The sequence below is a fragment of the Devosia sp. LjRoot3 genome, assembly GCF_964252865.1.
In the GTDB taxonomy this organism is placed as follows: Bacteria; Pseudomonadota; Alphaproteobacteria; order Rhizobiales; family Devosiaceae; genus Devosia.
The window spans coordinates 56,952-114,217 of sequence record NZ_CAXUPK020000007.1 but is presented as its reverse complement, the minus strand read 5'-3'; the positions used below and the strand labels follow the sequence as shown (position 1 = coordinate 114,217).

Below are 57,266 nucleotides of genomic sequence, written 5' to 3'. Positions count from 1 at the left end.
CCTTGGAGGTTTCAAGGGCCAGGTTGAGCCGCTGGGTCTGCTGGGTCAGCTCGGTCTCGCGGGCCCGCAGCTGGGCGATATAGTCGTGGCGCTGGCTGATCATGCGGCCCGCGATTATGAAGGGCAGCAGGATCAGGCAGCCGGCGATGAAGATGGCGCCACGCAGCATGAACTGGCTTGCCATGCTCGATTGCCAACCGTCCTTGGGTACGGCGGCGATCTGCCAGCTGCCGCTGGGCAGGGTAACATTGGCAAGGACCGGCTGGCGGGCACTCAGACTCTCGCCATAAAAGATCTTGCCGTGGCGACCCTGGGCGTCGTGGCCGGTAATGGAAATATCGAGATCAGAAAGCGACGGATCGTAGAGGCCGCTATCCTGATAGAGCCGGTCGACGTCGATAACGGCGGAGACGACGCCCCAGAATTTCTTCCAGCCATCCTCGGTGGTATGGACCGGAAAGCGGCCGACAAAACCGCGGCCGCCCTGGACGAGATCGACCGGGCCGGCCAACACCATCCTGCCGGTGAACAGCACCTGCTGCACAGCGTCCCACTGATTGGGGGTCTGGCGATAGTCGAGGCCGATGGCCTTTTCGTTGCCGGCCAGCGGATAGGTCATGCGAATGACGAGATCGGGCGCGGCGGCAACCGAGCGCAGCTGGCTGTCTTCTTCGAAGAGATTGCCGACCAGCGCGTCAAAGCGGGTCTGGTCCATGTCGGGTTCGGTCGAAATGACCGAGACGAGGCCGCGCACCAGCTGGACATTGCTCGATACATGCCCTTCGAGCTTGGCGCGGATGACGGAAATGCGGCCCAGAACTTCGGAACGGACCCGTTCCTGATTGATGGTTTCGGCCTGGCGGTCGAGCACGACACCGGCAATGGCGACTACCAGAAATGCCAAAAGGGCAGGCAGGAAGCTCGTCCGCCGCCACTCCCGGTTCTTCTGCTTCGCCCCGCCGAAACCCATATTGCCCATATGCCTGCAAGGACCAATACCGGTCTCTGCAGGTCATAGTAGGGGGGCAGAATTGACCAGTTCCTTACCGGACATACGCAATTAGACGCTTGGTAAATATCTGGCAAAGTCTGGCTGGATCAGTCGGTGCGGCGGCCCGTTTGAGTATTGAAGGGGTGAAGCGCATCTAGGGGCAGGACGAAATCGAGCACTTCGCCTTCGCTCAGGCGTGAGCGGCCCTCGACGACGATGATCACCACCTGATCGAGGCCCTCGGCGCGGACATAGAGGTGGCTTTCCCCGCCGACCGGCTCGATCAATTCCACCGCACCCGAAAGCCGCAAGCCGGTGCCGCTTCCAGTCTCGATCCGGTCGGGCCGGATGCCGACAGTGTCGGTGCCTGCCGGCAGGGACGCGGCCAGATCATGACCCGTCGCCTGGCTCAAGGCGTCGAGCTTGAAGAGGTTCATCGGCGGCGAACCGATAAAACCGGCGACAAAGAGGGAGGCCGGGCGATCATAGAGCTCGATGGGTTTGCCCACCTGCTCGATGCGGCCGGCATTCATCACCACCAGCCGATCGGCCAGGGTCATGGCTTCGAGCTGATCGTGGGTGACGTAGACGCTGGTGGTTTTGAGGGATCGCTGCAGGCGGCGGATTTCGATGCGCATCTGCCCGCGCAGTTTGGCGTCGAGATTGGAAAGCGGCTCGTCGAACAGAAAGGCCTTGGGCTGGCGCACGATGGCGCGGCCCATGGCGACGCGCTGGCGCTGGCCGCCGGACAGCTGGCGCGGCTTTCGATCGAGGAAGGGCGCGATCTCGAGAACGCGCGCCGCCTCGTTGACGCGGCGGTCGATTTCCTCGCGCGGCGTGCCACGGTTTTTCAGGCCATATTCGAGGTTCTGCCGCACGCTCATATGCGGATAGAGCGCATAGTTCTGGAACACCATGGCGATATCGCGCTCGGCCGGCTCCTTGCGGTTGACCACCTCGCCCCCGATGGAAATCGTGCCATCGGTGATGGTTTCAAGCCCGGCGATCATACGCAGAAGTGTGGACTTGCCGCAGCCCGAGGGGCCGACCAGCACGACCATTTCGCCATCTTCGATATCGAGGTCGAGGCCGTGAATGGCGGTGACATTGCCCTGATAGGTTTTCTTGACTTGGGAAATCTTGATCGGAGCCATGACTTATTTCTCGGTGTCCACGAGGCCTTTGACGAAGAGGCGCTGCATGAAGATGACGATGAGGATCGGGGGGAGCATGGCCAGCACCACGGCGGCCATGATGAGGTTCCATTGCGGGTCGGCGTCGGCGACGGCGGCCATGCGCTTCACGCCCATCATGAGCGTGTAATAGTTGCGGTCGGTGGTCACCAGCATGGGCCAGAGATACTGCATCCAGCCGAAGATGAAGAGGATGACGCAGAGCGCGGCGATATTGGTGCGCGAGAGGGGCAGCAGGATGTCGCGGAAAAACTTCATCGGCCCCGCGCCATCGACACGGGCGGCTTCCATCAGCTCATCGGGAATGGTCATGAAGAACTGGCGGAAGAGAAAGGTCGCGGTCGCCGAGGCGATGAGCGGCACGGTCAGCCCAAGATAGGAATTGAGCATCCCCAGGTTCGCCACCACCGAATAGGTGGGAATGATGCGCACTTCGACCGGCAGCATCAGGGTGATGAAGATCAGCCAGAAGGCGAGGTTCCGGAACGGGAACTTGAAATAGACGATGGCGAAGGCGGAGAGGATCGAAATGACGATCTTTCCCGCGGTGATGATCACCGCCATCCAGAGCGAGTTCCAGGCCATGACCCAGAAGGGCGGCAGGCCGGGCGACTGATGCGTCAGCGTTGCCACGAGATTGTCGATGAGGTGCGAGCCGGGCCACATGGGCATCATGCCGCTCGACATGGCCGTCGCGTCATGGGTTGCCGCCACGATGGCGATATAGACCGGAAAGACGATGACGGCGACGCCGACGATCAGCACGAAATGGGTGAGGAAGGTCAGGAAGGGGCGATTTTCTACCATTTGTCCTTGTCCTCAGTACTGCACGCGCCGCTCGACATAGCGGAACTGGAGGAAGGTGAGCCCGATGACGAAGAGCATGAGGACGACCGACTGGGCCGAGGACGAGCCGAGGTTGAGGCCGATGAAACCGTCGGCATAGACCTTGTAGACGAGGATATTGGTCGCCTGGTTCGGGCCGCCCTGGGTGGTGGCATCGATGGTGCCAAAGGTGTCGAACATCGTGTAGTTGACGTTGACGATGAAGAGGAAAAACGTCGTCGGCGACAGGAGCGGCAGGACAATGGTGAAGAACCGCTTCACCGGCCCTGCCCCATCGATCGCGGCAGCCTCAGTCAGCGATTGCGGCACCGACTGCAGGCCGGCCAGGAAGAACAGGAAATTGTAGGAGACCTGCTTCCAGCTCGCCGCCACGATGACGAGGATCATGGCCTGGGTGCCGTTGAGCTTGTGGTTCCAGTCGACGCCGAAAAAGCTCAGCATATAGGGCAGGATGCCCGAGCTCGAATTGAACATGAACCACCAGAGAATGCCGGCGACGACCGGGGCGACGGCATAGGGCCAGAGCAGGAGCGTCGAATAGGCATTGGCGCTGCGCACGAGGCGGCTGACCGCGACGGCGAGCAGCAGGCCCATGCCCATGGAGAGCATGGTGACGGCGACGGCAAAGATGGCCGTGCGGCCGATGGCGTCGAGATAGAGCGGATCCTGGAAGAGGCGCTGATAGTGCAGGAGGCCAACAAAAGTGCTGTTGAGCCCGAAGGGATCTTCGCGCAGGAACGATGACTGGACCGCCTGCCAGGTCGGCCAGATGAAGAAGACCAGCGTGATGACCAGCTGCGGCATGACAAGCGCATAGGGCAGCGTCTTGCTGGGAAAGGTTGTGCGTTTCGTTTCCACGAATGGCCCCGCTTCCAGAAAAGCAAAAGAGACGGAGGGGCAGGCCGGAACGCGCCGGCCTGCCCCGGAGATCAGGATTTACTGAGCGTTGGACGCTTCGAAGTCGCGCAGCAGCTGGTTGCCACGGGAGACGGCGCTGTCGAGGGCTTCCTGGGCGGTCTTGCTGCCCGAGAGCAGAGCCTGGAATTCTTCGTCGACGACGTTGCGGACCTGGGTGAAGTTGCCGAAGCGAACGCCCTTGGAATTGGCCGTCGGCGTGCCGCGGGTGATCTGGTTGATGGCAACGTCAGAGCCGGGGTTCTCGGCGTAGTAGTTCTGGCTCTGGCCCAGTTCGAAGGCCTCGTTGGTGATCGGCAGGTAGCCGGTGAACTGGTGCCAGGCGGCCTGAACTTCGGGCTGGCTGAGATAGGTGAAGAACTTTGCGGCGCCCGCATATTCTTCGGTCGACTTGCCGTTCAGCACCCAGAGGGTGGCGCCGCCGATGATCGAGTTCTTGGGCTCGGCGATCACGTCGTCATAATAGGGAAGCGGGGCAAAGCCGACTTCAAAGTCCTTGGCATTGTTGATGACGCCAGCGCGACCTGCCGAGGAATTCATGATCATCGCGCAGTCCTGCGCGTAGAAGAACGGAGCGGCATCCGCGCCGCCTTCCGGACCACCATATTTGAAGAGGCCAGCATCGGACCAGGTCTTGAGGTTGTTCCAGTGGCGGGCCTGGAGTTCACCGTTGAAGGTGAATTCGGTGTCGAAACCGGCAAAGCCGTTTTCCTTGCTGCCGAAGGGCTGGTCGTGGATGGCCGAGAGGTTCTCGGTCTGGATCCAGGTCACCCAGCCAGTGGTGAAGCCGCAGGTGGCAGCGCCCGATTCAACGATCTTCTTGGAGAAGGCTTCGACCTCGGCCCAGGTTTTCGGAGCGGTTTCGCGGTCGAGACCGGCTTTTTCGAACACGTCCTTGTTGTAGTAAAGGATCGGGGTCGAGGAATTGAACGGCAGCGAGAGAATGTTGCCTTCCGGATCCGAATAGTAGCCAACGACCGGGGCAAGGAACTCGGAGGGATCGAAGGCTTCGCCCTGATCGGCCATGAGCTGGTAAACCGGGTAGACGGCGCCCTTGGCAGCCATCATGGTGCCCGTGCCGACTTCAAAAACCTGCACGATGGCCGGCTGCTCATTGGCGCGGAAAGCAGCGATGGCCGAGGTCAGCGTCTCGGCATAGGTGCCCTTGTAGACCGGGGTCACGACATAGTCGGACTGGCTGGCGTTGAAATTGGCGGCGATCTCTTCGAGCTTGGTGCCCAGCTCGCCACCCATGGCGTGCCACCAGGTGACTTCGGTCTGCGCAAAGGCGGCCGAGGTGGAAAGCATCAGCGAAAGGGCAGCAAGCCCGGCAACGCCGTTCAGGTTCTTCATATCTTGTCTCCCGTCGGACCGGATCGGCGCGTGGCCGTCCGGCTCCTGCCAGACTTTTGAAACGTGAAGCGCCGGATGCTTTCGGGCGGCGGGCTCTGCAAAACTGGCGAAGCCGTTTCGACAAACCGAAAGTTCAAGCGCGCATTCCGGACTCCCCATTCGAAAGGAAGGCGGCGTGCGAGCCCGATCTATTGGCAGCGATTAACGTCCGCGTGACGGTGACATGTCAGTTCGGTGACTGTGGAAAGCACTGTGCCGCGGCCAAAAGGGTGCGGTGATCCCGTGGGGCCATCGGCAGTGCCATGGCCGGTCGTTTCGGCGCCCGTTTTCATTCGAAAGCGGCACTTACTCGGAAAACCCTTTAGCGGCGGGTCATGACCAGATTTCGGCCCGATCCGCCGGGGGGAATGGAGAGCGCGATAACAATGTTTGCGGCATCCGCCACATGCGCGGCGCGTTCGGCCCATTCGACGAGAACAAAAGACGTCGAGTTGTCGAGCAGCCCGAGTTCATCGGCTTCGGCGGCGTCGCCGAGCCGATAGAGATCGGCATGCAGCACCGGGCCCCTTGGCGTGTCATAGGGCTGCACCAGGGCAAAGGTAGGCGACGGAACTTCGAGGTCCGGATCGCCGGCAAGGGCCCGAATGGTGGCGCGGGCGAGAGCCGATTTGCCGGCGCCGAGTTCACCTTCGAGACTGACAATGTCGCCTTGCTGCAGCAGGGCCGCCAGTTCCCGTCCAAAGGCGATCGTCGCCTCATCATCGGGAAGGAAGCGTTCCATCTATTCGGCGACGCCGGCAAGCGCGCTGTCGCGCGGCAGGTTGACGACGATACGGCTGCCGCGCGGTTCGCGCTGCTGGGCCGAAATCGTGCCGCCATGGAGATTGACGAAGGTGCGCACGATGGAGAGCCCCAGGCCCGCGCCACGCAGGCGCCCACCGGCGCTCGGCGTATCGAGGCGGGTGAGGATGGCAGAGCGCAATTCGTCGGTCAGGCCCGGGCCTTCATCCTCGATGATGAACAGCATGCGGTCGGCGCGATGCGTCACGGTCAGCCGGATTTCGCCACCCGGCGGGGAGAAGCGCGCGGCATTGGAGAGGAGATTGTAGAGCACCTGTACGATGCGGGTGCCGTCGGCGATGAATTCGGGCAGGTTCGGCTCGACCTCGACGACGAGATTGGTGGAGTTCCCCGACACTTCGGGGAAACTGGCCGAGAGGCCAGCCCGCGCCTTGTCGATCAACCCCTGCACGCTGAGCGGCTCAGGATTGAGTTCGGCAATGCCGGCATCGACCGAGGCAAGGTCCAGGATGTTGTCGATCAGCACGCCCAGCGTCACGGACGAGGCGCGGATATATTCGATATAGGCTTTTTGGCGTTCGTTGAGGCTGTCGCCCTCGGTGCCGGCGAGGAGGTCCGCAAAGCCGATAATATTGGTCAGCGGACTGCGCAATTCATAGGAGACGTTTTCGACGAAAGCGTCCTTGAGGCGGTCGGCGGTGACCAGCGCATCGTTGCGCTCCTTGAGGACCTTTGAATAGCTGGCGCTTTCGGTCACATCGAGGAAGGTCATCATGGTCTGCCCATCGGGCAGGCGCGTCGTCGCATAATCGAGCAGCCGCCCATCGGTGCGCTCGATCCGCCCGGCCTTGTCGGTGCGGGTGGGATTGAGGTCGATGATATTGCGCTTGAGATCGGCCCAGATCTTTGCGCCGTCCTGCAGGACCTGGCCCGAGGCATCGGCGATCTGATCGATATGGGGATTGGCGCCGAGTGTGTTCATCGGCAGCTTCCAGAGCGCGGAGAGCCGCGGATTGGACAGCGCCAGGCGGCCATTGGTGCCGAACACGGCCACCGCTTCGGAGAGCGAATTGATGGTTTCGCGCTGCACATTGGTCATGGCCTTGTTGGCCGATTCCAGTTCGAGGCGCTCGGTCAGGTCTTCAAAGACATAGATGACGCCGCCATGTGTTCCGGCCGGAGCCGAAATGACTTTGATGGTGCGGCCATCGGGCAGGTGCCAGGGCTCGGCCTCGAACGGGGCCTTGCGGCTATAGCTCTCGAGATGTTTGGCGCGCCAGGTGTGGTAGTCGACCTGATTGGGCAGCATGCCCTCGGTGCGCAGCTTGTCGAGAATGGCGCGCTCGTCGAGGCCGGGGGTCAAGAATTTCGGATCGAGATCCCAGAGCGCGGCATAGGCCGGATTGAACTGGATCAGCTCGCGCCGCGCATTGAAAATGGCGATCGGGGTGGCGAGGGCATCGATGATCCCCGCGATATGGGCAAAGCTCGGTTCGCCCGCCTTGTCATCGCTGACGGCGACAGGCTCGAAATAGCCGGCACGGCCTTCGGCAACCGGCACATCCACCAGTTCGAATTCGCCACCCTTGCCCAGCGACACGCGCTGGCGCACGGCCTCGTCATTGCCGCGACATTCGGCCAGATGGGCCTGCAATTGTTTTGCATCGAGCAGCTCGGGCGGCACTTCGCCGCTCACCGGCCTGCCCAGGGTGCGGCAGAGGTCGAGATAGGGCTGATTGGCAAAGACGAGACGACCGCTGGTGTCGCGCAGGAAAGCAGGCCTGTTGAGCAGGTCCAGCAGGGCCAGCACGCTGTCGCGATCACTGCCATCGACCACCGGCGCGTCCGTACCCGGTTGCGCGAAAGCGGGGCGCAGGCGCAGGGCCGCGCCGCCGCCGGCAAGCCAGCCGGTCGCGCGGACAAGACGCCCGTCGAGCGCCTTGACACTGGCATTGAAAGGCCGGCCTTCGACACGCAGTTGTTCGACCAATTGGGCCAGATTGTCGGCTTCGCTGCCCGAAAGCCAGGTATCGAAATTGAGCACGCTCTGCGGCTGGCGCCCCGGCGGCAGCACGGCAGCGGCCTGACCCAGCAGGCGCGGCGGCATGCCCGGCTGTTCGGGCCAGATGACGGTCAGCTCGCGGCTACCGCCGATGAGGTTTTCATAATCGTCGACAAGGGCCCGGAGATCGGCGATCTGGCCCTTGGCCTGGCGTTGCGCCAGACGCCCGTCACGCAGAATGGTGCGCAGCACGGTGACCGCGACAAGGGCGAAGCCGCCCGCGCCGATCACGACCGCGACTGGAACAATGCCGCCCAGATTTGCCGTCGAAGCTCCCTGGGCGAAGGCTGGGACAGCCATCATCAGGGTCAATGGAGCACACGCAGCAACTGCGAATCTCCAATGCTTCCGGAGTGGATCCGGCGCCATAGACAGCCCTCTCTTCTTTTGTTTCGCTGCAAGTCCGGCAAAGCCGGTACGCGTGCACATGAGACAGGCGCCCAAACGCGGAAACCCTCAATGAGGATTCCAGGTGCCCCCGAACCGGTTACGTGTCCCCCGACAACCGAATCGCCTCACCATACCGAGGTGGGGAATCGGGAAAAAGAGTCCTTATGGCTGTGCTTTGCGGGCAAAGCGCGAAGGAAGCGCTTGACGGAGAACGAACTAGAAACGATTTGTTAACCATTCGGGCCTGTTCGGGCTGGACAGGTCACCAATTCGCTACCGAACGACAATTCGGGACCCGTTGATTCTGCCACCAACAGGCCCAAACGAAAACTCCCCAGCCATGGGCCGGGGAGTAATGTGATCGACAGGGGTCAAAAATCAGAATTCGGACCAGTCGTCGGCTTTCACCGCGGCATTGCCGTGGCTGAGATAGGCTGACGCTGCCTGCTTGACCTTGCCCTGCAGCGCCTTGATGCCATTGGGGCGGGCGGCGGGGGCGGGCTTGGCCGCAACGGCAGCGCGGGCGGCGCGCGAAGAGTCGATGGTGAAGACATCGACGATCTGGTCGAGTTCGGTCGCCTGGGCCTCGGTCTGCTCGATGGCCGCATTCACCTCTTCCACCAGCGCCGCATTGTGCTGGGTCATTTCGTCCATCTGGCGGACGGCGGTGTTGACCTCGTCAATGGACGAAGCCTGTTCGCGGCTTGCCCCGGCGATATCGTCGAGGAGCGCGCTATTGGCACGCACCGCTTCGAGCATGGCCGAGAGCTTGTCGGCGGCGCTGGCGACGAGTTTCGAACCGGTGCCCACTTCCTGCGCGCTCTGCTCGATGAGCAGTTTTACGTCCGAAGATGCAGTTGCTGCGGACTGGGCGAGGCGACGCACTTCCACAGCGACCACGGCAAAGCCCTTGCCCGCTTCGCCGGCACGCGCGGCTTCCACCGAAGCGTTGAGCGCGAGCAGGTTGGTCTGGAAGGCGATATCGTCGATCATGCCGATGATGTTGGAGATCTTGGCCGAGGACTGGGTGATCCGCTCCATGGCCTGATTGGCTTCGCTCATGACGCGACCGCCATCTTCAGCCACCAGCGACACGGCATTGGCCTTCTGGCTCGCATCAGCCGCCTTCTTGGCGTTTTCCGTCACCGTCTGGGCGAGCTGCTCCATGGTGGCCGAGGTTTCCTCGATGGTCGCTGCCTGGCGCGTGGTGCGCTCGGAGAGATCATTGGCGCCGGAGAGGATTTCGCTCGTTGCCGATTTCAGCGTGCCCGAAGTGCCGCGCAACTGACCGACAATGGAGGTGAGCTTGTCTGCCACTTCGTTGACGTCGGACTGGAGCTTGGCGAAGGCGCCGCGATGCTGGCCTTCCATGCGACGGGTGAGATCGGTATTGGCGAGCGCCGAGAGCACCGTGCCGGTTTCATCAAGTCCACGATCGACGCTGTCGACGAGGTTGTTGACGGATTTGGCCAGACCATTGAGCTCGGCATCGGGGAAGGTTGCCGGGACGCGCTTGGAAAAATCGCCATCGATGGCCGAATCCACCACGTCGCCAAAGGCGCGCTGCAGCTCGACCATCATCTTCTGACGTTCTTCAGAGTCGCGAATGATACGGGCGGCCTCCGCCTCGGTCATTTCAGCGACTTTCAGGCCGTTCTCGCGGAAGACTTCCACGGCGCGCGCCATGGCACCGATTTCGTCCGTGCGGTTGGCCCCGACGACTTCGGTATCGAACTGGCCATCGGCCACTTTGTCCATGACGTCGGTGAGGCGGGCGATCGGATTGGTGATGGTGCGGGCGATAAGGAAGGCGACGCCGGAAACGACCAGGGCGACGACGAGAGCGATCAGCCCGGTTTCGATCAGGCTGCGCTGGGCGGCAGCGCGCAGATCATCGATATAGACGCCGGTGCCGACGACCCAGCCCCAGGGCTCGAACAGTTTTACATAGGTTCGCTTGTCGACCGGGTCGGTGTCGGGAGTACGGGCCCACTTGTATTCGATGAAGCCCGAACCGTTCTTCTTGGCGATCTCGATCATCTCGGCGACGAACTTCTTGCCGGTGGGATCAGCCATTTCCGACTGGTCCATGCCGACCATTTCGGGTTTGACGCCATGCATCAGCATGATCGCGTCCATGCCGTTGATGAACATATATTCGTTGCCGCGATAGCGCAGGCTTTGCAGGGCGCTGATGGCACCGGCCTTGGCGACGTCTTCGCTGAACTCACCGGCCTGGGCGCGCTTGTAAAAACCATCGACGATGGAGACGGCGGAATCGGTGATGGATTGGAGTTCGGCGGCGCGCAGCTGGTCACGCGTTGAATTGATCTGCTGCATGTTCATCCAGCCCATCACGGCCAGCGACACGACAGCGAGGCCGACCAGCAAATAGATGCGGCCCGCGATGTTGAGTTTAAACATTCCTATGCCTTCTCACACCTTCTGGTGTGTCGTTATCCGTGACGCTCACGCGCGGGGATAAAGGCAAGCAGAACCGGGACGCGGTTTCTCCGCGCCGTGTCCGAACCGATGTGCCCCCGCACTTTTCGAGCTGTGGCCGTCCATCCACGTCTCGCCTTCAGTAAGCACAAACAGGGTAAAAATTCCGCTACCGGGCAAAACGAAAGGGGCCCGATGGGCCCCTTTGCAGCATGATGTCCGGCTGAGATCAGAACTCGGACCAGTCTTCCTTGAGGGCGGCATTGCCCTGGGTGAGATAGGCCGCGGCGGCCGCCTTCATCTTGGGCTGGCTCCTCGTCGGCGCCGGGCGGGCAGCAAGGCCGGGGCGGGCGTCGAGGGCGAAGACATCGACGATGCGGTCAAGTTCGCTCGCCTGGTTTTCGGTCTGCTCGATGGCGGCATTGACCTCTTCGACCAGCGCCGCATTGTGCTGGGTCATCTCGTCCATCTGGCGGACGGCGGTGTTGACCTCGTCGATGGCCGAAGCCTGTTCGCGGCTGGCGCGGGCGATGTCATCGAGCAGCGCAGTATTGGCGCGCAGCGCATCCATCATGGAGGTCAGCTTGCCGGCGGCATCGGCCACGAGTTTTGAACCCGTGCCAACTTCCTGCGCGCTCTGTTCGATCAGCGCCTTGACCTCGGACGAGGCATTGGCAGCCGACTGAGCCAGACGCCGCACTTCCACAGCGACCACGGCAAAGCCCTTGCCCGCTTCACCGGCGCGCGCCGCTTCCACCGAAGCGTTGAGCGCCAGCAGGTTGGTCTGGAAGGCGATGTCGTCGATCATGCCGATGATGTTGGAGATCTTCGAGGAGGACTGGGTAATCCGCTCCATCGCCGAATTGGCCTGCTCCATCACCGCGCCGCCTTCTTCGGCGGAACGCGAGACCAGACCCGCCTTCTGGCTGGCATCTGCCGCCTTCTTGGCGTTTTCGGTGACCGTTTGAGCCAGCTGCTCCATGGACGCAGAGGTCTCTTCGATGGTCGCCGCCTGGCGCGTGGTGCGCTCGGAGAGATCGTTGGCGCCGGAGAGGATTTCACTGGTCGCAGTTTTCAGCGTGCCCGAGGTGCCGCGCAACTGGCCGACGATATCGGTGAGCTTGTCGGCCACTGCATTGATGTCGATCTTGAGCTTGCCGAAGGCGCCGCGATGCTCGCCCACCATGCGCTGGGTGAGATCGGTATTGGCAAGGGCGGAGAGCACCGAGCCGGTTTCGTTGAGGCCATGATCGACGCTGTCGACGAGGCGATTGACCGAATTGGCGAGGTCATTGAGCTCTGCATCGGGGAACTGGGCCGGCACGCGATGGGAGAAATTACCCTCGACGGCCGAATTGACCACGTCGCCGAAGGAGCGCTGCAGCTCCACCATCATCTTCTGGCGGGCTTCAGAATCGCGAATGATGCGGGCGGCTTCTGCCTCGGTCATTTCGGCGACCTTCAGACCATTCTCGCGGAAGACTTCCACGGCGCGCGCCATGGCGCCGATTTCGTCGCCACGGGCCGTGCCATCGATCACCGTGTCATAGGCGCCGTCGGCGACCTGCACCATGGCCTTGTTGAGTTCCACCATGGGCTTGGCGATCGAGCGGGCGATGACAACGCCGACGATCAGGATGGCCACGATGATGGCGAGCGTGATTACGCCGCCTTCAAGCGCGGACTGCCAGAAGATCGCGTCCACCTGATTGAACAGAATGCCCGAGGCAATGCTCCAGCCCCAGGGCTCGAAACCCTGCGCATAGGAGACCTTGTCGGCCAGCCCGCCCTCGGGCTTGGTGAAGAGATAGGTCTGGAAGGCCGAGCCATTGGCCTTCACGTTCTCCACCATTTCCTTGATGTAGAGCGTGCCGTTGCCGTCTTTTTCGATGGCGCGGTCCGAGCCCTGCTTTTCGGGCTTGGTCGGATGCATCAGCATCACGAGGTCATAGGTATCGACAAAGAAATATTCGTTGCCCTGATAGCGCATGCCGCGCAGGGTTTCGAGCGCTAGGGATTTGGCCTGATCTTCGCTGAATTCGCCCGCCTGCGAGCGGTCGTAAAAGCTCTGAACCGTCGAGACCGCGGTCTGCACCACACTCTGCAATTCGGTGCGTTTGAACTCTTCGAGATTCACGCGCTGATTGTAGAGCTGATAGGAGACGACCCCCATCATGCCGACAGCAAAAATAGCCAGCAGGCCATAGAGCCTGCGCGACAAACTACCCGTAAGCCAATTCAACATTTGGGTTCCCTATTCAATGCACCCAAATCTGACGGCAGACGCTACGGCAGTTCGGTGGTTCTATGAGAGCAAAAATGCGGCTTTGTGATTAATCGGGCGTAAAGGATGCCGGGGCGGCCAACTTATTTTGATGCTTCAAGAAAAAAGGGGCCCGCCGAAGCGAGCCCCTGGTCTGCAACCGGCCCCTGGGGCCGGAAAATCAGTAGCGGTATTCGTTCGACTTGAACGGGCCGTTTTCGCTGACCCCGATATAGTCGGCCTGGGTCTTGCTCAGCTTGGTGAGCTTGGCGCCGAGTTTGGCGAGGTGCAGCTCGGCGACCTTTTCGTCGAGATGCTTGGGCAGCACGTGCACCTTCTTTTCGAGCTTTTCGCCATTGGTCCAGAGTTCGATCTGGGCCAGCGTCTGGTTCGAGAAGGAAGCGGACATGACAAAGCTCGGGTGACCCGTGGCATTGCCAAGGTTCACGAGACGCCCTTCGGAGAGAAGGATCAGGCGCTTGCCGTTGGGCTGCTCGATGAGGTCAACCTGCGGCTTGACGTTGGTCCACTTGAAGTTGCGCAGGCCCAGAACGTCGATCTCGTTGTCGAAGTGGCCGATATTGCAGACGATGGCCATGTCCTTGAGGTTGCGCATGTCATCGACCATCAGCACGTCGCGGTTGCCCGTGGCGGTGACGACGATGTCGGCGCGGTGCGCGGCTTCTTCGAGGGTCACGACCTCAAAGCCTTCCATGGCGGCCTGGAGAGCACAGATCGGATCGACTTCGGTGACGAGCACGCGGGCGCCGGCGCCACGCAGGGATTCGGCCGAACCCTTGCCCACGTCGCCATAGCCGCAAACGATGGCGACCTTGCCGGCCAGCATCACGTCGGTACCGCGACGGATGGCGTCGACGAGCGATTCACGGGTGCCGTACTTGTTGTCGAACTTGGATTTGGTGACCGAGTCATTGACGTTGATGGCCGGGAACGGCAGCTCGCCCTTGGCGTGCAGCTGATAGAGGCGCATCACGCCCGTGGTGGTTTCTTCTGAAACGCCGCGGATGGCGTCCTTGATCTTGGTGAAGAAGCCGGGGGTCTTTTCGAGACGGCGCTTGATGGTGGCGAAGAAGATTTCCTCTTCCTCATTGCCGGGCTTGGCGAGGACGGAGATATCCTTCTCGGCCTTGGCGCCGTTGAGGATGTACATGGTGGCATCGCCACCATCATCGAGGATCATGTTGGGGGTGAGGCCATTGCCCCAGTCCATCATGCGATCGGTGAAATCCCAGTATTCTTCCAGCGTCTCACCCTTGTGGGCAAAGACCGGAATGCCGGCGGCAGCGATGGCGGCAGCGGCGTGGTCCTGGGTCGAGAAAATATTGCACGAGACCCAGCGCACTTCGGCGCCAAGCGCGACCAGCGTCTCGATCAGAACGGCGGTCTGGATGGTCATGTGCAGCGAGCCGGCGATGCGGGCGCCCTTGAGGGGCTGGGCCGCGGCATATTCCTCGCGGATTGCCATCAGGCCCGGCATTTCGATCTCGGCGATCTGGATTTCCTTGCGGCCGAAATCGGCCAGCGAAATGTCCCTAACCGCGTAATCGGTCGTCTGACGAGTCATGCTCGGTCTCCGGAAGAATTTTGGTTGGTCCTCCTATACGCAAGAGACCCGCCGCATTCAACCGGGGATATAAAGGTATGTTTATGTCTTATGAACGGTAATAGAGGCGCCGGCGGCGGAAGGGCAGCGCGCAGAAGCGCACAAGTCCGGACACGACCAGATAGCCGAGCCCGAAGCCGGCCGCGGCATAAAACAGCCCTTCCATGGTGACGGGCACGGCCGGCTGGTAGTTTTCGAGCGTCCTTCGGCCGATATCGGTGTCGAGGAAGGACGGCAGGTTCTTGAACCGCTCAAGCGGATCGGCGCCCTGGATCTTTTGCAGCGTCTGGCTCAACTGGTCATAGCGCACAAAGGTGCGCTCCATGCTCTCGCCGCGATCGGCGAGGAATGTGTCGCTGGAGCTCTGATAGCGGTCGAGCGCGCCATCCCGGTCCAGCCCCGCCTCCTGGGCTGCATTGTCAAAATCCGCGGTCACAACACGCAATTCGTCCACCGCCCCGCCGAGGCGCTGGGTATATTGCTGCGCATATTCAGGAAACTGGCTCAGCATCACCGCCAGCCCGACCCCACCGACACTGGCCAGCATGCGCCGCATGTTTTCATCCCTCTCCTGCCGCACGGAGCAGTGTGCCCGAGCCGCTATTCGGCGGCAACCTGCCGCCTGGCCGTGTCAGAAACGGGGCGATGGGCCGTCTTGATCCAATCAAAGGGTTTTAGGGTTAAATCAACCAGCGCCCGCAACGTCGCCCAGGCCGCTGCGATCCAATAGACCGGCAGCAACAATTGCCAGGGGAGGAGCCGCATCTGCCCGGTGCGGATGAGGCCCACGATCTGGATGGCAAAGGCGATGCCATAGCCAAGCGCCAGGACCGAGAGGCAGCTTGCCGCCCATAGGTCGAGCCGCAGCAATTCGCCACGACCGATGACGAGGGCGAAAAGGCAGGTGAGCAGAAAGCCGGTATGCAGGAGCGGCGATAGGATCATCCCAAAAACCACGATCTCGAACACCAGAAAGCGCCACCAGCCCAGATCCCGGATCAACTGGCGGGGGTGACGATTGTGGACAAGCAGGGTCTGCATCCAGCCCTTCATCCAGCGCCGCCTTTGTCCCATCCAGACGCGCAGCGATTCCGGGGCGTCCTCGTAGGTCGCCGAACTGCTTGTGCCGCAACTGAGCCGCCGCCGCGCCAACCGAACGCCAAGATCAGCATCCTCGGTGACATTGTAGGCGTCCCAGCCCCCAATGGCGCGAAGGCTCGCGAGCCTGAAATGGTTCGAGGTTCCGCCCAGGGGCATCACCATGCCCCAGCGCCCCAGGGCCGGCAGAAAGACGGAAAAAAGCGCGGCATATTCGCCGGCAAAGAGCGCCGGCAGCGCGCCCTTCCGGCCATTGGCGATCACCAGCCGCGCCTGAATGCAATGAAGGTGCGGCGCGCGGCGGAACTGGTTGACGACCTGCCGCAATTGCCCCGGTTCCGGGCGGTCTTCGGCGTCGAAAACCACGACGAACTCGCCCCGGCAGAAGGGTAGCGCGAAATCGAGCGCCTTGGGCTTGGTCAGCGGCAAGGCATGGGGCACTTCCACAAGCGAAAAGCGCGCATCGCCCAGGTGCCGGCGCACCGCCGCCACGGTCTTGGGCGAGCGCTGTTCGACCACGAAGATGATGTCGAGCCGGTGGGCGGGATAATCGAGCGCCCGAAGACCGCGACACAGCTGGTCGACCATGTCGGCCTCGTCGCGCAGCGGCACCAGCACCGAATAGAGCGGCAGGTCCTGCGGATCGACCCGCGCCTCGGGCGCCGTGGCGCGATTGGGGGTGAAGAGGGACGCAAGGCGAATAAGCGCGGGCAGCAGCATCACGGCAGCCCAGGCCGGCATCGCCCAGGCGGAAGCGAGATAGGGCAAGGCAAGCAGCGTCGCGACGAGGGCAAGCACCAGCGCGCCAAAAGCGAGACGCACACCCAGTGTCAATTCAAGACTGGCCGTGGCGCTCGGCCAATGGCGCACGAGCCCCTGCCGCGCCGCAACAAGCAGATCGGGCGCGGCTGCCGCCGCGAGATATTGGCGCAAGGCGGCGCCCGGCACGATACAGAGCCGCCGGGTCAGCGATGGATCGGTGTCGTGGAGCGCACCGAGCCGCATGAGCCCGTTGAAGTCGGGCGCGGCATAGGCCACCTCTTCGCCCAACGTCGTCGCCCGCACGAAATGCACATCGGCGAGACGCTCGATCCGCAAGGGTCCGGCCGAACCGCTGCCAGCCGGAATGACATCGAAAAAGGTTAGTCCGAACGCCGTGGCGCCACGCTCGAGAGCCGTGCTGATATCGATATTGAGGGAAAAGGCCGCGTGGAGGAGCGGGTCGACTTCGGTCAGCAGCGCTTCCTCAAGCAGGCGCCTTGCCACTGCCTCGTCGCCGTCCGTCCCGACAATGGCCCGCATGAGCCTGAAGGCGCGCGGCATGGCGCACCGTCAGGCCGTCAGGGCCTCGCCTTGCCCTCGTCGCAGCGCAGAGGCCGGGATGAGCGCATGGCTCATCCCGGTGGCCCGCCGCACATTGTAGAGGGCCTGCTCGGAAACCTCGATCCAGGCGGCGACAGTGGCCTTGCCGTCGACCAGGACTGGTGCTCCGAGCGGGGTAATCCTCCAGCCCACGCTGGTGCCGTGCTCCACCATGGACAGAGAGGAAACGAAAGTGATGAAGGTAAAGCCCTCCGCGAGGGCATATTCCATCATCGCGCAGAAAAGGGCTGCAGACTCGGGTGCGCGCCGCCGGCCTTCGCGTCGATCTGGACGAACATAAAAGCGCGTCCAATCGGCCCCAAGCGAAGGGTCGGCAGGGAGGTCTCCAAGCACAAGCCCGTGAAACACTGTCTGCAGCAAGTTTGGTCTGTTGAGCGGGGTGATACGCGAGCCGCCAACAAGCTCGTCGCCATCGGTGACGAGGATGTGGGTTGCGTCCGCATTGTCGAAGTCATCGATGTCGCGCCCATCGGGCCGACGCAAGTCATTCCACCCCTGAAGATCAACGAAAATCTTGTGACGCAGGCGGTAGTTCTCCTCGAGAAGCCGAGGATTGTCACCGCTAACCGGCGCGCGGATGATATGCACTTGCATTCCCTTGCCCCCAAGTTGCCTGCATCGTTGCAGAGCATTTGGCACGGCGGTCACGCGGCTGAAAATCGGCAAATCTCCCAATAGCCAGGAGGCCGTTTCCGGCGAAAATACGCGGCTTTTTTCTAAAATTTGAGTCGGCGCACGACGCGTCCCAATAGTCAGTGGGAACGTTCGCTCTAGGCGCGCGCTGCTTTCTTTATCTTCACGGTGTCATTCCCGCGAAAGCGGGAATCCCGTCGGTGCCGAAAACAGAGATTCCCGCTTTCGCGGGAATGACACCGGGGATGGAAGCCAACCGTGCGGGTGGTCCGAAACAAGGACTTTCGCCAGTTTCGAGCCTTCGACCCGAATTCGATCGCGACGGGGCTTTAAAGCACGATCAGCTTCTGGCGGATGGCCTCAACCACGGTGTGGAGGCGATTATTGGTGCCGAGCCGCCTTTGCGCGTTTTCGCAATGCTGATTGACGGTCCTGAAACTGAGGCCGGTGATATCAGCGATTTCCGAGGCCGTCTTGCCCACCGCGACCCATTTGAGCACCTCGGCTTCGCGTGGCGTGATGAGCCGCCGGACGGGAGTGCGGTCCATGGTATTGAGGAAGCGCAGCCGCCCATGGGCATAGAGCGCCAGCATGTGCAGTTCCAAGCGCTGCTTTTCGTCGAGCCAGTCGGTTCGGCCGACCAGCGAGACGACGCCCTGCATGCCGCCTTCGAGATGGACCGGCACGCAGAGGCCTTCATCCATGCCGAAGTCGCGCGCTTCATCCATTACGCGCCGCGCCGAAAAGTCCTCGGCACGATCATAGGGCGCCGCCGACCAATCGAAGGGCAATGTGGTTGCAAAGCAGTTCCGCGCCACGGGGTCGACATCGACATAGCCAAGATTGGTATAGCGCCGGTACCACTCGTCATCCCAGCCCGAGAGCAGCACGAAAGGGCGCACATCCATGCCGCGATCGGGGAGGCCGGAAATGATGAAGCGTTCGAAGCCATACTTGCGGATGGCGTCGAGCACCACCGCATGAATGCCGTGCTGGCTTTCCTGGTTCTGCAGGGCTTCGATCGTCAACATCAAGTCGACATTCATTTGGATGCAGCTCCCCCTGCTGACCCTTATGAGCGCAATTTTGCCGAGGCCCGAAAAAAATTCAAGTCAGGCGCCGAAGAATAGACGACAAATATCTTTCCGGCGCCTGAAAGGTTTAGTGCTTCACCTGAAACTGGTGTGGGTTGAACCGGTAGGCCGACGAGCAGAACTCGCAGACCACTTCTATCTCGCCATTGACCGCCATATCCTCGCGCTCTTCGTCGGAGAAGTTATTGGCGAGCATTTCCTCGATCCGGTCGGCCGAGCAGGTGCAGCGCTCTTCAAGCGGCAGCGCCGGGAACACGCGCACGCCGGTCTCGTGATAGAGCCGGAACAGCAGGCGCTCGGGCGAGACTTCGGGATCGGCCAGTTCCACATCGGCGACAGTCGCCAGCATGGAGCGCGCTTCGGCCCAGCCGTCCGCTTCCTTGAAATTCGGGTCGGTGTTCTCGAAATTGCCGTCGCCCGGCAGATCGGCCATGCGCACCAGGCCACCTTCAGGCAGGTGCTGGATCAGCATGCCGCCGGCGCGCCAGCGCGGACGATGGTCACCCCGCACCGACATCTGCGCCACGGCGAGACGCACCTGGGTGGGGATCTGTTCGGACTGCAGGAAATAGGTATGGGCGACCTCTTCGAGGCTATGGCCGTCGAGTGCCACGATCCCCTGATAGCGTTCCGTATGCGCACCCTGGTCGATGGTCATGGCCAGGTGACCCTTGCCGAGCAGTTCGGCCGGGCTCGTGCGGCCAGCTTCGGCCGCCTTGACCACCATGTCGTGATCGAAGCGGGCATAGCCGCGCATGCCATCGGGCGCGTCGAAATCGACAACGATCAGATTGACCGGACCATCGGTCTGGGTCTGGAGGATCAGCCGGCCTTCGAATTTCAGCGACGAACCGATAAGCGCGGTCAGCACCACGGCTTCACCGAGGAGGCGCGCGACGGGCGCAGGATAATTGTGGCGCGAGAGGATAGCATCGAGCGAAGCGCCCAGATGCAGGATGCGGCCGCGGGTATCGAGCTTTTCAAGAGTGAAGGGCACCACGGCATCATCGCCGGTTTCAGGGCGATCAAGGCCCATGGCGGAAAGGAAACTGTCAGTCATGGTCGTCGGTTCCGTGGTCATTCTATAGGCTTTCGAATGAGGCTACGCCCCGGGAGCGAAACGCGCCACTCTCCAATCCTGCAAAGCCATCATGTCCGCGAAAGCGGAAATCCCCGCTCTCGCGGGGATGATGCTCTTGAGTAAGGAACGGCGGCGCGAAAACGCGCCTAGTTCGTTTCAACCCCGAAGGCCCAGCACAAAATGGCTTTCTGGGCATGGAGGCGATTTTCGGCCTCGTCGAACACTACCGACTGGGGACCATCGATCACTTCGTCGGTCACCTCGTCGCCGCGATGGGCGGGCAGGCAGTGCATGAACAGGGCGTCCTTATTCGCCAAGCTCATCAAATTGGTATTCACCTGATAGGGTTTCAAGACCCGGCGGCGCTCGGCGGCATCGACGTCACCCATCGAGACCCAGGTGTCGGTGATGACGAGATCGGCGCCTTCGACGGCCTCGCGTGGATCCTCGATCAGCTTGGCATATTTGCCGGCCCGTGTGATGTCCTGCATCAGGTCCTTTTCCGGGCTATATTCGTCGGGGGTCGCGATGGTCAGCTCGCATTCGAAGAGCTCGGCCGCGTTCACCCAGGAGTGCAGCACATTATTGCTGTCGCCCACCCAGGCAATCTTGGCGCCGCGGATATCGCCGCGGTGCTCTTCGAAAGTCATAAGGTCGGCCATGATCTGGCACGGATGCGCGCGACGCGTCAGGCCGTTGATCACGGGCACGGTCGCCGCTTCGGACAGTTCGAGGAGATCAGCATGGGAAAGAATGCGGATCATGATGGCGTCGACATAGCGGCTCATCACCTTGGCCGTATCGGCCAGGGTTTCCTCGCGCGAAAGCTGCATTTCCTGGCCGGACAGCATGATGGTCTCGCCACCGAGCTGGCGCATGCCGACATCGAAGGACACGCGGGTGCGGGTCGACTGGCGCTCAAAGATCATGGCCAGCACCTTGTCCTTGAGGAGCTGAGGCCGGTCGCCGTCTTTGAGGCGAGCTTTCAGCGCACCCGCCTGATTGAGCATGCCGCGCAGTTCGGCATAGGAAAGATCGTCGATAGAAAGAAAATGCCTGGGGGTACCGGTCGATGACATGGGCCGGGTTCCTTTGTGACGCTTATGAAATTGGGGCGGCCGCAGCCGCGGGTTTGCACTCTGCCCTAAGGGCATGTCTCCCGAAAGTGGTTACCGGTTTCGGGACAAAGACATGCCGTCTCAGCGAGGCGGAGGGAACAAACCGCGTCGGCGACGCCCAAAATGATAAAACGTCAACATGACGATCAGCTCGCCGCCGGCGCCGCAGCCGCTTCCGCCTCGATGGCGTCGAAGGCCGCCGAGATTTTTGCCATGGCCAGCTCGATATCGGCCTCGGAAACGATCAGCGGCGGCAGGAGACGCAGCACATTGTCGCCTGCCCCGATGCAGAGGAACTGATGATCATCGCGCAGGCGCGTGACCATGTCGCGCACCGGGGTCGAGAGCTTGATGCCCGAGAGCAGGCCCTTGCCGCGCAGTTCCAGCACATAGTCCGGATATTTTTGCGCTAGCTGCTGCAGGTGCCAGGAGAGGCGCTGGCCCATGGCGTTGACATTGTCGATGAAGCCCGGCGCCAGCACACGGTCGAGCACGGCATTGCCGACCGCCGTCGCCAGGGGATTGCCACCATAAGTGGAGCCATGCGTGCCCGGCACCATGGAAGCGGCGACATCGCCCTTGGCGAGGCACGCGCCGAGCGGGAAGCCGCCGCCAATGGCTTTTGCCACAGCGACGATATCGGGGGTGATGCCGGACCATTCATAGGCAAAGAAGCGACCGGTCCGGCCAAAGCCGCACTGCACTTCGTCGAGAATGAGCAGCATGTCATTGTCGTCGCAAAGCTTGCGCAGACCCTGCATGAATTCGCTCGACATGGCGGTCACCCCGCCCTCGCCCTGCACGGGCTCGATGAGGATGGCGCAGGTTTCGGGCGTGATCAGGGCCTTGACGCTGTCGAGATCGCCGGGCTTGGCATGCTTGAAGCCGGGGGCCGGAGGCCCAAAACCTTCGAGATAGTCGGGATTGCCGCCGGCCGCGATGGTGCCGAGCGTCCGGCCATGGAAGGAACCGGAAAAAGCGATGACTTCGTAGCGGTCGCCCTGACCCTTGGCCCAGAAATAGTGACGCGCCGTCTTGATGGCGCATTCGATGGCTTCGGCGCCCGAATTGGTAAAGAAGACCGCGTCGGCAAAGGTGGCATCCACCAGCCGCTGCCCAAGCCGTTCCTGTTCGGGAATAGTAAAGGTATTGGCCGTGTGCCAGACCTTGTCGGCGGCAGCCTTGAGCGCGCTCACCAGATGCGCATCGCCATGGCCCAGCGCGTTCACCGCTACGCCCGAGTGAAAGTCGAGATATTCGCGTCCATGCTGGTCAAAAAGGCGCATGCCTTCGCCGCGCTCGAACGAAACTTCGGAACGGGCGTAGGTGGCATAGAGCGCAGACATGGATTTCTCCCCTTTCAACTTCGGGAGGTGGGATCAAAAGCGTGGCAAACCTGCCACACAAATCAAAAACGCGCCCCTCAGGCAGCGCGTTTGGTGGGAAGAAATAGGCGGTTTTTACCCGTCAAGTCAACGCTCTCGGGCCCAAGTGCCTGATTTGACTCAAGGAATGTTAGCGCAAAATTAACCACTGATTTTTGGGGGGAAAATGCCCCCGACTCTTGATCCCGATTCCTGCGATGTCGTAGTGTCTAACTCGTTGGGGAACACGAGATATCGTGTGGCGGACCCACTCAGCATACGAGCTGTAGAGTCGAAAAGGCTGCCAGGCCACTTTGGCGGCATGAGAGAGGATTCTAAGTTGACGATGGTTACCGGAACGCAGCCCAATGGTTGGACCGACGAGCGTGTCGAGCTTCTGAAGAAGCTTTGGATGGAAGGTCTCAGCGCCAGCCAGATCGCCGGCGAACTGGGCGAAGGCGTCACCCGCAATGCCGTCATCGGCAAGGTGCACCGCCTCAAACTTTCGGCCCGCGCCAAGCCCACCAATACTACACCGCGCGCCCGGCCCGCGCCGCGCCAGGCGCCGCGCCGTCCGTCCGGCCCCAGCATTTCTGCCGGTGTCAGCTCGATGGCCGCCGCCGCCAAGCCGCGCCCGCAGGTCATGCAGCGTCCGCAGGTGATGGGCGCCACCGCCCTTGCCATGTCGCCGCAGATCGAAGCCGAGCTCTATGTCGCCCCGGCGAGCCAGGAGCTCTTCATTCCCGAAGACAAGCGCCTCAGCCTGCTGCAGCTCAACGAGCACACCTGCAAGTGGCCGATCGGCGACCCGCTCTCAAAAGATTTTTATTTCTGCGGCCAGCACAGCCTCGAGACCGGCCCCTATTGCGATTTCCACTCGCGCCGGGCCTATCACCAGCTCGACAAGAAGAAGCGCTGAGTTTTCGGCAGCTTTCAACAAAAACCCAAAGGGCGCCCGCGAGGCGCCCTTTTGTTTGGCCGGGACCAGCGATCCCAGAGGGCTTGGCGCTTCGACTGAGCCACGACGACCTCCCTTCCACCGGCTGTCATCCCGGCGAAGGCCGGGATCCATCTTGAGATTTCAGGGTGGGCGCCGGCCTTCGCCGGGGTGACTACCGAGGGTAGGGACAGTTCAAATTGGAAGTAAACGTTAGTGTGCCGACGCCCGACTATTGGGATCGCGCCCGACCACCACCGGCAGACCATGCCTTTCGGCAATGACGCGTCGGCCTAGATGCGTCAGCTTCAGGCCCTTCGGAGTGATGACCGCAAGGCCGTGGAAACAAAGCCCGCGCAGGATCGACCACTCAACGTCCTTTTGCACGTCCGCCGTCATGGCCAGCATGACGATATGTTCGGGCATCGTCAGTTGCGTCCACCGGATCGGCTCCGCCTTCTGAAAGAGGGCCACTTTTTCCTCCACAACAGCGCCAGGTGTTTCCCCAACGTGCGGGCCGCGCAGGTGGTTGCGCGCATTTGCGTTTCCTGCTGCCGATCAGGCGAACCAAAAAAGAAGGGCGCCGTGAGGGCGCCCTTTCCATTGCCTGATATCGACCAGCCTGCGTCAGGCGGCCGACAGAACCAGCGAGCAGTTGATGCCGCCAAAGGCGAAGGAATTGCTGATGCCGATCTTGCCGGAAATCGGCTGGGCCTTGTTGGGCACGCAATTGATCGCATGCATGGCCGGGTCCGGCTCCAGGAAATTGATCGTCGGCGGGGCGATGCCCTCGTTGAGCGCCTTGACCGTCACGATAGCCTCGATGACACCCGCCGCCCCGATCAGATGACCATGGATCGGCTTGGTGGACGACACGGCAAGATTGCTCATGCCATCGCCGAAAACGCGGGTCAGCGCCTCGGCCTCGGCAACGTCGTTGGCGATGGTGCCCGTTCCATGGGCGTTGCAATAGGCAATCTCGGATGGCGAGACACCCGCATCCTCAAGGGCCCGGCTGATCGCGGCGGACGAGCGTACCGGATCGGCGCGCAACAGGTCCTTGGCATCGCTCGTCGTGCCATAGCCGCGCAGCATGCCGACGATGGGCGCTCCACGCTCCTGGGCCAGATCGAGACGCTCAAGCACCATGACGCCGGCGCCTTCGCCCATCATCATGCCATCGCGACCCTTGGAGAAGGGACGCTGGGCCGTTGGCGTGAGCACGCGCAGCATTTCCCAGGCCAGCATGGACGAGGGAATGACCATGGCTTCCGAGCCGCCCACAATGGCGCGGTCGACAATGCCAGCACGGATCAGTTGCAGGCCAAGGCCAATGGCCTGAGCCGAAGACGAGCAAGCGCCGGCCGTCGCCAGCAGCGTGCCGGTAATGCCAAAAGCCATGGCGACCTGACAGGCGGCCGCATTGGGCATGATCTTCGGGATCGCCATCGGGTCGCCGCGCGTGCCCGAGGTGAACGAGCCATACATGGAGGCCGTGGTTTCGATACCGCCAATGCCGGTGCCGATGATCAGCGCCACCCGGTCGCCCCATTCGCGCGGCTCTGCCCCGGCAGCCTCGATGGCTTCCTTGGCGGCAACGATGGCAAGGGCGGAAAACCGGTCGAGCGTCCGGGCCTGGTTGGGCGTAAAATGGTCCGCCATGTCGAAAGGAGCGCGCGCCGCAATTTTCACGTGGCTGCGGGCGAACTCGTCTCCCTCGAGCCGGGAAACCTTGGGGTCGCCATCGCGCGCGGCCTGCCAGAGCGCATCAACGCCCAGACCTGCCGCCGTCACACACCCCATGCCAGTAATGGCGACCGGTACACTCACTGCGCTGCGCCTCCGGCGGCGGCCTTGGGTGCCATGGCGGCCGATGCCGGCTCGGCGGTCTTGATGCGCGCCACCAGCAGGTCGAGCAGTTCAGCCAGCGTGTTGACGGTGCTGAGTTCGCCATCGATCGGCAGGTAAATGCCGTACTTTTCCTCGATGCCCATGAGCAGCATCACCACATCGAGCGATTCAAAGCCCAACGAACGGAAGCTGGCCTCGGGCACCAGCTTTTCACGCTCGACGCTGCGTTCGGTCATGATCAGCTGAATGATTTCTTCGCGCAGGACATCGTCCGACGGCAACACGCGGGGGGTAGAAGCGGGGGTACCCGTTTCGCTCATGATAGCTCCTCAAATAAATCCGGCTCAGCCCCAGATGTGGGAACCGTAAATGCCAAGGACTCACGCATATATATCGGTGGCAACAAACACCTCGATCACAATACTGTCGCCGGGTGCGTCCACACGGTCAATAGGCTGGTGACGAAGTTACGGCAAGCAGAACTCGGCGCGTCGGGCCATGAAGGCTTCAGGCATCGCGGTTTCCGGCAAGGACGCCAGAAAACACCTTTTCGGCAAACCGCCGCCCCATGAGCTCATGGGCGGCCCCATCCGGATGCAGCTCATCGGGCAAGGGCAGCCGCACATTGTCGTCCGCGCCATAGAGTTCGAGCCCGTCGAGATAGTGGATACTGGGATCGCTGGCCGAGCGTTGCGCCACGATGTCCCGCACCTTCTGGCGGATGGTCACAAGCGTGAGCTTGCCCTTGGCCACCTCCTCCGCATTGCCCTCGGCGCGGAACAGCAGACGACCCTCCGCCAAGGCAGAAAAATCGAACTGGCCCGGGCCGGGCGTCGTTTCGTGGATCGGGCAATAGACCGGCGACATCACCACCAGCGGCGTTTCGGGATGCCCTTCGCGGATCGTATCGAGAAAGCCGTGCAGCGCCGGGCCGAAGGCGCGCATGCGCATCAGGTCGAGATTGACGAGATTGATGCCCATCTTGACGCTGATCAGGTCGGCTTCCGTGTCGCGCATGGCGCGCGCGGTAAACGGATCGAGCAGCGCATTGCCGCCAAAGCCCATGTTTATGAGGTCGACTTCCCCCAGCGTCGCCGCCACAACCGGCCAGATGCCGGTCGGCGAGGTGGCGTTGGAGCCCTGGCTGATCGAGCTACCATGATGGAGCCAGGTTTTTCGCGCGGGGACGGCCGCAAGGTCCGCATCGGCCCGCAAAGCCACCAGCTCTGTCATCTCGTCATGCGGCAGCCAAATTTCGACGAGCTTGTCCCGCCCCGGCAGGTTTTCGAAACGCAGCACCTGCACCTCGCCCGGCTCCAAAACCATGGATGGCGGCGCCATGCCGATACGCATCACGCGCCCGCCGAGCGCGCTTCTTTGCCGTGTCAGCTCTCCATCGATCCGCAGATCGTAGACACCATCGGGTCGCGCCGGCATGCCGGTATAGACGCGCTTGGTCGGCAGCACGTCCAATTCCACCACGCTTGCCGCTGTCCGGAATTTCAGCCGCACGCCCGAAGGCTGGCGCTCCGCCATGGAGAAGCCGGCGTCCTCATTCTGCTGCCGCGCTTTTGCGGGCAGGCGATGCGGCTGCAGGCCCGTCTCCGTCCGCTCCAGTTCCTGCGCACCGAAAACCAGATCAGCGGTAATGGCAAAATTCTTCATGTTGTCGTCCAGCTCTTGAGCGTCAGGTCGAGCGCATCGAGCCCGCGCTGCCAGGATTGATCAGGCTCGGGCTGGCTATGGGCAAAACTGCCGCCGAGTTCGAGCAACGAAAAACCGAGAAAGAAGGAGCCTAGCAGCCGCACGGCATGCACCTGGTCGGCCTCGGCGAGCCCGTAGCCCCGCAAGGCCGCCAGCATGGTTCGCGCCAGGCGCACCCCGCCGCTCCCCACTGCCTGCTCCGCCGAAAGCGGAAACCGCGCTGCCTCGAACAGCCCCGGATGCTCCCCGGCAAAACGCCGATGCACCTCGGCCAGCGCCACCAGGGCCTCTTTCCCCGCGCGCCCCGCAACTGCCTCATCGGCCCTGTCCGCCAGCAGGTCCAGCGCCCGTAGAGCAACACCGGCCTTGAGGTCATCCGAATTGCGCACATGCGAATAAAGGCTTGCGAGTTTTACCTCGAACATCCGCGCCAGCTCCGCCAGCGTCAGCGCGGCAAAGCCCCCCCGGTCGGCGAGGTCGCACCCCGCCTCAACCAGCCTTTCCCGTGTCAGTCCAACCCGCGGCATCGCAGTTTCCTAATGCTAATAGTTTTTATCCTACTACCATTAGGTTTTGCGAATTGGCAAGGGGTCCCGGCGATTGAACCTTCAGCGCATGCTGCGATATCCGCCCGCGACCCCACTGGGCGAGAGCACCAATTGCCAGAGGTTGATCTTGCGGGCGCGGAACATGGCGGCGAAGCTCGACAGGTAGTAGCGCCACATCCGCCGGAAGCGCTCGTCATATTTCTCGCCCTTCAGCGTCGGCCAGGCGGCATCGAAATTGTCACGCCAGACCAGCAGCGTCCGGTCGTAGTCCGCGCCGAAATTATGCCAGTCCTCCATGACGAAGAGGCCTTCCACGGCCCTGCCGATCTGGGCAATCGAAGGGAGCATGCCATTGGGAAAAATGTATTTTTCGCTCCAGGGGTCGCCATGTGTCGTCGAAAGATTGCCGCCGATGGTATGGAGCAGGAAAAGCCCATCGGACTTGAGCAGCCCAGCAGCCTTTTCGAAATAGGCGCGATAGTTCTTGTAGCCCACATGCTCGAACATGCCGATTGAGACGATCCGATCGAACTGCCCATCGAGCGCCTGATAGTCGAGGAGCCTGGTTTCGACGGGAAGCCCCCTGCTCCGTTCATTGGCCAGTGCCGCCTGTTCCTTGCTGACGGTCACGCCAAGCCCGGAAACCCCATATCGCTCAGCCGCGAATTTCAGGAACCCGCCCCAGCCTGAGCCGATATCGAGGATGTGCATGCCGGGCGCCAGGCCCAGTTTTCGGCAGATGAGGTCGAACTTGGCCTCCTGGGCCGTTTCGAGATCGGTCGCATCCCGCCAATAGCCGCAGGAATAGACCATGCGACTATCGAGCATGGCAGCATAGAGATCGTTGCCCATGTCATAGTGCTTCTCCCCGACTTCGGTGACCCGCAGGCGCTGGAGATTGAGCAGACGACCCTTGGCAAGGCTCCACATGACGGCCAGGTCCTTGGGGAAAGCGTCCTGGATATTGCCGCTGACGAGGCGGAACAGGAACTCATCGAGCGCCTCCGCGTCCCACCAGCCGTCCATGTAGCTTTCGCCCAGCCCCAGCGAGCCATCGCGCAGCAGGCGCGCCCATAATCGGTCGTTATGAACCCGCGGCGCCCAAGGTTCGGGGCCGTTGATTTCGATGCCGACGGCACGGAGCCGGCCGGTGACGAAGTGCTTGGCAGAACTGGACATGGCAACACCAGAAGGGGTCGGCAATGCGATGAGGGTATCTCCATCGTTGATTGACGATCAAGTCCCGATGCAACCCGTGCAAAATCCGGGTACCCTCTTTGTTCCCAACCCTTTAAAGTCGCCGCCGGACTTAAGGGGAATCGTCTCATGCATTTGCTGCTCGTCGATGGCTCGGGCTATATTTTCCGCGCCTTCCACGCCTTGCCGCCACTCAGCCGCAAGTCCGATGGCCTGCCGGTCGGCTGCGTGCAGGGGTTCTGCAACATGCTGTTCAAGCTCACGCAGGACATGGAAGGCGAGGAAACGCCCACCCACATGGCCGTCATCTTCGACGCCAAGGGCAAGACGTTCCGCGACGACCTCTATCCCGAATACAAGGCCCAGCGCCCGCCCGCGCCCGAAGAGCTGGTGCCGCAATTCCCGCTGACCCGCTCGGCCACCCGCGCCTTTTCCATTCCTTCAATCGAGATGGAAGGTTGGGAGGCCGACGACATCATGGCGACCTATGCCGTGATGGCGCGCGATGCCGGCTGGAAGGTGACCATTGCCTCGTCCGACAAGGACCTGATGCAGCTCGTCGAGCCCGATGGTTCCATTCGCCTCCTCGACACCATCCCCCGCCCCGGCCAGCCGCCGCTGCGCTGGATCGGCCCTGATGAAGTTTTCACCAAATTCGGCGTCACGCCCGACAAGGTCATCGACGTGCAGGCGCTTTGCGGCGACAGCGTCGACAACGTCCCCGGCGTCCCCGGCATCGGCGTCAAGACGGCCGCTGAGCTCATCAATACCTATGGCAATCTCGAAACCCTGCTTGAGCGCGCCACCGAGATCAAGCAGAACGCCCGCCGCGAAAAGCTGATCGCCAATGCCGAACTCGCCCGCATTTCCAAAAAGCTGGTGACGCTAGAGCAAAAAGTCCCGGTCGAAATCGACCTCGACGGCCTCATCCGCCAGCCCATGGCGCCCTCGGCCCTGTTCCCATTCCTCAAGGCAATGGAATTCGCCACGATCACCAAGCGCATGGCGGCGCTGCTTGAAGCCAATCCCGATGATTTTGAAGCCGATCCCGCGCTGAAGGCCGGCGCGGAAACGCCTGTGCCCGGCGTCCCGCAAAAGTCGGCCAACCTCTCGGTCGCCAAGGCAAAGCTCGCCGCCAATGTCGTGCCCGGCTCGGGCCCTGCCCGCTTTGCCGCCGAAGAGCATGCGCGCATCAAGGCGATCCCGGTCAATTACGACGACTACGAGACCGTCACCACGCCCGAGCGCCTCGCCGCCTGGGTCGCAAAAATCGTCGATGCCGGCCTCGTCGCCATCGATACGGAAACCACCGGCCTTGATCCGCAGACCGCCGACCTCGTCGGCATCTGCCTCTCCACCAAGATCGGCGAAGGCTGCTATATCCCCGTCGGCCACGCGCTCGCCGGCGACCTGCTCTCCGGCGGCGGGCTCGTTGAAGGCCAGCTGCCCATTCGCGACGTGCTCGATGCGCTCAAACCCGTCATCGAAAGCGCGGCGATCCTGAAGATCGGCCAGAACGTCAAATATGACATGGAGATTTTCTGGCGTTACGGCATCAACATGGCGCCGATCGACGACACCATGCTCATTTCCTATGCGCTCGATGGCCCGCAATATAATGGCCTCGACGTGCTCGCCGACCATTGGCTCAACCACAAGACCATCACCTTTTCCGCGCTCGCCGGCACCGGCAAGGGCCAGAAGACTTTTGACCAGCTCGATATCCCCTCCGCCGCGCGCTACGCCGCCGAAGACGCCGATATCACCCTCAGGCTCTGGCATGTCCTGAAACCGCGCCTTGCGGCGGAAAATGCCACGACGCTCTACGAAACCCTCGAACGGCCCCTGGCCCCGGTGCTCGCCCGCATGGAAGCGCGCGGGATCACTGTCGATCGCCAGATTCTCGCCCGCCTCTCGGGCGATTTCTCCCAGCGCGCCGCCGCCTTCGAGGCGGAGGCCTATGAGCTGGCCGGCCAGAGTTTTAACCTCGGCTCCCCAAAACAGCTGGGCGAAATCCTCTTCGACAAAATGGGCCTCGAAGGCGGCACCAAGACCAAAACCGGCGCCTGGTCGACCGGCGCCGACGTGTTGGAAGACCTCGCGCTCAAGGGCATCCCGCTCGCCCGCACCATTGTCGATTGGCGCCAGCTGACCAAACTCAAGGGCACCTATACCGATGCCCTCCCCACCTATATGAACCAGCGCACCGGCCGCGTGCACACGTCCTATTCGCAGGCCTCCGTGCTCACCGGGCGCCTCTCGTCCAACGATCCGAACCTCCAAAACATTCCGGTTCGCACCAGCGACGGCCGAAAAATCCGCACCGCCTTCGTCGCCGCACCCGGCAAGACGCTGATCTCGGCCGACTATTCCCAGATCGAACTGCGCGTCCTTGCCCATATCGCCGATATCCAGGCGCTCAAGGACGCGTTCGAGGAAGGCCTCGACATTCACGCCATGACGGCCTCGGAAATGTTCAACGTGCCGGTGGAAGGCATGCCGAGCGAAGTGCGCCGTAGAGCCAAGGCGATCAACTTCGGCATCATCTACGGCATTTCCGCCTTCGGCCTCGCCAACCAGCTCGGCATCGCCCGCGGCGAAGCCGGCGACTACATCAAGACCTACTTTGAGCGCTTCCCGGGCATCAAAGATTACATGGATGCCCAGAAGGTGAAGGTGAAAGCCGACGGCTTTGTCACCACCATCTTTGGCCGCAAAATCCAGTTCCCCAATGCCAATTCCGGCAATCCCAGCGAACGCAGTTTTGTGGAACGCGCCAGCATCAACGCCCCCATCCAGGGCTCAGCCGCCGACATTATTCGCCGCGCCATGATCCGCATGGAGCCGGAACTGAGAAAAGCTCGCATTGATGCCGACATGCTGCTGCAGGTCCACGACGAACTGATCTTTGAAGTGCCCGAAGGCACAGAAGATCAGGCGATCCCGGTGATCAAACGCGTCATGGAAGGCGCCGCAGAACCGGCCGTGCGGCTAACCGTGCCGATCCAGGTGGACGCGCATGCGGCAAAGAATTGGGATGAGGCGCACTAGATCACCATCCCCACTGGCCGTCACCCCGGGCTTGACCCGGGGCCCATCCCCGAAGACTTTAGCCTACGTGGAGCGGCCAGGGCCCATCATCTCAAGATGGGCCCCTGCCTTCGCCGGGTGACAATCGAGTTTGAAGATGCCTCAGCGTCAATCGACGTAAGTGCGCACTACATCCTTGATGGCGCCAGCGCAGCGGTAAATGTCCTCTACCCGCTCGATATCGTGCCGAACCCCTTCTTTTTCGGCACCAAACACGGTCATGAACCGCGATTTGCCGTTGAAGTGAAGCCTAGCAATGGGCTTGCGATTGTTGTCATCGAATAATATGGCGCAGTAAGATTGGGCGTCGCGCAGGGCAATACGAGAGACTGGCGCGACCTCCGCCGCAATAGCGCGAACGATCATGAAGCCCTGAATCTCATCTTCCGTGGTCTCGATCTTCTTGTCGTCCACCGTTGGTATGGCGTCGTCCGCTCCACCGTCGAACGCAACGTCGATCTTGTGCTTGGCGCGTTGGCGGAAAAGGTCATCGAAAGCGCGACGGACGATAGGCTTGAGTTCGTTCACCACTGCACCGGTGAGCTTGCCCTCATAGAAGCCGCGCGCCACCATGCGTACGAATTCCTCGTCCGGCTCAGCCCACTGCGCTTCGATAAAGCTCATTGCCCCACGAAGATACTTAAGAGATGAGGCGGCTGCCTGGATGGTCTCGATCTTGAAATTGGCCTTGTGGAACTTCTCCAGCTCCTTGAGATCGTTGTCGTCGTAAGACAGAAGATCAAACTTGAAGAAAGGGGCAGCGTCCATCTTGTTGGGCGCTTCGAGGTCGGTAAAAAACCAGATGTGGAGGCCGTTGGTTAGTATACCAATGTTGGCATCGCAGGTGTGGAAATAGCGGAATAGCTGGCTGTACTGGGCGTCGCGCAAATTGGTCGAGACCGATTTGGCTTCCACAAGATACTCGATACGGTCACCGATCTTGCAGGCATAATCGATCTTCTCACCCTTCTTGAGACCGACGTCCGCCACATATTCCGGAATTATCTGCGTCGGATCGAAAACATCGAAGCCCAAAACACGAAGAAACGGCATGACAATAGCATTCTTCGTAGCCTCCTCAGTCTGCGCGACTGCCTGGGCACTAATTGCGCGCTTCGCCAAGTCGGCAACATCTTCCTTAAATGACATTTGAATCCCCCCAATACTTGGAAGCCTAAGGGGAGTTTCAAAGTCTGTAAACTCCTGCGTCTTCTGACACTCGATGTCACCCCGGCGCAGGCCGGGGCCCATCTCCCGCAGGCGCAGAGCCTCTATAGTGCGGCAGAATCGCATCTCAGGGTGGGCCCCGGCCTGCGCCGGGGTGACAGCCGGTGGGTGATGGTCCGCGAAGAAGCGACGTGGCGACTAAGGATCGGCTTGATACGGTGTACTTTCCGCGGATGCCTGCGGCCCGATAATCTCCCACCACAAATCCCGCCAATCCGGATTCTGCTCTTCGATCAGCCGATCTTTCCAAGGCCGTAGCCACTTCTTGATCCGCTTTTCGCGCGTAATGGCGAATTCGATATCGTCGTGCGGCTCAAACCAGACGAGTGTCTTGCACCCATGCGTCTTGGTGAAGCCGGGCATTAGTCCTTCGCGATGTTCAGAAGCACGGCGCAGCAAATCGTTGGTGACGCCTGTATAGAGCGCGCCATGTTTGCGATTGGCCATGATGTAGACGAAGTACATTCGGCTCCCCCAGCCGCGTAACTTCACTGCAGCCAGAGTGGCATTGTCATCATGCACTGTCACGCCACAGTTTTATCTCCGTACTCCCCACTCCCTCGATGTCACCCCGGCGAAGGCCGGGGCCCATCTCCCGCAGGTGGGGAGCCGTGATGGCTCAGCGTGTCGAAGTATCTCAGGATGGGCCCCGGCCTTCGCCGGGGTGACAGCCGGTGGGTGGGTGAGTTGGGGCCTCAAGAGTACCCTGTTACATCCCGCCCCGCATCACCTCCGCCGCCCCCTTCAGCCGCTCCACGCTCGCCTCGTTCCAGCTCTCCACCGCCAGCCGCGCCGCGGTTTCCCTGCGCACAAACGCCTCGATCCGCTCGTGGCCGATTTCGTCGAGCAGGTGCCTTATGGGTGACCACATGGCCCAGTTGGGATTGACCATCCGCATGTGCAGGCGATCTTCGGTAATATCGAAGGTGACATTGGCCGAGCGCGCCAGGTCGAGGAATTCGGCGACATAGGCGTCGGGCATCGGATCGGGAAAAATCATGGGGCTGCCTCGTATTTGATACAAATACAATGCACCTCCGCGACACCGGCTCCGGAAAGCCGGTTTTATGGTGAATGAAGGGTTAAGCGGAAAAACTTGTCCCGTTTATCCCCGCCCCCTCGCAGGCGCTGTAGTCTCCGTCGCATCCACCCCGCGCGAGCGGCCTGCAGGCGATCAGTGGTGGGGGGAGCCGGTTTGTGGGGAGGTCGCCTTCCCCATGGGTTCGGGAGTCAGTCCCTCGCGACGAGCGATCAAGAGGCGCTGCGACTCTGTCCAACTTCGAGATGTGCCGCCAGGCAAATTCGCTCCAGTGGAGCGAATTTAGGCGAGAAGGCCATGAAGGCTAGGCCTGAATGGCCGGCCTCCGGAGCGGCCCTCGCTTCATATACAAAATCATCCGAGGCGAATGCCGCTCCGGGGTCCGCTCAAAACCGGAAGCCACATGGCCGTCCGGCGCGCAAACCTGTCCAAAGCTTCATTTGCAAACCGTTGCCCCTGCCGCAATTGTGGTTGTGCGGCGCATGACACGCGCCCTGGCCCCAAGAGAAAGTGTCGCTCATGTCCTCAACCACCGCCCCCGCCGGTTATTCCCGCGCCCAGGTCATCCTCCATTGGCTCATTGCCGCGCTGATCCTCTTTCAGCTGCTGGTGCATGACGGCATGGAGGAAGCCTGGCGGGCGCTGCGCCGGGGCACCGAGGATGGCGGCAATCCCCTGCCTCACATCATCGTCGGCAGCACCATTCTGATCCTGGCCGCCGTTCGCCTCGTCATCCGCCTGCGCCATGGCGCGCCGCCGCATCCGGCGGGGCAACCGGCCGCGCTTGGCCTTCTTGCCAATGTGGTTCACTGGGGCATTTATGCCCTGCTGTTCATGATCCCGATTTCCGGGCTCGTCGCCTGGTTCGGTGGCGTCGAGGGCGCCGCCATGGCGCATGGCGGGCCGCTGCGCCTCGCGCTGATCGGCCTCGTGCTGCTCCACATTGCCGGGGCGCTGGTGCAGCAATTGGTGCTGCGCAGTGGCGTGCTCATGCGCATGCTCAAGCCCGAAAGCTGACGCCGGCAGGCGGCACGGCAGAAAATCGGCAGGGCCCACGACATTTTTCGCGGGCGCCGCATTTTCTACTTTTGATATATCTGGTTATGCAAAACAGTACTTTGGTACAGAGTTAAGATCTGGCTACGCATTAATACGTGATTCAAACAATTTCCCCACAATAGGTCTGACAATGACTTGAGCGCTTTCTGGGAAGGAAGAGGCGATGATCTTGTCTGAGACCGCCAATATGCTCGCCGATTGTGGGGCGGTTACTTTCGCACCCAATGATGTCAGCGCCAGCGCCCTTGGCACGTTGGCCGCCAAGCTCGGCTTCGGCACGGTGGCGAATTACACCCAGTTCGCCGAGCTGCCGAAAAACCGGCTGACTTATTTTCTGGTCCATGGGCAGCTGCCCGATGGCGCCAAGCAGCGCATCATCCATGGCCTGCGCAGCTCGGACCACGTCTTCCGCCGTTTCGCGCCGATCATCTGTTTCGTGACCAATGGCCCGCGACACCAGACTGTGCCCTTGGTGCAGATGGGTTTTGATGAAGTGCTCTTCATCACCGACCCATTTTCGGACATGAGCCACAAGCTCAGCGACCAGCTGCAGCACGAACTGGTCTATGTGGAATCCGACCACTATTTTGGGCCCGACCGGCGCCGCATCGAGCGCATCGATCCCAATGATCCGCGCCGCAAGCCCGGCGGCTCACCCTTCCGGAAAATCCGCGTCGTGCGCGATCCGCGGATGGGCATTTCCACCATGGACGTGGCCCACTGAAACAAAAGCCCGCGGACCATGCCGCGGGCTCTCAGTTTTTAGGCCACAAGGCCCTTGGTCAGTTCCAGCGCCTGCCGCTCGAACAGCCGGCGATAGATGCCGCCATGGAGTCGGATCAGCGCCTCGTGGTTGCCCTCCTCGACTATCCTGCCCTTGTCGAAGACCAGCAGGCGATCGAGGGCACGAACCGTCGAGAGACGGTGCGCGATGACCAGCGTGGTGCGACCAACCATCAGCCGTTCCATCGCCTCCTGGATCATCACCTCGCTCTCGCTGTCGAGGCTCGACGTCGCCTCATCGAGAATGAGCACCGGCGCATCGGCAAGGAACGCCCGGGCGATGGCGACACGCTGGCGCTCGCCGCCCGAGAGTTTCACGCCGCGTTCGCCCACCATGGTCTCAAAGCCCTTAGGCAGGCCAACGATGAAATCATACGCATTGGCCTGTTTGGCCGCCTCGATGATTTCAGCCCGGCTGGCTTCCGGCCGACCATAGGCGATGTTCTCGGCCAGGGTCCGGTGAAACAGGATCGGCTCCTGCTGCACGATGGCGATCTGACCGCGTAGGCTTGCCTGCTGATGATCGGCAATGTTCTGCCCATCAATGGTGATGGCACCACCATTGATGTCATAGAGCCGCTGGATCAGTTTTACGAACGTCGTCTTGCCCGACCCAGAATGGCCCACGAGGCCGACACGCTCGCCCGGCTTGATGGCAACGGAGAAGTCGCGATAGAGCGGGGTTGCGTGGCTGCCATAGCGGAAGGTGACGTGATCAAAGTTGATCGCGCCCTTGCCAATGGCAATCGGCTTGGCTCCAGCCTTGTCCTCGACACCGAGCGGCATGGCCGAGAGGGCCACCAGCTCTTCCATGTCATTGACCGAGCGCTGCAGGTTGCGGATGTGCATGCCCACGTCGCGCAGGTACCCCTGCAACACGAAGAACATGGCGAGGACGAAGGTGATATCGCCGGCCGAAGCCAGTCCCTGCGTCCACATGTAGAGGCCCGTGCCCAGGATACCGGCCTGCATCAGGGTCATGAGAAGACCCTGGATGGTGCCATTGAGCGTGCCGCGCTTCCAGGTCCGGCGGGTACGTGAATCCCACTTGGACATGACATGGCGCAGCCGGTCCTCCTCGCGCGTTTCGGCGCCAAAGGCCTTTACGACCGAGTTGCAGCTCACCGCATCGGCCAGGGCGCCGCCAAGGCGCGTGTCCCAGGCATTGGCAAGGCTTGCGGCCGGGGCGACATAGCCCACCGACATCAGGACGGTGAAGGCAATGTAGATGACCGAGCCACCGGCGACGACGAGGCCCATGACCGGCCAATAGGAACCGAGCAGGATCGAGGCGCCGACCAGCATGACAAAGCTCGGCAGCAGCGCCACGAGCAGGATGTCATTGAGCGCATCGAGCGCCCACATGCCGCGCGTCACTTTTCGCACCGTCGAGCCGGCAAAGCTGTTGGCGTGCCAATCGGTCGAAAAGCGCTGCACCTTGTAAAAGCCGTCGTGCACGATCCGCGCCATCATCTGCAGCGTCAGCTTGATGATGGTCTGGAACACGAAGAAGCGCAGCACGACGCTGGTCACGCCCAGCGCCGCAACCACGGCAAAGGCGCGCACGGCATCATTGAGCGCCGTGTTCTGGTTGCCCGAAATGGCATCAACGATGCGGCCCGAAAACATCGGCACCAGCACTTCGGCAATGGTCGCGACCATGACGAGGCCGGCAATCAGGGCGATACGCTTGGGCTGGCGGGCCCAGTGGCGGAAGGTAAAGCCGAGCACGCTGCGGAAAGCATCGGCGCGGAAGTCGAGTTTCTTGCGACTCATTTGGCAGTCCGGCCCCGTTCTCCGGCAGCCGGCTCCTCAAAAAGGGCTATGAAAGGCACAAAACTGACCGGTCGAGACAATGACCCTGTCGGGCCGGTCGGGTCTGCAGAAGGAAAGGAAGAGAGAAAACCGCGGGCGGCTGGCCTAAACGGCGGGCCGCGGTTGGCAGGGACCTAAGGTCGGCCGATGCCAAACGGGGAAGCGATCATAAATGCTGTCATGCAACGCCTCCCTAGGTTCAAAGAAAATGAAGCGGTGAACGGTTGATAGCCAAACCGTTCGCCTTTGCCAATAGGTTTTGCGATGGAAATTGGCGTGTGGTGCCGCCGGGGCACAGTGCGCGGCCCGCCGCTCAGCACGCGTGGCCTCACCCCACCCTCATTCCCTCCCCACCAAGGGGAGGGAGGCGCTTGCCTCAATGTCACGGTTCCTTCGTCTCCCTCCCCCTTGTGGGGAGGGATCAAGGGCGGGGGTATGGCAAACGCAGGAGTCGACGTTTATTCGGGCTTCTTCGCTCCCGGTGCGAAAATTCCGCGGGTCTGGAATTCCGCATAGGCCATGGCAGCGGCGAAGGCACCGAAGATGATGGCGACGGCAACAATGAGAACGGTCATGGAAAGCCTCCAAAGGTGATGGCTTCCATATCCGCCCGCGCCGGGCGGCCAACCTTGATTGAGATCAACGGATTTTACGATTTGCGCGGGTGGCGCGGCGCATTGGGGGACGATAGGCTCCGGCCAACCGATTCAACAAAAAGAAGGCTTTGCCCCGATGAGCAATTCCCCCATCGATCCCACCAAACTCGACAAACTCGGCGAAGTGGCGATCAAGGTCGGCCTGCAACTGGCCGAGGGCCAGGATCTCATCATCACGGCCCCTATGGTCGCCGCCCCGCTGGTGCGCCGCATCACCGAACATGCCTACAAGGCCGGCGCTGGTCTCGTGACCTCGATCTATTCGGACGAGGAAGCGACCCTTGCCCGCTACAAATATGCCAATGACAAGAGCTTTGATCGCGCCGCGGGCTGGCTCTATGCGGGCATGGCCGAGGCGTACAAGAACAATGCCGCGCGTCTCGCCATTTCGGGCGACAATCCGATGATGCTGGCCGGTCAGGACCCGGAAAAAGTCTCGCGCGCCAACCGCGCCAATTCAGCCGCCTATCGCCCGGCGCTGGAGCTGATCACCGGCTTTGATATCAACTGGAACATCGTTTCCTACCCGACCCCGGCCTGGGCCAGGCTCGTCTTCCCGAACGATGCCGAAGACGTCGCGATCGCCAAGCTCGCCGACGCCATCTTCAAGGCTTCGCGCGTCGATCAGGACGATCCGATTGCCGCCTGGAAGGCGCACAATGCCAACCTGAAAGCCCGCTGGACGTGGCTCAACGGCAAGAAGTTTTCTTCCCTCAAGTACACCGGCCCTGGCACCGATCTCACCATCGGCCTCGCTGACGGTCACCGCTGGAAGGGCGGCGCGTCGGAAGCCAAGAATGGGGTCACCTGCAACCCCAACATTCCGACCGAGGAAGTGTTCACGACCCCGCATCGCCTGCGCGTCGAAGGCACGGTCGCGGCCACGAAACCGCTCTCGCACAACGGCACGCTGATCGAAAACATCCAGGCGCGCTTCGAAGGCGGTGTTCTGGTCGAACTCAAAGCCACCAAGGGCCAGGACGTGTTCAACAAGGTGCTCGACACCGATGAAGGGGCGCGTCGCCTCGGCGAAGTGGCCCTCGTGCCGCATTCATCGCCGATCTCGGCCTCGGGCATCCTCTTTTACAACACCCTCTACGACGAAAACGCCTCGTGCCACATCGCCATGGGCCAGTGCTATGCCGACTGCTTTGAAGGCGGCAAGGAACTTTCGCCCGACCAGATCTTTGCCCAGGGCGGCAACAAGAGCCTCATCCATATCGACTGGATGATCGGCTCGGACCAGATCGACATCGACGGCCTTCATGCCGACGGCACGGTCGAGCCGGTCATGCGCCGGGGTGAATGGGCGTTCTAGGAACGCCCAACTTTCCCGTTCTCACGCACAACGTCATCCCCGCGAAAGCGGGGATCTTTGTTTCCAGCACGGGCTTCCCGCTTTCGCGGGAATGACACCGTGGGGAAGTTGCAAAAAACTAAAACTTCCGCTCGGCCTGTTCTTCCATATAGGCCAGCTCTTCCTTCGTGCTCTCGCGCCCAAGCGGGCCATTGCGGAAGGGGAAGCGGCCAAAGCGGTCGACCGTTTCGCGATGGGCGACCGCATATTTGAGCTGATCCTCGTCCCCCAGCGCCTCATAGAGCCGCACCGAGGCCGATTGGATCGCGGCCGATTCCGCGTGCATGAAGGGCAAATAGATAAAACCCCGCCGCGGCTGCTCGAAGCGCATATCGAGCCCCTGCCCCACCATTTCCTGGGCGAGCACCAGCGCCATCTTGTCCTGCGCGAAGGCAAGCGGCGAATTGCGGAACAGCTGGCGCGAAAACTGGTCGAGCACGATGATCTCGGCCAGCCGCCCTGAGGGTTTGGCCCGCCATTCCCAGGCCTCGCCCTTGGAGACATGGGAATGGGTCTGGCCAAAGACCTCCGCGATCTTGGCGTCAAACTCGGCCTTGCCGGCAAACCAGTCTTCCGGCCCGTGCTCGACGAACCAGAAGTTCAGGACGTCATCTGCAGTGCGCATGTCTTCCCCCTTGCCCAGTTTGAAGCAAAACGCAGCAGACTGGCTTTTAGTTTGCCAAGACTACGCGAATGCGATTGCCGAAGGGATCCTGCGTTTCAACGCCCTTGTCCAGCCGTTCGATCGGCGCGCCGGCCTTTTCCAGCCGGCCGATAACCGCATCGAAATGCTCGGCGCCGGGCACGGCAATGGTGAACCAGCGCAGGCCCGATGAGCCCGCCGGCGGCAGCGCCGCATTGGGGCCGGACCAGATATTGAACGCCACGGTATGGGGCATGTAGTCGAGCCCGACATCGCCCATGCCAAAGGAGTTGATCAGCAGAAAGCCGGCAAAGCCGATGACGTCGCGATAAAAATCCATGGCCATGCTGAGGTCATTCACATGCACATGGATATGCCCGATCCGCGTCCCGGCAGGCATGCGCGGAGCAAGCACCGGCGCCGGTCCCAATTCGCCCAAGAGGCCATCGAGATCGATCGGCTCGCGCCCCGAATGCGGCTTTCCCTCTGCGGTCAGCGCATAGGTTTCACCCTTTTCGGGATCGCCCAGCGAGCCGCGCCAGGGCGTCTCGAAGGTGATCTCGATGCCGTTACCGTCAAAATCCCAGAGATAGATGGCTTCGCTGACGAGGTGATCGGTCGGGGAAATGCGCACATTGCGCTGCAGCGCCCGCACCGCCATCTGCGCCAGGTCGACGCGGGCCGGCACGTGCACGGCAACATGATAGAGCCCGATGCTGCGCGGCACGGCGGGACGCACGGCACCCGTTTCGAGCACGACCAGCACTTTTCCGCCCGCACCGAGCTGCAAGAGATTGCCGGTCTCGGCGATCAGTTCGAGCCCGACCACGTCCTGCCAGATGGCAAGGGCACGGGCGCGATCGGTCACGGCGATATGGACCGGGCCCAGCGTCGTGCTGAGCGGCAATTGAGGTTTTGACTTCACCACTGTCTGAACGGATGTGTCGATCATGCCGACCTCCCAAAAGGGCTGAACTTGAATTGAACTCAATCTAGGCCCGCGGCATCGCAACTTCTATGGAAACGATACCGAAGGCTTCGTTCGCCCAAACCGCCCCAATCAGCAATCTTCCTGATGTCGTCAATCCGTGCTTTGATCGAGCGGGAAGAGGAGGACAGGATGCTCAGAGGGTTTGCCGTGACGCTGGCCATGCTCGCCAGCATGTCGAGTGCATTTGCCAATTGCTATGAAATGATCGGCTGCGATGACAGCGACTATTTCCAACGCTCGGACCTGCGCCAATTGTCCTGCCAGTCGCTGTGGGAAGTGCGCAACTGGATCTACAAGCAGAACGGCTATTGTTTTTCCACCCAACGCGCCAAAAACGCTTTTGGGAATGAAGGCTGCTTCATCACCAATCAGGCCCAGATAAAACTCAACGCTGTCGAGCGGGAGAATGTCGCGACGATTGCCTCGGTTGAGAAATCGCGCGGGTGCAATTGAGGGTTTCTCCACCCACGCCCACCGGATGTCACCCCGGCGAAGGCCGGGGCCCATCCTGATATATTGTGGATTTGTCGGCTATCGTGGCTGCGTAACATCGGGAGATGGGCCCCGGCCTTCGCCGGGGTGACATCGAGTTTGCGGGCGCAACTACGCCTCACACGCCCTCATTGTCCTCGTCAAAGCCGTTGTTCACGAGCTCCACAATGGCTTCCAGCGCCTCGCGCGCCTGCTTGCCTGTCGCCTGCACCAGAATGGTCGAGCCTGGCCCAGCGCCGAGCATCATCAGGCCCATGATGGAATTGCCATTGACCGACTGACCATCCTTGATGACGTGCAGCGAGGCATCAAAACACTCCGCCGTGCGCACGAAGCGCGCCGATGCGCGCGCGTGCAAACCCTTGCGGTTGACGATGGTCAATTGCTGGGCGACGGCACGATCACCATCCATTTCAGGATGCTCCACCAAGGATGGAATTGGCCACCGTAATATACTTGCGGCCCGCTTCCTGAGCGAGCGCTACCGCATCGGTCAGAGCGAGATCGCCGCGCACGCGCCCAAGCTTGACCAGCATGGGCAGGTTGACGCCCGCGATCACTTCGACATTGCGGTTCTGCATCACTGAAATGGCCAGGTTCGACGGCGTGCCGCCGAACATATCGGTGAGAATGATCACACCATCGCCGCTATCGGCCCGGTCGATCGCCGCCAGAATGTCCTCACGCCGCGTTTCCGCATTGTCTTCAGGACCGATGGCGATGGTCTCACACTGTTCCTGGGGTCCAACAACATGTTCCAGCGCTAGCTTGAACTCATCCGCCAGCGCGCCATGCGTCACCAGAACCAACCCGATCATGCATTCTCCCCAGACGATGACTGCGCCTCATTCGAGGACGCAACCTCATCCCAGTCCAATAAGCCCCCGCTCCCTGCCTCGGGTGCATTTGGGAGCGGGCGCCAGTCTTGCCCCCGATGACACCGGTTGCAAGCGATAAATTGTCACCCTCCAGAGGGTATAGCGATTGCGCCCAGCGCCTCTTCGATCAAGAGGCGCTGGTGTTCGATTCCTATCACACCCGCCTGTGGCACCGGGCAACGGGCGATTTCGAGGCCCAAAAGCCTGACTTTGAAATCGTGCTCCTCAGGCATCCGTTCAAGGGTCGGTACGAGATCAACCACCAGATCGAGCCTTTTGCCGCTTTGATGGGGCCGGCTGACAATGCCGTGACCGCGTAGTTCGATGAGCCCGGCAATGGCGTTTGGGGCGTAGAGCCGGATGGAGGCGCCATCAATTTCGAGGTCGACCCGATCATCGGAAACCAGCGCGGCGTCTTTGCCGCGGGAGCCAAAGACATCGAGGAGATAGAGAGCGAGCAGCGACTTTCCCGCACCCGAGGGTCCGCGAAGCAATATGCCTTTTCCGTCGAGCTGAATGGCGGTCGCGTGGACGTTTTCGCGTGTTTTCAGCAGAACCTCCAACGCACCGCGTCATTCCCGCGAAAGCGGGAATCTCTGATCCTCCGCAGTGAGATTCCCGCTTTCGCGGGAATGACGCCGTGGAGGGAGTCGAGATACTTCAGCCAGCGCCTCCCTCCCCCTTGTGGGGAGGGAATGAGGGTGGGGGTATCGGCCAGTACGAAGCCCAAAATTACCGCCGCGTCTTCGGCAGCGACACGGTAAACAGCGCCCCAGACCGATCCGTCCGGTTCTGCGCCTTGATCGTGCCCTTGTGCGCATCGACGATCTGCTTGGAAATCGACAGCCCGAGCCCGGAGTGATTGCCAAAGCTCTCGGTTTCCGGCCGGTCCGTATAGAAGCGCTGGAAGATGCGGCTGACGTCGCCGGTAATGCCCGGGCCCTCGTCGCTGACCGTCACGACGATCATGTCGGTCTCCGTCGAAACCGTCACCGTCACCGTGCCATCGACTGGCGAAAACGACACCGCATTGTCGATCAGATTGGCCAGCACCTGCGCCAGGCGGCTTTCGTGCCCGGTGATCACGGTCGAACCGCGCCCAAGACGCTTGCCCATGACGACATTGACCTGCCGGCCTGCCGCCACGTCCTTCTGGATGCCAACCATGGCCTCGGCCAGCTTTTCGACATCGACCAGTTCCGCACTTTCGCGCGCCAGTTCGGCGTCGAGCCGGCTGGCACTCGAAATATCGGTAATCAGCCGGTCGAGGCGTTTGACGTCATGCTGGATGATGGCGTTGAGGCGCTCGCGGTCTTCCGGCTTCTTGGCCAGCGGCAGCGTTTCGACGGCCGACCGCAACGAAGTCAGCGGGTTCTTCAGCTCATGCGCCACGTCGGCGGCAAAGCGCTCGATGGCTTCGATGCGATTATACAGCGCATCGGTCATGCGCCGCAGCGCGCCTGAGAGATGGCCGATTTCGTCGGGTCGATCGGTCAGATCTGGAATTTCCGCACGCGCATTGCCCGCCGTCTGCACCCGCTCGGCCGCCGCCGACAGGCGCCGCATCGGGCCGGCAATGGTGCCGGCCAGCAGCAGCGACAGCGCGATCTGCACGCCCGCGGCAATCATGGCGATGCGCAAAATGCTCCAGCGCTCCTGCGCCACCACCGAGTCGATATCGCCCGGCGCCGTCGAGAGCAGGATGGCGCCGACCACAGCGCGCAGGCGCTGCACCGGCACGGCTACGGAAACAACAAGCTGGTTATGCTCATCGACGCGCACGAAATCGGCCGGGGCGCCCTGCAGGGCCGAGGCCACTTCGGGATAGCGCGTCCCCTCGTCGGCCCCATATTCCTGGTATTTTGAGAAATTGTCGCCCGGCGCCCAGGCGATCATGGCGTTCCACCAGTCGAACAGGAAAAAGCGCTGCGACTTTGAGGTGTCGATCTGCTGCCGGATCACCTCGCCGCGCGCATAGATATTGTCGCTGTCGAGGATAAGCAGGCCCTGCTGATCATAGATGCGCGCCCGCGTCCGCGTCGGCGTGATCAGGTTGCGCAAGAGAGGCGCGACGCGTTCGGGGCTGATGGGAAATTCCAGCGAGGGATCGAAATAGGAGAGCGGGGAAACATTGCCCGCCTGCAATTCGATCAGCCGGTCGGGATTGATGGAGATGACATCGCTATCGACGGTCGCGGAAGCCGCAATGGCAGCGGCAATGATTTCGCCCTGTACGCGCAGCGATTGCACGCGCGCATCGATGAGGCCTGCACGCCATTGGTTGAGGTACAAAATGCCCACGACCAGCACCAGCAGCCCGGCAAGGTTGAGCACGATGATGCGGCGCGTCAGACTCGAGAAAATGGTGAAATCGACGAAGCGCCGCAGCGCCACGATGACCTGGCCAAGCGGCTTGAGCGCCATGCGCCAGCCGCGCCTGCTCCCTTTTCCAACAGGAGCAGGCTCAGCGTCCCGCTCGGGACGCCTTCCCTCGACTTGAGGATCGATGGTGGCCACGAAGTTCCTTATTGCTCCTTGAAGCGATAGCCGACGCCATAGAGCGTTTCGATCATTTCAAAGTCGTCGTCGGTCGCCTTGAACTTTTTCCGCAACCGCTTGATGTGGCTGTCGATGGTCCGGTCGTCGACATAGACCTGATCGTCATAGGCCGCATCCATCAGCGCATTTCGCGATTTTACGACACCGGGGCGCAAAGCCAAAGCCTGAAGAATGAGGAATTCGGTGACGGTCAACGTCACGCGCTGGCCCTTCCAGGTACAGGTGTGGCGCTCTTCGTCCATCACCAGCGAGCCGCGCTCGATCAGCGCCTTGCCCGGTACGGGTTCGCCCGTGGGACCAGCGGCAGCCGACGGGTCACGCGGCGCCGAACGGCGCAGGATCGCCTTGACGCGCTCGACCAGCAGGCGCTGGCTGAAGGGTTTTGTAATAAAGTCGTCGGCGCCCATTTTGAGACCGAACAGCTCGTCGATTTCCTCGTCCTTGGAGGTGAGGAAGATCACCGGCACGTCGGACTTCTGGCGGAGGCGACGCAGCAATTCCATGCCATCCATGCGCGGCATCTTGATGTCGAGAATGGCCAGATCGGGCTTGTCGGTGGTCAGGCCTTCAAGGCCCGAGGCCCCGTCGGTATAAGTCGCTACCTGATAGCCTTCCGCCTCGAGGGTGAGGGAAACGGAGGTAAGAATGTTCCGGTCGTCGTCCACGAGGGCGATCTTGGGCATATTCTGCCTTTCTAGTTGCGACGCTTGCATCTTGTCGGGACCAGCGGCCCCTCACGCGACGTTGCAGGCGACAATTACGCGTTAAATAAGGCGGGGCCAAGCCTCTAGCCAGTGCCCGCCCCCCTACGAAATGGCTGCGACTTCCGTCTTACGACCGATTTCGGGATGGCTGGCGGGGGATTGGCCCGCCTATTTTTCTCTCCACCTGCTGCCCCGCGCGGCGCCCGATGGAGACGAAAAATGAGTGATTTTGACCACAACACCCTGCGCCGGGCCATCGTCGAAGCCGCACTATCACTCAGTGCAAACGCCATTGCCCCCCAACTGGTTGCCGATGCGCTCGTCCACGGTGGCGCCAAACTGACCGCGCATGGCGCGCTCTCGGTCGAAACCGGCGCCTTTACCGGCCGCTCGCCCAAGGACAAGTTCATCGTCCGCGATGCCCTGACCGAGGAAAAGGTCTGGTGGGACAATTCGGGGGCGCTCACCCCGGCCCAGTTCGATCTCCTCCTCAGCGACATCAAGGCGCACCTTGCTGGCCAGAACCTTTACCGCCAGGACCTCCTCGCCGGGGCCGATCCGCGCCACCAATATGGCGTTAGCGTACTCACCCCGAGCGCCTGGCACGCCCTCTTCATCCGCAATCTGCTCATCCGCCCGGGCGAAGGCATTGAAACGTCGGACACGGCCACCCCGGTCACCATCATCCACGCGCCCCTCTTCACCGCCGACCCGGCCCGCCATGGCACGCGCACCGAAACCGTCATTGCCCTCGACATGAGCCGCAACGTGGTCCTCATCGGCGGCACGCGCTATGCCGGCGAAATCAAAAAGAGCGTCTTCTCGCTCTTCAACTTCCACGCCCCGACCGACAACGTCCTCCCCATGCACTGCTCGGCCAATCTTGGCCCCGATGGGGAAGCGGCGCTGTTCTTCGGTCTTTCGGGTACGGGCAAGACGACACTTTCCAACGACCCCGCTCGGCCGCTGATCGGCGACGACGAACATGGCTGGAGCGAGGATGGCGTCTTCAACCTCGAAGGCGGTTGCTATGCCAAGACGGTCAAGCTGAGTGCCTCGGCCGAGCCGGAAATCTTCGCGGCCACCCGCACCTTTGGCACGGTCCTCGAAAATGTCGTGCTCGATGCTAACAATGTGCCAGCATTTGACGACGTATCGCTCACCGAAAACACGCGCGCGGCCTACCCGCTCGACGTCCTGCCCTCGCTCGCTCCGGGCAGCGTCGGCGGCACGCCAAAGACCGTGGTCTTCCTCACGGCCGACGCTTTTGGTGTCCTCCCGCCTTTGGCAAAACTGACGCCCGAACAGGCCGTCTACCATTTCCTCTCGGGCTACACAGCCAAGGTCGCCGGCACTGAACGCGGCGTCACCGAGCCGCAGGCAACGTTCTCGGCCTGCTTTGGTGCACCCTTTATGCCTTTGCATCCAACGGTTTACGGCGACATGCTGGCCGAGCGCCTGCGCACCAGCGGCGCCCAAGCCTGGCTCCTCAACACCGGCTGGATCGGCGGCGCCTATGGCCAGGGCAAGCGCATCGACATCGCCTCCACCCGCCGCCTCCTCACCGCTGCACTCGACGGCTCGCTCGACAGCGCCCCAACCCGCCTCGACCCGCTCTTCGGCTTCGCTGTCCCTGTCACGGTCACCGGCGTCGACCCACGCCTCCTCGACCCGCGCCAGTGCTGGGCCGATACCGATGCCTACGATATCCAGGCGACCAAGCTCGTCGATCTATTCCGCAACAATTTCAAGAAGTTCGGCCCCGAGGCCGACGCGGATGCCGGCCCGCAATTGCTGCAGGCAGCCGAATAAAACAAAGGGCGCCGCTGGCGCCCTTTTCGTTTCCCGGTCGGGAAAAACTCAGTTCGGCGAATAGAAGATGTGCGATCCGACTTCGGCCACGCGGCTAAAGGTATAAGACCAGGACGGGCGCACATTGGTGGTGTGGTAGAACAGCACCGAGTCCGGAACCGCACCAATTTCTGCGCCGGTTGCATATTCGGCATAGACGTCCTTGGCGAGCGCCATGGAGCGGGCCCAGGCCTGGCGTTCGCCCGGCGCATCGCCGCGACCATCGCAGGCAAAGGTGAACTGGCAGCGGTAACGGCCCTGATTGGCACCCTGGTAGATCACGCCGCAAAGCGAGGACGGGTACTTGTCCGAACGGGCGCGGTTAACGATGACATTGGCCACTGCGAGCTGGCCGGCAGCGCTTTCGCCGCGCGCTTCGTGATAGATCGCCTGGGCAAGGCAATCGCGCTCTGCATTGGCAACTTCTGCGCGCTTGGCGGTCGGCTGATAGCCGCTGGCCACATAGGCAGCAAGCAGGTCCGGCGTGACCGTTGGCTGATGCGCCGGCGCGGCGGGCTTCATGAAACTGTCGATAGCCGAAAGCGCGGTATTGCCGCCATCGAGCGAGCCACGGGCGATATAGCCCATCAGCATTTCGGTCGAGAGCGCGGGTTGCACGCCACCCTCGGTCACATCGACCGAGCGAAGCTGCTGCTGGCGCGCGACATAGTTGGAAAGCAGAGCATCGGTCAGCTTCTGCTGGCCCGGCGCGAGCGGCACCATGGTGGCGCCAAGAGCGGGCTGCGTGCGGACCTGAGCGATGGGGGCCGGAATATCGAGTGGCAGGACGAGGTCGGTTTCGTTGGCATGGACCATGAGGGGCGAGGCGATCACGCCAACGACGAGTGCCGTCGCGGCGAGTGCAGCCACTTTGAAAGCGGCGCGCGAGAACTTGTGCCCCCAGCGTGAAGTCAATGCCCCGTCCTTGCCCCTGAGCCCTACCGTTACCTCCGGCGGGCCTTCTGGTTGGATCGCATTCGCAATCCGTCTTTGCGGGGGCACCCTAGCCAAGCCCGCAGAGAGATGGAAGCCAAAATTTACAGCTGGTTAACCATGCGCCTTAGCTTCTTAAAACACGGTTAATGCGCAAAGCCGATCTTGAAAACCCATGAAATCCATGGGCTTGCAACGTACTGACCAAAGGTTTTCGGAAGAAATTAGAATTTTATGCGCTTTTTAGCGCGTCTGATTCTTAACAGAACGATGCGGCGGGAACACAGGTCTGGCTCCTGCCGTTAACGTCAAGACGGGCGCAAAATACGCCCGTCCAAGACTTTTCCGTCAGTGCGGGAAGGCCGCCTTGTGGACGTGCACGAGGCTTTCCATCACCGAAATCCCGAGCGCCAGCACCTCGTCATTGGGATGAACGAGATCGGGTACCATCACGGTCTGCATGCCGGCCGCATGCGCAGCGTGGACGCCGGCAAGGCTGTCCTCGAGCGCGAGGCAATTGGCCGGATTGATTTTCAGCCGGCTCGCCGCGGTCAGATAGGGCTCGGGGTGCGGCTTGGGATGGGTCACGTCATCGCGCGTAACAATGGTCTCGAACAGGTCGAGCAGACCCGCCGCACTCAGATGGTGCTGCGCATGCGGGTTTCGCGACGAGGTCGCGACCGCCGTAGGAATATTATTGGCGTGGAGCGCCGCGATAAAATCGTGCACGCCGGGCTTTACCGGCACGCCGCCATGCGAGCGCTCGCGCATGCTGACGCGGCACTTTTCGTCGAACAGGGCATAAGGAAAACTGACGCCATAGGCTTCGAGCAGAAGCTGGTTGGTGCGCTCATGGCTGCCGCCGACCATGGAACGATGGACGTCGTCGGTCATTTCGAAGCCAAGGTCGGTACAGACCTCGAAGACGATGGTCTTGAAGACCGCTTCGGTGTCGAGCAAAGTGCCGTCCATATCGAAGATGGCGGCCTGAAATGGTGCAAGCTGTATCATCTCGAATGATATAGGCCGATTTGACCCGGCACGCCAGACACGAGGGCGCAAGCGAGCCTTGCAGCACGGGCCGAAACATAGAGCCGACATGACCCAGTTTATCCCCGCCCAAAGCCATGCCGACCTTGGCCGCGACTTCTTCGACCCGGTAGCAGCAGCCGATTTTCCCAAGGCGATTCTGCGCCATCGCGACCAGCGCTGGGCCGAACGCATCGGCCTCGGCGACCTGACGGAGGACGAATGGCTAAAACACTTTGGCCGCTTCGAACCCCTGCCCGGTTCGCTGCCCCAGCCCCTCGCGTTGCGCTATCACGGCCACCAGTTCCGCACCTACAATCCCGACCTCGGCGACGGCCGCGGTTTTTTGTTTGCGCAGTGCGTCGACCCGGTGGATGGGCGCCTGCTCGATCTCGCCACCAAAGGTTCTGGCAAGACGCCCTGGTCGCGCGGCGGCGATGGCCGCCTGACGCTCAAGGGTGGCGTCCGCGAAGTGCTGGCGACCGAAATGCTCGAAGCGCTCGGGGTCTACACGTCCAAGAGTTTTTCATTGGTCGAAACCGGCGAAGAGCTTTATCGCGGCGACGAACCCTCGCCGACCCGCTCCTCGGTGCTGACCCGGCTTAGCCACAGCCATATCCGCATCGGCACGTTCCAGCGGCTGGCTTATCTCGAAGACACGGACAATCTCCGCCGCCTCGTCGATTATTCCATCGCCAATTACTACCCGCACCTTGCCGCCGCCGCCGACCCGGCTTCGGCCCTCCTCGAAGTCGTAGTCGAAAAAGTCGCCCTGCTCGGCGCGCAATGGATCGCCGCCGGTTTCGTCCATGGTGTGCTCAACACCGACAATATCAACATCACGGGCGAAAGTTTTGACTACGGCCCCTGGCGCTTTCTGCCGGTCTACGATCCCGACTTCACCGCCGCCTATTTCGACCAGACCGGCCTTTACAGTTTTGGCCGCCAGCCCGACACATTGGCCTGGAACCTCACGCGCCTTGCTGAATGCCTGCTGCCGCTCTCCAATATCGAGGCGCTGGAGCCGGCGCTGAACACGGTCTGGCCCATCTTCCGCACCCAGCTTCCCCTCGCCATGCTCCGCCGCCTCGGCCTTTCGCCACGCGACGAAGACAGCAACAACGCCTTCGTCACCGCGCTCTTCGGCTTCCTCTCGGCCAGCAAGGCGCCATATGAGCAGTTCTTCTTCGACTGGCGCGGCGGCAGCCTCAGCGCCGAACGGGCCGCACGCAGTCCCTCGGCGGAGTTCTATGCTACCGACACCTTCCGGCCGCTCGCGGACCTGTTGGAAACATTCGGGCCGTCGGACGACGTCAATCTCGATCATCCCTATTTCGCCCGCGAAAAACCGCGGACGATGCTGATCGATGAAATGGAGGCGATCTGGGCGCCAATCGCCGAGCGCGATGACTGGGCGCTTTTTCACCAGACGCTGGGAGAGATTGCCGAGATGCGCGCAGCTTACGGCATCTCGATCTAGTCACCCCTTCCACGGCGTCATTCCCGCGAAAGCGGGAATCTCTGTTTCGGAAAGGAGGATTCCCGCTTTCGCGGGAATGACGTCGCGTGTTGGGATAGCTACTATGGCGCCAAACTAAACCGGAGGACCCCATGCCCATCTACGCCCTCGACGGGATCACGCCGGAAATCTCCCCCGAGGTCGGCTGGATCGCTCCGACCGCCGTGCTCATCGGCGCCTGCCATATCGGCCCCGAAGTCGGCCTCTGGTTCGGCGTCGTCGCGCGGGGTGACATCGAACCCATAACCATCGGCGCGCGCTCCAACGTGCAGGAAAACTGCGTCCTCCATACCGACAAGGGTTTTCCCCTCTCGATCGGAGAAAACTGCACCATCGGCCACAGCGCCATCATCCATGGCTGCACCATTGGCGACAACACGCTGATCGGCATGGGCGCCACCGTGCTCAACGGCGCAAAGATCGGAAAAAACTGCCTGATCGGCGCCAATGCGCTCATCACCGAAGGCAAGGAAATCCCCGACAATTCCCTCGTCGTCGGCGCGCCCGGCAAGGTGATCCGCACGCTCGACGACGAAGCCATTGCCGGCCTCACGGCATCTGCCGATCGCTATGTGAAAAACGCCAGGCGCTTTGCTGCGGGCCTTGTGGAAGTACACCCTCCGGGTGATTTCGACCCGGCCTAAACGGCCCTATGGCAGCATAACATCCACGCGCAGCCCTTCGCCGGGCCGGCTCTTGATGGAAATCTGCCCGCGATGGCGCTGCACGATGTGCTTGACGATGGCAAGGCCCAGGCCCGTGCCCTTCTTCTTGCGGCTCGTTTCCACCTCGATGCGATAGAACCGTTCCGTCATGCGCGGCACATGTTCGGGCTCGACGCCGGGCCCATGGTCGACGACGCTGACGAGGTGCTTGAAGCCACCGCGATCAATCGAGGTCAGCGACACATCCACCGTCCTGCCATCGGCGCCATATTTGATGGCGTTGTCGACAAGGTTTTCGAACACCTCATAGAGCTGGTTGCGGTCACCGATCACCGTTACCGGCCCCTCGGGCAGGTCCAGCACCACGTCGAGCTCTGCCGCCTTGGCCTGGGTCTGCAGCCCCTCGCGCACTTCGCGCAAGAGCCCCGCCAGATCCACCGAACCGGTTGGGCGCACGTGCTGATACATTTCGATGCGCGACAGGCTCAGCAGATCATCGATCAGCCGGCTCATCCGGTCGGCCTGGCCGCGCATGATGCCGAGGAATTTTTCGCGCGCTACCGCGTCCCGCGCTGCCGGGCCGAGCAGGGTATCGATAAAGCCCAGCAAGGAAGCCAGCGGCGTGCGCAGCTCATGGCTGGCATTGGCGATGAAATCGGTGCGCATGGCATCGACGCGCTTGAGTTCCGTCAGGCTCTGGAAGGTCACCAGCAGGTGCCGGTCGTCTTCCTCCAGCCAATCGCTGCCGGGGCTGCGAATAGGCGCCACCGTGACGCGGTCCCAGGTTTCGCTGGGCAGCGTCTCGTGCAGCTCAAAACTATGCGGCGTGCCGGTGCGCAGGGCCGCATCCACGGCCGCCACCAGTTCGGGATTGCGCATGACGAGGGTGAGAACCTTGCCCCTCTGTACATTGGGATACTGACTCGCCGCCGCCTGATTGCGATAGGCAACTGCGCCGCGCCGATCGAGCACGAGACAGGCTTCGCCCAGCGCCTCGGCAAAGGCGGCCATGACATCTTCGCCCGGCCCTTCGGGCAGCACGGGGGCGGCCGGTGTCTCTACAATCCGCGTGACTGTGCGGACGGGCATGGGCAGGAAAGCGACGAAAGCCAGCGCCACAAGATAGCCGAGCGCTGCAAAATCGGGCCGCAGATTGCCAAAAAGTACCAGCGCGACAAAAAGGCCGGCGAGCCCCAGAAGGAGCCCGGCATAGTTGAGGATGCGCGCCAAAATAGCCTGGCCACGCAGCAATGTCTGGGGCGACTGGGAATCGTCCATTTTTGACTGCCGAATCAAGCGCTTACTCCCGCCACTTGCGCGGGATCGAAACTTCTAGCACGGTACCTGTGACAATGGAGCGACAGCGTGAGCGATCCCCTAACTGGCTTTGACATCAACAATCCCGAGCTACCTTCCGCCATCAAGAAGGCGGCCCTGAAATCGGGCGGCTTTCCCTATGACGACAAGCTCGACGGGGATGAATATGACACGCAGCTTTATGCGCTGCAAAAGCAACTCGTGCTGCTGCAGGCGCATACGGCCAAGGCAGGCGAGCGCATCGTCCTCGTCTTCGAAGGGCGCGATGCTGCCGGCAAGGGCGGCACCATCAAGACGATCCTCGAAAACCTCAACCCGCGCTTCAATCTGATCGCGGCGCTGCCCAAGCCCAACGACCGCGAGCGCACGCAATGGTATTTTCAGCGCTATATCGACTGGCTGCCGGCATCGGGCGAAATGGTGCTGTTCGACCGCTCCTGGTACAACCGCGCCGGCGTCGAGCCGGTCATGGGGTTTTGCACGCCCGAAGAAACCGAACTGTTCCTCGATGAAGCCCCGGAATTTGAAAAGCGCCTGACAAAGGACGGCATCCGCCTCTTCAAGTTCTGGCTCTCGATCGGCCGCGAAATGCAGCTGAAACGCTTCCACGATCGCCGTCACGATCCACTCAAGACGTGGAAGCTGTCGCCGATCGATCTCGAAGCGCTGAACAAGTGGGACGACTATTCCAAGGCCAGGGACCGCATGCTGGAGCGCACCGACTGCGCCCACGCTCCCTGGACCGTCATCCGCGCCAATGACAAGCGCCGGCTGCGGCTCAATGTTATCCGGACCGTGCTCAATGGGTTCGAGTACGAGGGCAAGGACAGGAAGGCCATCGGCAAGATCGATGACCAGATCGTGCTGAGTGCGGAAGAGTTCCTGAAGATGGATGGGGAGTGAGGGCATTTCTGCTCTCCCCTACGCCTCAACCCGCTGCGTCATTCCCGCGAAAGCGGGAATCCCTCCTTCGGCACCTCAAACAGAGAGCCCCGCTTACGCGGGGATGACACCGTGGCAGTGACGGAGCGCCCTACTTCAAAAACTTCGGCTCCACCAGCGCACCCTTGTGGCCGATAACCACACCGGCAACGCGATGCGCCTCTTCCGCCGCCTCGCGGATCGACTTTCCGTTCAACCGCGCCGACAGATAGCCGCCATTAAAACTATCCCCGGCTCCAGTGGCATCCACCACCTTCTCGGCCGGTTTCGGCGAAATTCGCACCCGCTCGGAGGCCGTTGCGATCAGTGCCTCCTTGGCCCCGTCCTTGACCACCACTTCCTCGACCCCAAGTTCGAGATAGCGCTCAGCCGTCTCATCCACATTCTTGTCACCAAAAAGCGGCGCCTCGTCCGTGTGCGTCGGCAACACGATATCGCAAAGGCTCGCCGCCGCCGTCAGTACCGAGGCCATCACTCGCGGGCTCGACCACAAGGCCGGCCGCAGATTGGTATCGAAAGCAATCCTGGCGCCATTGTCCCGCGCCTTGACGATAGCCCCCAGCAAACGCCCCCGCGCCTTGGGCGCGAGAATAGCAAGGGTAATGCCGGAGAAATAAACAAGGCTCGCGCCCTCGACCGCCTTTTGCAGCGCCGATTTGTCGTCGGCCAGCAGCTTTGCCGCCGACTGGTCGCGCCAGTAGGTAAAATGCCGGTCGCCCTTGTCCTGATGGATCATATAGAGCCCCGGCCGCCGCTCGGGAATGGTACCGATATGATCGGTGCCGATGTCATTGGTCTTGAGGAAGGCGCGGATATCGTCGGAATAGCGGTCCTTGCCCAACGCCGTCACATAGTCGACGTCCCAGCCCTTCCCCAAGAGCGCGCGGAGATACCAGGCCGTGTTGAGCGTGTCGCCGGCATAGCCGAGGCGATAGGTGCGATCTTCGCCGCCGCTCATTTCGATCATGCATTCGCCAATGCTGACGATCCGCTTGCCGGCCATGGCCATCCTCCCAATTCCTCCAAAGGCTTATGCCGGGCGCCGCTTGCGCGGACAAGCCTGCAACCCATAAACAAGCGTACCTAGCCGCAACTAGTCTTCCATACAAGATTGGAAGCCACTATGCTGCGCCCGATTTGTTTGTCCACGGAGCCGTCATGACCAGCCCGCGCCTCAGCCCCGCCACCCTTGGCTCCCTCAAGCCGGGCATTGGCGTGCCGAACTATGATCGGGCCAAGGTGACCCCCGGCATCGTGCATCTGGGCATCGGCGCCTTTCACCGTGCGCATATGGCCGTCTATGTCGACGATCTCCTCGCCCAGGACCCGAGCTGGGGCATTGTCGGCGCCAGCCTCCGCCGCCCGGACACCAAGGAAGCCCTCGAACCCCAAGGCGGGCTCTACACCATCGCCGTGCGCGATGCCGCGGGCACGCATCCGCGCGTCATCGGCTCCATCCTCTCGGTGATGGACGCCAACACCGAGCGCGACGCCCTCCTCGACCTGATGGCGAGCGAGAACATCCGCATCGTCTCGCTGACCGTCACCGAAAAAGGCTATTGCCACGACCCGGCAACTGGCGAGCTCGACCAGCGGCATCCCGATATTGTCCACGACCTCGCCAATCCCGCCACGCCAAAATCCGCCCCCGGCATGCTGGTTGAAGCCCTTGCCCGCCGCAAGGCCGCCGGCATCGCGCCCTTCACGGTAATGAGCTGCGACAACCTCCCCTCCAATGGCGAGACCGCCAAGCGCATCGTCACCCGCTTCGCAGCGCTGCGTGACGCCGATCTCGGCGAATGGGTCAAATCGGTCGCCTTCCCCTCGACCATGGTCGACCGCATCGTGCCCTCCACCACCGATGCCGACCGAACTGAGGTGACCGACCTGATCGGCGCCGAAGACGCCTGGCCGATCATGACCGAACCCTTTACCCAGTGGGTGATCGAAGACCATTTCCCGTCCGGCCGCCCCTCCTTCGAAAAGGTCGGCGCGCAGCTGGTGCAAAACGTCGAACCCTTCGAGCTGATGAAGCTGCGCATGCTCAATGGCTCGCACTCGACCATGGCGTATCTGGGCTATCTCGGCGGCTACCAATATATCGCCGAGGTCATGGGCGACGCGGCCTATGTAAAGCTCATCCACGGCCTGATGACCGAAGAAGCCATGCCAACCCTCAACATGCCCGGCACCGACCTCGGCTTGTATCGCGATCAGCTCCTCGAACGTTTTCGTAACCCGGCCCTAAAACACCGCACCTGGCAGATCGCCATGGACGGTAGCCAAAAACTGCCGCAGCGCCTCCTCGGCACCATCCGCGATCGCCTCAAGGCCGGCCAGCCGATCACCCGCCTCGCCCTCGGCGTTGCCGCCTGGATGCGGTACGTCACCGGCATTGACGAGGAAGGCAACGAGATCGACGTCAGGGATCCGCATGCACTGAAAATGATGGCGATTTCGGCTGATGCCGGGGACGATCCGGTGGCGCTCTATGAGGGCCTGTCGAGCCTGACGGAGGTTTTTGGTACGGACCTGGCCGGAAACGCCGTGTTCCGCGACACGGTCGTGCGCCACCTTGAAAGCCTCTTCGATGAAGGCGCCAAGGCGACTGTGGCCAAGGTCGCTGGCTGATCGGGAGCCGGCGCACTCGCTTTTCCCACAGCGTCATTCCCGCGAAAGCGGGAATCTCTGTTTCCAAAAAGTGAGATTCCCGCTTTCGCGGGAATGACACCGAGAGAAAGTTGGCGGGCCGGAAGGTGCCTAAACCTTCCCCTCCAGCGCCCGATCGAAAATCGCCAACGCGCGTTCCTTGGTCAGCTCAACGGGATT

50 protein-coding genes (2 of these 50 cut by a window edge) are annotated in these 57,266 nt (G+C 61.9%); 11 read left to right on the top strand and 39 right to left on the bottom strand.

Going from position 1 to position 57,266, the window contains the following annotated elements; all coding sequences use genetic code 11:
- The 17 genes from ACSQ2A_RS21305 to ACSQ2A_RS21225 all read right to left on the bottom strand — a co-directional run.
- Window positions 1-979 carry the 5' end (the start) of a bifunctional diguanylate cyclase/phosphodiesterase gene (locus tag ACSQ2A_RS21305; protein ID WP_436073855.1) on the bottom strand. It extends 1,694 nt beyond the left edge of the window, so 979 of the gene's 2,673 nt are visible here — the first part of the coding sequence; it begins with the start codon at window positions 977-979; its stop codon lies off the left edge, out of view.
- A gap of 119 nt (window positions 980-1,098) precedes the next feature.
- Window positions 1,099-2,145, bottom strand: coding sequence for a sn-glycerol-3-phosphate import ATP-binding protein UgpC (locus ACSQ2A_RS21300; RefSeq protein WP_436073854.1), 1,047 nt, complete (start codon window positions 2,143-2,145; stop codon window positions 1,099-1,101).
- A 3-nt stretch (window positions 2,146-2,148) separates the two neighbouring features.
- On the bottom strand, window positions 2,149-2,991 hold the full coding sequence (gene ugpE, locus ACSQ2A_RS21295) for a sn-glycerol-3-phosphate ABC transporter permease UgpE (RefSeq protein WP_436073853.1): 843 nt from the start codon (window positions 2,989-2,991) through the stop codon (window positions 2,149-2,151).
- A gap of 12 nt (window positions 2,992-3,003) precedes the next feature.
- Complete coding sequence (ugpA, locus tag ACSQ2A_RS21290; protein WP_436073852.1) at window positions 3,004-3,888, bottom strand: sn-glycerol-3-phosphate ABC transporter permease UgpA; 885 nt, start codon at window positions 3,886-3,888, stop codon at window positions 3,004-3,006.
- A gap of 78 nt (window positions 3,889-3,966) precedes the next feature.
- The gene (gene ugpB / locus ACSQ2A_RS21285; RefSeq protein ID WP_436073851.1) at window positions 3,967-5,298 is read right to left on the bottom strand and encodes a sn-glycerol-3-phosphate ABC transporter substrate-binding protein UgpB; all 1,332 of its coding nucleotides are present in this window, start codon (window positions 5,296-5,298) and stop codon (window positions 3,967-3,969) included.
- 361 nt (window positions 5,299-5,659) lie between these two features.
- Complete coding sequence (gene tsaE / locus ACSQ2A_RS21280) at window positions 5,660-6,079, bottom strand: tRNA (adenosine(37)-N6)-threonylcarbamoyltransferase complex ATPase subunit type 1 TsaE (protein ID WP_436073850.1); 420 nt, start codon at window positions 6,077-6,079, stop codon at window positions 5,660-5,662.
- Window positions 6,080-8,461 (bottom strand): PAS-domain containing protein, encoded by a 2,382-nt coding sequence (locus tag ACSQ2A_RS21275; RefSeq protein WP_436073849.1) that lies wholly within the window; start codon window positions 8,459-8,461, stop codon window positions 6,080-6,082.
- 468 nt (window positions 8,462-8,929) lie between these two features.
- Complete coding sequence (locus tag ACSQ2A_RS21270; RefSeq protein ID WP_436073848.1) at window positions 8,930-10,975, bottom strand: methyl-accepting chemotaxis protein; 2,046 nt, start codon at window positions 10,973-10,975, stop codon at window positions 8,930-8,932.
- A 247-nt stretch (window positions 10,976-11,222) separates the two neighbouring features.
- The gene (locus tag ACSQ2A_RS21265; RefSeq protein ID WP_436073847.1) at window positions 11,223-13,238 is read right to left on the bottom strand and encodes a methyl-accepting chemotaxis protein; all 2,016 of its coding nucleotides are present in this window, start codon (window positions 13,236-13,238) and stop codon (window positions 11,223-11,225) included.
- A gap of 199 nt (window positions 13,239-13,437) precedes the next feature.
- Window positions 13,438-14,841: an adenosylhomocysteinase gene (gene ahcY / locus ACSQ2A_RS21260; protein ID WP_295414328.1), complete on the bottom strand. Its 1,404-nt coding sequence runs from the start codon at window positions 14,839-14,841 to the stop codon at window positions 13,438-13,440.
- A gap of 88 nt (window positions 14,842-14,929) precedes the next feature.
- Entirely contained in the window at window positions 14,930-15,436 is a 507-nt protein-coding gene (locus ACSQ2A_RS21255) for a DUF2937 family protein (protein WP_436073846.1), read from the bottom strand.
- Window positions 15,437-15,480: 44 nt separating this feature from the next.
- The gene (locus tag ACSQ2A_RS21250) at window positions 15,481-17,301 is read right to left on the bottom strand and encodes a glycosyltransferase family 2 protein (RefSeq protein WP_436073845.1); all 1,821 of its coding nucleotides are present in this window, start codon (window positions 17,299-17,301) and stop codon (window positions 15,481-15,483) included.
- Window positions 17,302-17,310: 9 nt separating this feature from the next.
- A complete protein-coding gene (locus ACSQ2A_RS21245) occupies window positions 17,311-17,955 on the bottom strand; it encodes an acyl-homoserine-lactone synthase (RefSeq protein ID WP_436073844.1) in 645 nt (214 codons plus the stop codon).
- Between the two features lie 368 nt (window positions 17,956-18,323).
- Window positions 18,324-19,040, bottom strand: a complete 717-nt coding sequence (locus ACSQ2A_RS21240) for a helix-turn-helix transcriptional regulator (protein ID WP_295414321.1) — start codon at window positions 19,038-19,040, stop codon at window positions 18,324-18,326.
- 115 nt (window positions 19,041-19,155) lie between these two features.
- A complete protein-coding gene (locus ACSQ2A_RS21235) occupies window positions 19,156-20,148 on the bottom strand; it encodes an Hsp33 family molecular chaperone (protein WP_295414475.1) in 993 nt (330 codons plus the stop codon).
- A 167-nt stretch (window positions 20,149-20,315) separates the two neighbouring features.
- On the bottom strand, window positions 20,316-21,248 hold the full coding sequence (gene argF / locus ACSQ2A_RS21230; protein WP_295414319.1) for an ornithine carbamoyltransferase: 933 nt from the start codon (window positions 21,246-21,248) through the stop codon (window positions 20,316-20,318).
- 185 nt (window positions 21,249-21,433) lie between these two features.
- Complete coding sequence (locus ACSQ2A_RS21225; RefSeq protein ID WP_436073843.1) at window positions 21,434-22,633, bottom strand: aspartate aminotransferase family protein; 1,200 nt, start codon at window positions 22,631-22,633, stop codon at window positions 21,434-21,436.
- Between the two features lie 364 nt (window positions 22,634-22,997).
- Between ACSQ2A_RS21225 and ACSQ2A_RS21220 the strand changes: the two genes are divergently transcribed.
- The gene (locus ACSQ2A_RS21220; protein ID WP_295414473.1) at window positions 22,998-23,570 is read left to right on the top strand and encodes a GcrA family cell cycle regulator; all 573 of its coding nucleotides are present in this window, start codon (window positions 22,998-23,000) and stop codon (window positions 23,568-23,570) included.
- Between the two features lie 231 nt (window positions 23,571-23,801).
- Here the strand turns inward: ACSQ2A_RS21220 and ACSQ2A_RS21215 are convergent, their stop codons facing one another.
- From ACSQ2A_RS21215 to cfa, 6 genes are all read right to left on the bottom strand, one after another.
- Window positions 23,802-24,062 (bottom strand): hypothetical protein, encoded by a 261-nt coding sequence (locus tag ACSQ2A_RS21215; protein ID WP_436073842.1) that lies wholly within the window; start codon window positions 24,060-24,062, stop codon window positions 23,802-23,804.
- Window positions 24,063-24,215: 153 nt separating this feature from the next.
- Window positions 24,216-25,418, bottom strand: coding sequence for a beta-ketoacyl-[acyl-carrier-protein] synthase family protein (locus ACSQ2A_RS21210; RefSeq protein ID WP_436073841.1), 1,203 nt, complete (start codon window positions 25,416-25,418; stop codon window positions 24,216-24,218).
- On the bottom strand, window positions 25,415-25,759 hold the full coding sequence (locus tag ACSQ2A_RS21205) for a phosphopantetheine-binding protein (protein ID WP_295414311.1): 345 nt from the start codon (window positions 25,757-25,759) through the stop codon (window positions 25,415-25,417). Before ACSQ2A_RS21205 ends, ACSQ2A_RS21210 begins: the two co-directional genes overlap by 4 nt.
- A gap of 187 nt (window positions 25,760-25,946) precedes the next feature.
- Window positions 25,947-27,104, bottom strand: coding sequence for an SGNH/GDSL hydrolase family protein (locus tag ACSQ2A_RS21200; protein ID WP_436073840.1), 1,158 nt, complete (start codon window positions 27,102-27,104; stop codon window positions 25,947-25,949).
- On the bottom strand, window positions 27,101-27,670 hold the full coding sequence (locus ACSQ2A_RS21195; RefSeq protein WP_436073839.1) for a TetR/AcrR family transcriptional regulator: 570 nt from the start codon (window positions 27,668-27,670) through the stop codon (window positions 27,101-27,103). Before ACSQ2A_RS21195 ends, ACSQ2A_RS21200 begins: the two co-directional genes overlap by 4 nt.
- Before the next feature lie 81 nt (window positions 27,671-27,751).
- Entirely contained in the window at window positions 27,752-28,870 is a 1,119-nt protein-coding gene (gene cfa, locus ACSQ2A_RS21190) for a cyclopropane fatty acyl phospholipid synthase (protein WP_436073838.1), read from the bottom strand.
- A gap of 147 nt (window positions 28,871-29,017) precedes the next feature.
- Here cfa and polA point away from each other — a divergent pair, with 147 nt between their 5' ends.
- Window positions 29,018-31,939, top strand: coding sequence for a DNA polymerase I (polA, locus tag ACSQ2A_RS21185; protein ID WP_436073837.1), 2,922 nt, complete (start codon window positions 29,018-29,020; stop codon window positions 31,937-31,939).
- 147 nt (window positions 31,940-32,086) lie between these two features.
- Here polA and ACSQ2A_RS21180 read toward each other — a convergent pair whose 3' ends face one another.
- From ACSQ2A_RS21180 to ACSQ2A_RS21170, 3 genes are all read right to left on the bottom strand, one after another.
- Window positions 32,087-33,127 carry a type I restriction enzyme HsdR N-terminal domain-containing protein gene (locus tag ACSQ2A_RS21180; protein WP_436073836.1) on the bottom strand — a complete coding sequence of 347 codons (1,041 nt, stop codon included), beginning with the start codon at window positions 33,125-33,127 and terminating at the stop codon, window positions 32,087-32,089.
- A 216-nt stretch (window positions 33,128-33,343) separates the two neighbouring features.
- Window positions 33,344-33,670: a GIY-YIG nuclease family protein gene (locus ACSQ2A_RS21175; protein WP_436073835.1), complete on the bottom strand. Its 327-nt coding sequence runs from the start codon at window positions 33,668-33,670 to the stop codon at window positions 33,344-33,346.
- Between the two features lie 244 nt (window positions 33,671-33,914).
- Complete coding sequence (locus tag ACSQ2A_RS21170) at window positions 33,915-34,205, bottom strand: hypothetical protein (RefSeq protein WP_436073834.1); 291 nt, start codon at window positions 34,203-34,205, stop codon at window positions 33,915-33,917.
- A 558-nt stretch (window positions 34,206-34,763) separates the two neighbouring features.
- Between ACSQ2A_RS21170 and ACSQ2A_RS21165 the strand changes: the two genes are divergently transcribed.
- Together ACSQ2A_RS21165 and ACSQ2A_RS21160 are read left to right on the top strand one after the other, a co-directional pair.
- A complete protein-coding gene (locus ACSQ2A_RS21165; RefSeq protein WP_436073833.1) occupies window positions 34,764-35,261 on the top strand; it encodes a cytochrome b in 498 nt (165 codons plus the stop codon).
- A 205-nt stretch (window positions 35,262-35,466) separates the two neighbouring features.
- Window positions 35,467-36,027, top strand: coding sequence for a hypothetical protein (locus ACSQ2A_RS21160; RefSeq protein WP_436073832.1), 561 nt, complete (start codon window positions 35,467-35,469; stop codon window positions 36,025-36,027).
- A 38-nt stretch (window positions 36,028-36,065) separates the two neighbouring features.
- Here ACSQ2A_RS21160 and ACSQ2A_RS21155 read toward each other — a convergent pair whose 3' ends face one another.
- A complete protein-coding gene (locus tag ACSQ2A_RS21155) occupies window positions 36,066-37,862 on the bottom strand; it encodes an ABC transporter ATP-binding protein (RefSeq protein ID WP_436073831.1) in 1,797 nt (598 codons plus the stop codon).
- 771 nt (window positions 37,863-38,633) lie between these two features.
- Here ACSQ2A_RS21155 and ACSQ2A_RS21150 point away from each other — a divergent pair.
- On the top strand, window positions 38,634-39,875 hold the full coding sequence (locus ACSQ2A_RS21150; RefSeq protein WP_436073830.1) for an aminopeptidase: 1,242 nt from the start codon (window positions 38,634-38,636) through the stop codon (window positions 39,873-39,875).
- Window positions 39,876-39,993: 118 nt separating this feature from the next.
- Here the strand turns inward: ACSQ2A_RS21150 and ACSQ2A_RS21145 are convergent, their stop codons facing one another.
- Window positions 39,994-40,539, bottom strand: coding sequence for a DUF924 family protein (locus tag ACSQ2A_RS21145; protein ID WP_436073829.1), 546 nt, complete (start codon window positions 40,537-40,539; stop codon window positions 39,994-39,996).
- 46 nt (window positions 40,540-40,585) lie between these two features.
- Window positions 40,586-41,509 carry a VOC family protein gene (locus ACSQ2A_RS21140; protein WP_436073828.1) on the bottom strand — a complete coding sequence of 308 codons (924 nt, stop codon included), beginning with the start codon at window positions 41,507-41,509 and terminating at the stop codon, window positions 40,586-40,588.
- A 168-nt stretch (window positions 41,510-41,677) separates the two neighbouring features.
- On the opposite strand from ACSQ2A_RS21140, the gene ACSQ2A_RS21135 reads away from it, so the two are divergent.
- Window positions 41,678-42,001 carry a YARHG domain-containing protein gene (locus ACSQ2A_RS21135; protein WP_436073827.1) on the top strand — a complete coding sequence of 108 codons (324 nt, stop codon included), beginning with the start codon at window positions 41,678-41,680 and terminating at the stop codon, window positions 41,999-42,001.
- Window positions 42,002-42,158: 157 nt separating this feature from the next.
- On the opposite strand, the gene ACSQ2A_RS21130 is transcribed toward ACSQ2A_RS21135, so the two are convergent.
- The 5 genes from ACSQ2A_RS21130 to ACSQ2A_RS21110 all read right to left on the bottom strand — a co-directional run bounded on the left by ACSQ2A_RS21130 (window position 42,159) and on the right by ACSQ2A_RS21110 (window position 46,160).
- On the bottom strand, window positions 42,159-42,452 hold the full coding sequence (locus tag ACSQ2A_RS21130) for an HPr family phosphocarrier protein (RefSeq protein WP_035079451.1): 294 nt from the start codon (window positions 42,450-42,452) through the stop codon (window positions 42,159-42,161).
- A gap of 1 nt (window position 42,453) precedes the next feature.
- Window positions 42,454-42,858, bottom strand: a complete 405-nt coding sequence (locus tag ACSQ2A_RS21125; RefSeq protein WP_295414283.1) for a PTS sugar transporter subunit IIA — start codon at window positions 42,856-42,858, stop codon at window positions 42,454-42,456.
- Between the two features lie 143 nt (window positions 42,859-43,001).
- Window positions 43,002-43,481 carry an HPr kinase/phosphorylase gene (locus tag ACSQ2A_RS21120; protein ID WP_436073826.1) on the bottom strand — a complete coding sequence of 160 codons (480 nt, stop codon included), beginning with the start codon at window positions 43,479-43,481 and terminating at the stop codon, window positions 43,002-43,004.
- Between the two features lie 169 nt (window positions 43,482-43,650).
- Window positions 43,651-45,342, bottom strand: coding sequence for a sensor histidine kinase (locus ACSQ2A_RS21115; RefSeq protein ID WP_295414280.1), 1,692 nt, complete (start codon window positions 45,340-45,342; stop codon window positions 43,651-43,653).
- Between the two features lie 101 nt (window positions 45,343-45,443).
- A complete protein-coding gene (locus ACSQ2A_RS21110) occupies window positions 45,444-46,160 on the bottom strand; it encodes a response regulator transcription factor (RefSeq protein ID WP_295414278.1) in 717 nt (238 codons plus the stop codon).
- Window positions 46,161-46,400: 240 nt separating this feature from the next.
- Between ACSQ2A_RS21110 and pckA the strand changes: the two genes are divergently transcribed.
- Window positions 46,401-47,993, top strand: coding sequence for a phosphoenolpyruvate carboxykinase (ATP) (gene pckA / locus ACSQ2A_RS21105; protein WP_436073825.1), 1,593 nt, complete (start codon window positions 46,401-46,403; stop codon window positions 47,991-47,993).
- Window positions 47,994-48,041: 48 nt separating this feature from the next.
- Here the strand turns inward: pckA and ACSQ2A_RS21100 are convergent, their stop codons facing one another.
- Both ACSQ2A_RS21100 and ACSQ2A_RS21095 read right to left on the bottom strand, forming a co-directional pair.
- Complete coding sequence (locus tag ACSQ2A_RS21100) at window positions 48,042-48,947, bottom strand: cell wall hydrolase (RefSeq protein WP_436073824.1); 906 nt, start codon at window positions 48,945-48,947, stop codon at window positions 48,042-48,044.
- 366 nt (window positions 48,948-49,313) lie between these two features.
- Window positions 49,314-49,976, bottom strand: a complete 663-nt coding sequence (locus tag ACSQ2A_RS21095; RefSeq protein WP_436073823.1) for an HAD family hydrolase — start codon at window positions 49,974-49,976, stop codon at window positions 49,314-49,316.
- 88 nt (window positions 49,977-50,064) lie between these two features.
- On the opposite strand from ACSQ2A_RS21095, the gene ACSQ2A_RS21090 reads away from it, so the two are divergent.
- Both ACSQ2A_RS21090 and ACSQ2A_RS21085 read left to right on the top strand, forming a co-directional pair.
- On the top strand, window positions 50,065-51,474 hold the full coding sequence (locus ACSQ2A_RS21090) for a protein adenylyltransferase SelO (protein ID WP_436073822.1): 1,410 nt from the start codon (window positions 50,065-50,067) through the stop codon (window positions 51,472-51,474).
- Between the two features lie 131 nt (window positions 51,475-51,605).
- On the top strand, window positions 51,606-52,157 hold the full coding sequence (locus tag ACSQ2A_RS21085) for a gamma carbonic anhydrase family protein (protein ID WP_436073821.1): 552 nt from the start codon (window positions 51,606-51,608) through the stop codon (window positions 52,155-52,157).
- Between the two features lie 6 nt (window positions 52,158-52,163).
- Here the strand turns inward: ACSQ2A_RS21085 and ACSQ2A_RS21080 are convergent, their stop codons facing one another.
- Complete coding sequence (locus tag ACSQ2A_RS21080; protein ID WP_436073820.1) at window positions 52,164-53,456, bottom strand: sensor histidine kinase; 1,293 nt, start codon at window positions 53,454-53,456, stop codon at window positions 52,164-52,166.
- 87 nt (window positions 53,457-53,543) lie between these two features.
- On the opposite strand from ACSQ2A_RS21080, the gene ppk2 reads away from it, so the two are divergent.
- Window positions 53,544-54,398: a polyphosphate kinase 2 gene (ppk2, locus tag ACSQ2A_RS21075; protein ID WP_436073819.1), complete on the top strand. Its 855-nt coding sequence runs from the start codon at window positions 53,544-53,546 to the stop codon at window positions 54,396-54,398.
- A 130-nt stretch (window positions 54,399-54,528) separates the two neighbouring features.
- Here ppk2 and ACSQ2A_RS21070 read toward each other — a convergent pair whose 3' ends face one another.
- Window positions 54,529-55,440: a sugar kinase gene (locus tag ACSQ2A_RS21070; RefSeq protein WP_295414264.1), complete on the bottom strand. Its 912-nt coding sequence runs from the start codon at window positions 55,438-55,440 to the stop codon at window positions 54,529-54,531.
- 155 nt (window positions 55,441-55,595) lie between these two features.
- Here ACSQ2A_RS21070 and ACSQ2A_RS21065 point away from each other — a divergent pair, with 155 nt between their 5' ends.
- Entirely contained in the window at window positions 55,596-57,068 is a 1,473-nt protein-coding gene (locus tag ACSQ2A_RS21065) for a mannitol dehydrogenase family protein (protein ID WP_436073818.1), read from the top strand.
- 129 nt (window positions 57,069-57,197) lie between these two features.
- Here the strand turns inward: ACSQ2A_RS21065 and ACSQ2A_RS21060 are convergent, their stop codons facing one another.
- Window positions 57,198-57,266, bottom strand: partial view of an iron-containing alcohol dehydrogenase gene (locus ACSQ2A_RS21060; RefSeq protein WP_436073817.1) — the 3' portion only. Its footprint extends 1,086 nt past the window's final position; only the last 69 of its 1,155 coding nucleotides appear in the window; the start codon falls outside the window, past its right edge — the gene reads right to left on this strand; its stop codon occupies window positions 57,198-57,200.

Coding starts and splice junctions, on each gene's coding strand:
- ACSQ2A_RS21300 (WP_436073854.1), bottom strand. CDS start 2,145: ATGGCTCCGATCAAGATTTCCCAAGTCAAGAAAACCTATCAGGGCAAT.
- ugpE (WP_436073853.1), bottom strand. CDS start 2,991: ATGGTAGAAAATCGCCCCTTCCTGACCTTCCTCACCCATTTCGTGCTG.
- ugpB (WP_436073851.1), bottom strand. CDS start 5,298: ATGAAGAACCTGAACGGCGTTGCCGGGCTTGCTGCCCTTTCGCTGATG.
- tsaE (WP_436073850.1), bottom strand. CDS start 6,079: ATGGAACGCTTCCTTCCCGATGATGAGGCGACGATCGCCTTTGGACGG.
- ACSQ2A_RS21275 (WP_436073849.1), bottom strand. CDS start 8,461: ATGGCTGTCCCAGCCTTCGCCCAGGGAGCTTCGACGGCAAATCTGGGC.
- ACSQ2A_RS21270 (WP_436073848.1), bottom strand. CDS start 10,975: ATGTTTAAACTCAACATCGCGGGCCGCATCTATTTGCTGGTCGGCCTC.
- ACSQ2A_RS21265 (WP_436073847.1), bottom strand. CDS start 13,238: ATGTTGAATTGGCTTACGGGTAGTTTGTCGCGCAGGCTCTATGGCCTG.
- ahcY (WP_295414328.1), bottom strand. CDS start 14,841: ATGACTCGTCAGACGACCGATTACGCGGTTAGGGACATTTCGCTGGCC.
- ACSQ2A_RS21255 (WP_436073846.1), bottom strand. CDS start 15,436: ATGCGGCGCATGCTGGCCAGTGTCGGTGGGGTCGGGCTGGCGGTGATG.
- ACSQ2A_RS21250 (WP_436073845.1), bottom strand. CDS start 17,301: ATGCCGCGCGCCTTCAGGCTCATGCGGGCCATTGTCGGGACGGACGGC.
- ACSQ2A_RS21245 (WP_436073844.1), bottom strand. CDS start 17,955: ATGCAAGTGCATATCATCCGCGCGCCGGTTAGCGGTGACAATCCTCGG.
- ACSQ2A_RS21240 (WP_295414321.1), bottom strand. CDS start 19,040: ATGAATGTCGACTTGATGTTGACGATCGAAGCCCTGCAGAACCAGGAA.
- ACSQ2A_RS21235 (WP_295414475.1), bottom strand. CDS start 20,148: ATGACTGACAGTTTCCTTTCCGCCATGGGCCTTGATCGCCCTGAAACC.
- argF (WP_295414319.1), bottom strand. CDS start 21,248: ATGTCATCGACCGGTACCCCCAGGCATTTTCTTTCTATCGACGATCTT.
- ACSQ2A_RS21225 (WP_436073843.1), bottom strand. CDS start 22,633: ATGTCTGCGCTCTATGCCACCTACGCCCGTTCCGAAGTTTCGTTCGAG.
- ACSQ2A_RS21220 (WP_295414473.1), top strand. CDS start 22,998: ATGGTTACCGGAACGCAGCCCAATGGTTGGACCGACGAGCGTGTCGAG.
- ACSQ2A_RS21205 (WP_295414311.1), bottom strand. CDS start 25,759: ATGAGCGAAACGGGTACCCCCGCTTCTACCCCCCGCGTGTTGCCGTCG.
- ACSQ2A_RS21200 (WP_436073840.1), bottom strand. CDS start 27,104: ATGAAGAATTTTGCCATTACCGCTGATCTGGTTTTCGGTGCGCAGGAA.
- ACSQ2A_RS21195 (WP_436073839.1), bottom strand. CDS start 27,670: ATGCCGCGGGTTGGACTGACACGGGAAAGGCTGGTTGAGGCGGGGTGC.
- cfa (WP_436073838.1), bottom strand. CDS start 28,870: ATGTCCAGTTCTGCCAAGCACTTCGTCACCGGCCGGCTCCGTGCCGTC.
- polA (WP_436073837.1), top strand. CDS start 29,018: ATGCATTTGCTGCTCGTCGATGGCTCGGGCTATATTTTCCGCGCCTTC.
- ACSQ2A_RS21180 (WP_436073836.1), bottom strand. CDS start 33,127: ATGTCATTTAAGGAAGATGTTGCCGACTTGGCGAAGCGCGCAATTAGT.
- ACSQ2A_RS21175 (WP_436073835.1), bottom strand. CDS start 33,670: ATGTACTTCGTCTACATCATGGCCAATCGCAAACATGGCGCGCTCTAT.
- ACSQ2A_RS21170 (WP_436073834.1), bottom strand. CDS start 34,205: ATGATTTTTCCCGATCCGATGCCCGACGCCTATGTCGCCGAATTCCTC.
- ACSQ2A_RS21165 (WP_436073833.1), top strand. CDS start 34,764: ATGTCCTCAACCACCGCCCCCGCCGGTTATTCCCGCGCCCAGGTCATC.
- ACSQ2A_RS21160 (WP_436073832.1), top strand. CDS start 35,467: ATGATCTTGTCTGAGACCGCCAATATGCTCGCCGATTGTGGGGCGGTT.
- ACSQ2A_RS21155 (WP_436073831.1), bottom strand. CDS start 37,862: ATGAGTCGCAAGAAACTCGACTTCCGCGCCGATGCTTTCCGCAGCGTG.
- ACSQ2A_RS21150 (WP_436073830.1), top strand. CDS start 38,634: ATGAGCAATTCCCCCATCGATCCCACCAAACTCGACAAACTCGGCGAA.
- ACSQ2A_RS21145 (WP_436073829.1), bottom strand. CDS start 40,539: ATGCGCACTGCAGATGACGTCCTGAACTTCTGGTTCGTCGAGCACGGG.
- ACSQ2A_RS21140 (WP_436073828.1), bottom strand. CDS start 41,509: ATGATCGACACATCCGTTCAGACAGTGGTGAAGTCAAAACCTCAATTG.
- ACSQ2A_RS21135 (WP_436073827.1), top strand. CDS start 41,678: ATGCTCAGAGGGTTTGCCGTGACGCTGGCCATGCTCGCCAGCATGTCG.
- ACSQ2A_RS21130 (WP_035079451.1), bottom strand. CDS start 42,452: ATGGATGGTGATCGTGCCGTCGCCCAGCAATTGACCATCGTCAACCGC.
- ACSQ2A_RS21125 (WP_295414283.1), bottom strand. CDS start 42,858: ATGATCGGGTTGGTTCTGGTGACGCATGGCGCGCTGGCGGATGAGTTC.
- ACSQ2A_RS21115 (WP_295414280.1), bottom strand. CDS start 45,342: ATGGCGCTCAAGCCGCTTGGCCAGGTCATCGTGGCGCTGCGGCGCTTC.
- ACSQ2A_RS21110 (WP_295414278.1), bottom strand. CDS start 46,160: ATGCCCAAGATCGCCCTCGTGGACGACGACCGGAACATTCTTACCTCC.
- pckA (WP_436073825.1), top strand. CDS start 46,401: ATGAGTGATTTTGACCACAACACCCTGCGCCGGGCCATCGTCGAAGCC.
- ACSQ2A_RS21095 (WP_436073823.1), bottom strand. CDS start 49,976: ATGATACAGCTTGCACCATTTCAGGCCGCCATCTTCGATATGGACGGC.
- ACSQ2A_RS21090 (WP_436073822.1), top strand. CDS start 50,065: ATGACCCAGTTTATCCCCGCCCAAAGCCATGCCGACCTTGGCCGCGAC.
- ACSQ2A_RS21085 (WP_436073821.1), top strand. CDS start 51,606: ATGCCCATCTACGCCCTCGACGGGATCACGCCGGAAATCTCCCCCGAG.
- ACSQ2A_RS21080 (WP_436073820.1), bottom strand. CDS start 53,456: ATGGACGATTCCCAGTCGCCCCAGACATTGCTGCGTGGCCAGGCTATT.
- ACSQ2A_RS21070 (WP_295414264.1), bottom strand. CDS start 55,440: ATGGCCGGCAAGCGGATCGTCAGCATTGGCGAATGCATGATCGAAATG.
- ACSQ2A_RS21065 (WP_436073818.1), top strand. CDS start 55,596: ATGACCAGCCCGCGCCTCAGCCCCGCCACCCTTGGCTCCCTCAAGCCG.